The sequence below is a fragment of the Flavobacterium longum genome (genome assembly GCF_965137575.1).
GTDB lineage: Bacteria > Bacteroidota > Bacteroidia > Flavobacteriales > Flavobacteriaceae > Flavobacterium > Flavobacterium longum.
The window spans coordinates 344,517-402,187 of record NZ_CBCRZJ010000003.1 but is presented as its reverse complement, the minus strand read 5'-3'; the positions used below and the strand labels follow the sequence as shown (position 1 = coordinate 402,187).

General features: G+C 49.7%; 53 protein-coding genes and 1 pseudogene (2 of these 54 cut by a window edge). 52 read left to right on the top strand and 2 right to left on the bottom strand.

The annotated features are described in order from the left end of the window. From ACM9J1_RS07460 to ctlX, 8 genes are all read left to right on the top strand, one after another. Nucleotides 1–11: the 3' portion of a tetratricopeptide repeat-containing sensor histidine kinase gene (locus ACM9J1_RS07460; protein WP_415581407.1), read on the top strand. It extends 1,942 nt beyond the left edge of the window; the window shows 11 of its 1,953 coding nt (coding positions 1,943–1,953); the start codon falls outside the window, past its left edge; its stop codon occupies nt 9–11. 125 nt (nt 12–136) lie between these two features. Then, complete coding sequence (locus ACM9J1_RS07455) at nt 137–898, top strand: LytR/AlgR family response regulator transcription factor (protein ID WP_415581406.1); 762 nt, start codon at nt 137–139, stop codon at nt 896–898. Between the two features lie 109 nt (nt 899–1,007). Then, nucleotides 1,008–3,872 carry a DUF7619 domain-containing protein gene (locus ACM9J1_RS07450; RefSeq protein ID WP_415581405.1) on the top strand — a complete coding sequence of 955 codons (2,865 nt, stop codon included), beginning with the start codon at nt 1,008–1,010 and terminating at the stop codon, nt 3,870–3,872. 195 nt (nt 3,873–4,067) lie between these two features. Next, on the top strand, nt 4,068–5,351 hold the full coding sequence (locus ACM9J1_RS07445; protein ID WP_415581404.1) for a citrate synthase: 1,284 nt from the start codon (nt 4,068–4,070) through the stop codon (nt 5,349–5,351). A gap of 73 nt (nt 5,352–5,424) precedes the next feature. Beyond that, nucleotides 5,425–6,225 (top strand): FkbM family methyltransferase, encoded by an 801-nt coding sequence (locus tag ACM9J1_RS07440; protein WP_415581403.1) that lies wholly within the window; start codon nt 5,425–5,427, stop codon nt 6,223–6,225. Between the two features lie 17 nt (nt 6,226–6,242). Further along, entirely contained in the window at nt 6,243–7,043 is an 801-nt protein-coding gene (locus tag ACM9J1_RS07435) for an FkbM family methyltransferase (RefSeq protein WP_415581402.1), read from the top strand. Between the two features lie 101 nt (nt 7,044–7,144). After that, nucleotides 7,145–8,095, top strand: a complete 951-nt coding sequence (locus ACM9J1_RS07430; protein ID WP_415581401.1) for an arginase — start codon at nt 7,145–7,147, stop codon at nt 8,093–8,095. Between the two features lie 69 nt (nt 8,096–8,164). Then, nucleotides 8,165–9,100 carry a citrulline utilization hydrolase CtlX gene (gene ctlX, locus ACM9J1_RS07425; protein WP_415581400.1) on the top strand — a complete coding sequence of 312 codons (936 nt, stop codon included), beginning with the start codon at nt 8,165–8,167 and terminating at the stop codon, nt 9,098–9,100. Between the two features lie 6 nt (nt 9,101–9,106). Here ctlX and ACM9J1_RS07420 read toward each other — a convergent pair whose 3' ends face one another. Beyond that, on the bottom strand, nt 9,107–9,739 hold the full coding sequence (locus ACM9J1_RS07420; protein ID WP_415581399.1) for a MarC family NAAT transporter: 633 nt from the start codon (nt 9,737–9,739) through the stop codon (nt 9,107–9,109). A 166-nt stretch (nt 9,740–9,905) separates the two neighbouring features. Between ACM9J1_RS07420 and ACM9J1_RS07415 the strand changes: the two genes are divergently transcribed. The 3 genes from ACM9J1_RS07415 to ACM9J1_RS07405 are packed head-to-tail and all read left to right on the top strand — an operon-like array spanning nt 9,906 to nt 12,313. Continuing rightward, on the top strand, nt 9,906–10,271 hold the full coding sequence (locus ACM9J1_RS07415; protein WP_415581398.1) for a CoA-binding protein: 366 nt from the start codon (nt 9,906–9,908) through the stop codon (nt 10,269–10,271). A gap of 60 nt (nt 10,272–10,331) precedes the next feature. Further along, nucleotides 10,332–11,810, top strand: a complete 1,479-nt coding sequence (locus ACM9J1_RS07410; protein WP_415581397.1) for a glycoside hydrolase family 32 protein — start codon at nt 10,332–10,334, stop codon at nt 11,808–11,810. A gap of 11 nt (nt 11,811–11,821) precedes the next feature. Continuing rightward, nucleotides 11,822–12,313: a hypothetical protein gene (locus tag ACM9J1_RS07405; protein WP_415581396.1), complete on the top strand. Its 492-nt coding sequence runs from the start codon at nt 11,822–11,824 to the stop codon at nt 12,311–12,313. A 13-nt stretch (nt 12,314–12,326) separates the two neighbouring features. On the opposite strand, the gene ACM9J1_RS07400 is transcribed toward ACM9J1_RS07405, so the two are convergent. After that, complete coding sequence (locus tag ACM9J1_RS07400) at nt 12,327–13,817, bottom strand: sodium:solute symporter (protein WP_415581569.1); 1,491 nt, start codon at nt 13,815–13,817, stop codon at nt 12,327–12,329. Nucleotides 13,818–14,731: 914 nt separating this feature from the next. Between ACM9J1_RS07400 and recR the strand changes: the two genes are divergently transcribed. From recR to ACM9J1_RS07195, 41 genes and pseudogenes are all read left to right on the top strand, one after another. Beyond that, a complete protein-coding gene (gene recR, locus ACM9J1_RS07395; protein ID WP_415581395.1) occupies nt 14,732–15,352 on the top strand; it encodes a recombination mediator RecR in 621 nt (206 codons plus the stop codon). A 65-nt stretch (nt 15,353–15,417) separates the two neighbouring features. Beyond that, on the top strand, nt 15,418–16,206 hold the full coding sequence (locus ACM9J1_RS07390; protein ID WP_415581394.1) for a polysaccharide biosynthesis/export family protein: 789 nt from the start codon (nt 15,418–15,420) through the stop codon (nt 16,204–16,206). A 10-nt stretch (nt 16,207–16,216) separates the two neighbouring features. Beyond that, nucleotides 16,217–18,685: an exopolysaccharide transport family protein gene (locus ACM9J1_RS07385; RefSeq protein ID WP_415581393.1), complete on the top strand. Its 2,469-nt coding sequence runs from the start codon at nt 16,217–16,219 to the stop codon at nt 18,683–18,685. Continuing rightward, nucleotides 18,686–19,663 carry an SDR family oxidoreductase gene (locus tag ACM9J1_RS07380; protein ID WP_415581392.1) on the top strand — a complete coding sequence of 326 codons (978 nt, stop codon included), beginning with the start codon at nt 18,686–18,688 and terminating at the stop codon, nt 19,661–19,663. Between the two features lie 44 nt (nt 19,664–19,707). Then, nucleotides 19,708–21,111 carry a UDP-glucose 6-dehydrogenase gene (locus ACM9J1_RS07375; protein WP_415581391.1) on the top strand — a complete coding sequence of 468 codons (1,404 nt, stop codon included), beginning with the start codon at nt 19,708–19,710 and terminating at the stop codon, nt 21,109–21,111. 86 nt (nt 21,112–21,197) lie between these two features. Continuing rightward, entirely contained in the window at nt 21,198–22,475 is a 1,278-nt protein-coding gene (locus tag ACM9J1_RS07370) for a nucleotide sugar dehydrogenase (RefSeq protein WP_415581390.1), read from the top strand. Beyond that, nucleotides 22,475–23,521, top strand: a complete 1,047-nt coding sequence (gene rfbB, locus ACM9J1_RS07365; protein WP_415581389.1) for a dTDP-glucose 4,6-dehydratase — start codon at nt 22,475–22,477, stop codon at nt 23,519–23,521. The genes ACM9J1_RS07370 and rfbB overlap by 1 nt, the downstream gene beginning before the upstream one ends. Next, entirely contained in the window at nt 23,521–24,369 is an 849-nt protein-coding gene (locus ACM9J1_RS07360; RefSeq protein WP_415581388.1) for an ABC transporter permease, read from the top strand. The genes rfbB and ACM9J1_RS07360 overlap by 1 nt, the downstream gene beginning before the upstream one ends. 1 nt (nt 24,370) lies before the next feature. Then, nucleotides 24,371–25,651 carry an ABC transporter ATP-binding protein gene (locus tag ACM9J1_RS07355; protein ID WP_415581387.1) on the top strand — a complete coding sequence of 427 codons (1,281 nt, stop codon included), beginning with the start codon at nt 24,371–24,373 and terminating at the stop codon, nt 25,649–25,651. Then, nucleotides 25,652–27,556 (top strand): DCC1-like thiol-disulfide oxidoreductase family protein, encoded by a 1,905-nt coding sequence (locus tag ACM9J1_RS07350; protein ID WP_415581386.1) that lies wholly within the window; start codon nt 25,652–25,654, stop codon nt 27,554–27,556. After that, entirely contained in the window at nt 27,553–28,392 is an 840-nt protein-coding gene (locus tag ACM9J1_RS07345) for an NAD-dependent epimerase/dehydratase family protein (protein ID WP_415581385.1), read from the top strand. Before ACM9J1_RS07350 ends, ACM9J1_RS07345 begins: the two co-directional genes overlap by 4 nt. After that, nucleotides 28,371–29,348 (top strand): ATP-grasp domain-containing protein, encoded by a 978-nt coding sequence (locus ACM9J1_RS07340; RefSeq protein ID WP_415581384.1) that lies wholly within the window; start codon nt 28,371–28,373, stop codon nt 29,346–29,348. Before ACM9J1_RS07345 ends, ACM9J1_RS07340 begins: the two co-directional genes overlap by 22 nt. Next, nucleotides 29,348–29,980 (top strand): HAD family hydrolase, encoded by a 633-nt coding sequence (locus ACM9J1_RS07335; protein ID WP_415581383.1) that lies wholly within the window; start codon nt 29,348–29,350, stop codon nt 29,978–29,980. Before ACM9J1_RS07340 ends, ACM9J1_RS07335 begins: the two co-directional genes overlap by 1 nt. Continuing rightward, nucleotides 29,977–30,609: an acetyltransferase gene (locus ACM9J1_RS07330; protein WP_415581382.1), complete on the top strand. Its 633-nt coding sequence runs from the start codon at nt 29,977–29,979 to the stop codon at nt 30,607–30,609. Before ACM9J1_RS07335 ends, ACM9J1_RS07330 begins: the two co-directional genes overlap by 4 nt. Continuing rightward, complete coding sequence (gene rffA, locus ACM9J1_RS07325) at nt 30,606–31,736, top strand: dTDP-4-amino-4,6-dideoxygalactose transaminase (RefSeq protein WP_415581381.1); 1,131 nt, start codon at nt 30,606–30,608, stop codon at nt 31,734–31,736. Before ACM9J1_RS07330 ends, rffA begins: the two co-directional genes overlap by 4 nt. Next, entirely contained in the window at nt 31,729–32,877 is a 1,149-nt protein-coding gene (locus ACM9J1_RS07320) for a TDP-N-acetylfucosamine:lipid II N-acetylfucosaminyltransferase family protein (RefSeq protein ID WP_415581380.1), read from the top strand. Before rffA ends, ACM9J1_RS07320 begins: the two co-directional genes overlap by 8 nt. Then, the gene (locus ACM9J1_RS07315; RefSeq protein WP_415581379.1) at nt 32,874–33,848 is read left to right on the top strand and encodes a glycosyltransferase; all 975 of its coding nucleotides are present in this window, start codon (nt 32,874–32,876) and stop codon (nt 33,846–33,848) included. The genes ACM9J1_RS07320 and ACM9J1_RS07315 overlap by 4 nt, the downstream gene beginning before the upstream one ends. Nucleotides 33,849–33,852: 4 nt before the next feature. Continuing rightward, nucleotides 33,853–34,923, top strand: coding sequence for a DegT/DnrJ/EryC1/StrS family aminotransferase (locus tag ACM9J1_RS07310; RefSeq protein WP_415581378.1), 1,071 nt, complete (start codon nt 33,853–33,855; stop codon nt 34,921–34,923). After that, entirely contained in the window at nt 34,924–35,952 is a 1,029-nt protein-coding gene (locus ACM9J1_RS07305; protein WP_415581377.1) for a glycosyltransferase, read from the top strand. 1 nt (nt 35,953) lies between these two features. Beyond that, nucleotides 35,954–37,114 (top strand): polysaccharide pyruvyl transferase family protein, encoded by a 1,161-nt coding sequence (locus ACM9J1_RS07300; protein ID WP_415581376.1) that lies wholly within the window; start codon nt 35,954–35,956, stop codon nt 37,112–37,114. Continuing rightward, nucleotides 37,111–38,295, top strand: coding sequence for a glycosyltransferase (locus ACM9J1_RS07295; RefSeq protein WP_415581375.1), 1,185 nt, complete (start codon nt 37,111–37,113; stop codon nt 38,293–38,295). The genes ACM9J1_RS07300 and ACM9J1_RS07295 overlap by 4 nt, the downstream gene beginning before the upstream one ends. Before the next feature lie 20 nt (nt 38,296–38,315). Continuing rightward, nucleotides 38,316–39,473, top strand: a complete 1,158-nt coding sequence (locus ACM9J1_RS07290; RefSeq protein ID WP_415581374.1) for a glycosyltransferase — start codon at nt 38,316–38,318, stop codon at nt 39,471–39,473. Between the two features lie 90 nt (nt 39,474–39,563). Continuing rightward, nucleotides 39,564–40,997 (top strand): MBOAT family O-acyltransferase, encoded by a 1,434-nt coding sequence (locus ACM9J1_RS07285; RefSeq protein WP_415581373.1) that lies wholly within the window; start codon nt 39,564–39,566, stop codon nt 40,995–40,997. 27 nt (nt 40,998–41,024) lie between these two features. Continuing rightward, nucleotides 41,025–41,960 carry a hypothetical protein gene (locus tag ACM9J1_RS07280; RefSeq protein WP_415581372.1) on the top strand — a complete coding sequence of 312 codons (936 nt, stop codon included), beginning with the start codon at nt 41,025–41,027 and terminating at the stop codon, nt 41,958–41,960. Between the two features lie 2 nt (nt 41,961–41,962). After that, nucleotides 41,963–43,120 (top strand): glycoside hydrolase family 88 protein, encoded by a 1,158-nt coding sequence (locus ACM9J1_RS07275; RefSeq protein WP_415581371.1) that lies wholly within the window; start codon nt 41,963–41,965, stop codon nt 43,118–43,120. Beyond that, nucleotides 43,117–44,214: a glycosyltransferase family 4 protein gene (locus ACM9J1_RS07270; RefSeq protein WP_415581370.1), complete on the top strand. Its 1,098-nt coding sequence runs from the start codon at nt 43,117–43,119 to the stop codon at nt 44,212–44,214. Before ACM9J1_RS07275 ends, ACM9J1_RS07270 begins: the two co-directional genes overlap by 4 nt. Then, the gene (locus tag ACM9J1_RS07265; protein WP_415581369.1) at nt 44,211–45,419 is read left to right on the top strand and encodes a glycosyltransferase; all 1,209 of its coding nucleotides are present in this window, start codon (nt 44,211–44,213) and stop codon (nt 45,417–45,419) included. The genes ACM9J1_RS07270 and ACM9J1_RS07265 overlap by 4 nt, the downstream gene beginning before the upstream one ends. After that, nucleotides 45,416–46,846: an MBOAT family O-acyltransferase gene (locus ACM9J1_RS07260; protein WP_415581368.1), complete on the top strand. Its 1,431-nt coding sequence runs from the start codon at nt 45,416–45,418 to the stop codon at nt 46,844–46,846. Before ACM9J1_RS07265 ends, ACM9J1_RS07260 begins: the two co-directional genes overlap by 4 nt. Next, on the top strand, nt 46,847–47,764 hold the full coding sequence (locus ACM9J1_RS07255) for a hypothetical protein (protein WP_415581367.1): 918 nt from the start codon (nt 46,847–46,849) through the stop codon (nt 47,762–47,764). It abuts the gene before it with no gap. Then, nucleotides 47,761–48,861 (top strand): EpsG family protein, encoded by a 1,101-nt coding sequence (locus tag ACM9J1_RS07250; RefSeq protein WP_415581366.1) that lies wholly within the window; start codon nt 47,761–47,763, stop codon nt 48,859–48,861. Before ACM9J1_RS07255 ends, ACM9J1_RS07250 begins: the two co-directional genes overlap by 4 nt. Next, complete coding sequence (locus ACM9J1_RS07245; protein ID WP_415581365.1) at nt 48,858–49,769, top strand: glycosyltransferase family 2 protein; 912 nt, start codon at nt 48,858–48,860, stop codon at nt 49,767–49,769. The genes ACM9J1_RS07250 and ACM9J1_RS07245 overlap by 4 nt, the downstream gene beginning before the upstream one ends. Then, on the top strand, nt 49,766–50,722 hold the full coding sequence (locus ACM9J1_RS07240) for a DUF6625 family protein (protein WP_415581364.1): 957 nt from the start codon (nt 49,766–49,768) through the stop codon (nt 50,720–50,722). Before ACM9J1_RS07245 ends, ACM9J1_RS07240 begins: the two co-directional genes overlap by 4 nt. Next, nucleotides 50,715–51,707, top strand: a complete 993-nt coding sequence (locus ACM9J1_RS07235; protein WP_415581363.1) for a glycosyltransferase family 2 protein — start codon at nt 50,715–50,717, stop codon at nt 51,705–51,707. Before ACM9J1_RS07240 ends, ACM9J1_RS07235 begins: the two co-directional genes overlap by 8 nt. Beyond that, on the top strand, nt 51,707–52,852 hold the full coding sequence (locus ACM9J1_RS07230) for a glycosyltransferase family 4 protein (RefSeq protein WP_415581362.1): 1,146 nt from the start codon (nt 51,707–51,709) through the stop codon (nt 52,850–52,852). Before ACM9J1_RS07235 ends, ACM9J1_RS07230 begins: the two co-directional genes overlap by 1 nt. A 25-nt stretch (nt 52,853–52,877) precedes the next feature. Further along, nucleotides 52,878–53,474 (top strand): sugar transferase, encoded by a 597-nt coding sequence (locus ACM9J1_RS07225; RefSeq protein ID WP_415581361.1) that lies wholly within the window; start codon nt 52,878–52,880, stop codon nt 53,472–53,474. Further along, nucleotides 53,474–54,634 (top strand): pyridoxal phosphate-dependent aminotransferase, encoded by a 1,161-nt coding sequence (locus ACM9J1_RS07220; protein WP_415581360.1) that lies wholly within the window; start codon nt 53,474–53,476, stop codon nt 54,632–54,634. Before ACM9J1_RS07225 ends, ACM9J1_RS07220 begins: the two co-directional genes overlap by 1 nt. Before the next feature lie 192 nt (nt 54,635–54,826). Continuing rightward, nucleotides 54,827–55,822 carry a 2-hydroxyacid dehydrogenase gene (locus ACM9J1_RS07215; protein WP_415581359.1) on the top strand — a complete coding sequence of 332 codons (996 nt, stop codon included), beginning with the start codon at nt 54,827–54,829 and terminating at the stop codon, nt 55,820–55,822. Continuing rightward, nucleotides 55,822–56,838: an ATP-grasp domain-containing protein gene (locus ACM9J1_RS07210; protein WP_415581358.1), complete on the top strand. Its 1,017-nt coding sequence runs from the start codon at nt 55,822–55,824 to the stop codon at nt 56,836–56,838. Before ACM9J1_RS07215 ends, ACM9J1_RS07210 begins: the two co-directional genes overlap by 1 nt. A 3-nt stretch (nt 56,839–56,841) precedes the next feature. Next, a pseudogene (locus tag ACM9J1_RS07205) lies at nt 56,842–57,125 on the top strand (sugar transferase); the annotation flags it as partial. Between the two features lies 1 nt (nt 57,126). Then, the coding region (locus tag ACM9J1_RS07200; protein ID WP_415581357.1) for a sugar transferase at nt 57,127–57,393 on the top strand (267 nt) is incomplete at its 5' end. 65 nt (nt 57,394–57,458) lie between these two features. Next, nucleotides 57,459–57,671, top strand: the start of a protein-coding gene (locus tag ACM9J1_RS07195) for a DegT/DnrJ/EryC1/StrS family aminotransferase (protein WP_415581356.1). It continues 921 nt past the right edge of the window; 213 of the gene's 1,134 nt are visible here — the first part of the coding sequence; the start codon lies at nt 57,459–57,461; its stop codon lies beyond the right edge, outside the window.

Genomic DNA, 57,671 nt, shown 5'->3' with positions numbered 1-57,671 from the left:
TGGACAATTAATAATTGATAATGGGAACAGTTTGTCGCTAGCAACCAACCACCAGCCACTAACAACTAACAACTAGCAACTAACAACTAACAACTAACAACTAGCAACTAACAACTAACAACTCACCACCAACCACATGATCACAGCACTACTCATCGACGACGATGCCAACCTTCGCAACGGGCTCAAGGCCATGCTGGCGCGCTATGCACCGGATATCTTAATTTTGGGCGAGGCCGAGAGCGTGGAATCGGGCATTAAGGCAATGGACTTGCACCGGCCGCAAGTGGTGTTTCTCGACATCCAAATGGCCGACGGTACGGGTTTCGACATGCTGGAAAACCTGGCGGCGCGCTACGGCAAGACCTTGTCGCACATCGTGTTCATTACCGCGCACGAACAGTATGCAATCAAGGCGTTTCGTTTCAGTGCGCTTGATTTTTTGCTGAAACCCGTCGATCCGGAAGAGTTGCAGAAAGTCATCGGGAAAATACACACGGCCGTGAATACGAACCGTGATTATGCGCATATCGATTTGTTGCTCGAGAACATCCGCAAAAAGGTCGATCACTTCAAGAGGATCGCACTTTCTACGTCGGACGGCATCCATCTTTTCGACATCGCCGACATCATCCGGTGCGAAAGCGAAGACAATTACACGAAGTTCTACATCAAGGGCAGCAAGCCGCTTCTGATTTCAAAAACACTAAAAGAGTATGAAGAGTTGCTGGCGGAACACGGCTTTGAACGCATCCACCAATCGCACCTCATCAACTTGGCGTATCTCAAATCCTACATCAAAAAAGACGGCGGTTACGTGGTGATGTCTGACCACAGCAACCTCCCGATTTCGCAACGGAAGAAAGACCGTTTGCAGGAATTGCTGAAGACGATGTAGCAAATTCTAAATCAAAATACCCGAATGCTCAATTGCCCGGTCAAACGAAAAAACTGCTTGTACATTTACGATGAAAAAGAAACCAAACAAGATAAAAAAACAAGAAATCATGAGACATATTTACACCGCCGTACTGTTACTTTTCACCATGATTGCCGGGGCGCAAATCGTGAATATTCCGGATGCCATTCTCAAGGCGCGACTCATTTCCAACGGGTATGATACGAACAACGATGGTGAAATCCAGGTTTCTGAAGCGGTAGCGGTCACCGGCACGGTCGATATCAGTCAGGCGTTCTTTAGCGACCTCACTGGCATCGAAGCCTTCACCAACATGCAAACCCTTCATTGCAGTGAGAATGGCAACCTTTCGTCGGTCTCGTTGTCCAACCTGCCCAACCTGAAGAGCCTGCATTTGAATTACAACAACAGCTTGGCGTCGCTCAACCTGACCAATCTGACGGGTTTAGACAGTTTGTCTGTAGACAGTGGTAATCTGACCTCTTTTGATGGCGGTACTTTGCCCGCCCTGAAATACTTTAACGGAAGCAACAATCATCTGAATGCGTTAAACCTGTCCAACAGCCCGCAGTTGAAAACCCTTTCCTATGGGAATAATTCACTGACACTGGGCAATATTCAATTGCCTGCCGATAACATCATTGAAGAAGTAAACTGCAGCGGAAACGCACTTTCGTCATTCGACCCGTCTGTTTTTCCGATGTTGAAGAAACTCAATTGCGGCAACAATGCGCTCAACGTTTTCTCTGTTCCCGCTTTGCCATTCCTGGAAGAACTGTATTGCGGCAACAACCAGATGACTTCGCTAAGCCTTAACCCGGCGTTGCCTTCGTTGAAAATATTGGGTTGCGGCGGTGGTTTCATTTCGACACTGGATTTGTCGCCATTCCCGACGCTGGAAACCGTCGATGTGGGAGGCAACCACTTGACATCGCTCAACCTAACGGGTTTGGTGAACCTGAAATACCTCGCCGCTGCGCTAAACGATGTGCCGGCGTTCAATTTGACGCCGTTGACGAACTTGGAATATGTCAGTATCCACGGGAATTTGCATACCACGCTTGACGTTTCGAACCTGGTTCACCTCGATAAATTGTACTGTGGCGGTGCGCCGATGACCTCGCTCAACCTTTCAAACACGCCGGCGCTGACGATTCTTGACTGTCAAGATGCACAACTCACTACGCTTAATTTGGCAGGTCATCCGGCATTGACGCAGGTGAACTGCGGCATTAATCCATTGGGTACGCTGGATTTGTCTGGAGCACCGAACTTGTACGCACTGAACTGCTGGCAAAACCAATTGACCGCACTAGATGTGTCGATGCTTCCCGCGTTGGCCGTGTTGAGCTGCCACGACAACCTGCTCACGACGCTCGATTGTAATAACAACCATAATCTGGCCAGCCTGGAGATCTATGCAAACCCGCTTGAGACGTTGTTTATTAAGAATGGCAGCCAGCAATTTTTCAACGATATTGGGAATTTCGTTGAAAATCCAGAGTTGACGTATATCTGCGCAGACGAAGAAGAAATCGCGTACCTGCTGGCCAAGCCGGGAATGACGGCATCGGTAAATACATATTGTTCGTTGCCGCCTGGTGGTGATTACAACACGATTACCGGCCACGTTACGTTCGATACCAACAACAACGGCTGTGATGATTTCGATGTGCCTGGTTCGTTCATTAAAATCGGGATTAATGATGGTTCGGCCACGTCTTACGGTTTTGCGAACGGTAATGGCAACTACCAATTCTTCACAGGATCCGGCAGTTTTATCTTGACACCGGACGCTGAAAACCCGTCCTACTTCAACATATCGCCTGCGAGCGCGGTCGTCAACTTTCCGTTGGTGGACAACAGTTTCCAAGACCAGCCATTCTGTGTGTCGGCCAATGGTGTGCACCAAGACTTGGAGATCGTGATTGCCCCGATAGTGCCAGCGCGCCCTGGCTTTGAGGCCGTCTATAAAATTGTCATCAGGAACAAGGGCAACCAGGTCATGAGCATGCCGTCCGGTTTTTCGTTTCAATATAATGCCGATTTGATGACTTTCGTCGGGGCCACAACAACACCAGCCTCTTCCGGGCCAGGCCTGATCATATGGGATTATGCCAACCTGAATCCGTTCGAGTCGCGCAGTGTGGAAGTTGTGATGCAGATTAATGCGCCCACGCATCCAACGAATCCCGTAAATGTAAACGACCAATTGTCGTTCACCGCGGTGATTGAAGCCATAGGCGGCGATGAACTGCCGGGCGACAATGCCTTCCAGTTCAACCAAATCGTCATCGGGTCATACGATCCGAACAACATGATTTGCATTGAAGGCGATATTGAACCCGTGGAGAACATTGGCGGCTATTTGCACTACATCGCGAATTTCGAGAACACCGGAACCGATTTCGCCCAGAACATCGTGGTGAAAACCGTTTTCGATCCAAGCCAATTCGATGTGAACTCATTGCGTGTGCTGGAAGGTTCAGATCCTGTGATGGTTCGCGTCGATGGCAATGTGGCCGAATACATCTTCAACGGCATCAACCTGGAAATTGGCGGCCACGGCAACATCCTGCTGAAAATCAAGACGCGAGACAATTTAACCAACGGCGACATGGTGGCCAATCGTGCCGATATTTATTTCGATTACAATTTGCCGATTACGACCAATGATGCCGAAACGACGTTCCAGTTACTCTCGGCCGGGCATCCGGATACTGATGCGTCGATTGCGGTTTATCCGAACCCAACAAACGGCGTCCTCAACATTACTGCTGCGACCAACATCCAAACCGTGCAGTTGTTTGACGTGCAAGGGCGATTGTTGCAGACCGCTGTGCGCGACGAGCCGTCGGTTACCATGGACATATCAGGAAAACAATCCGGGATTTACTTTGTGAAAGTCACGTCCGTCAACGGCATCGCCATCCAAAAAATCGTCAAGAGATAAGTTGATTTGTAAAGTTAGTTTTTCGAAAATCCCCGCAAGTTTTGTGGGGATTTCTTTTTTGAAAAATGTGCAAAAGAATTGCGATAAGAAAGAACAATTAACGGATTGCAATTCCTGATTTCAATATTTTTTAATTCATCCTAAATTATTTAGCTTTGTTGGATTAAATATTCATTTTCAATTTCCAACCATATTATGTCAAAAACAGCCATATTAGAACTCGACGGCCAACGTTATGAGTTCCCAGTCATTGTGGGCAGCGAGAAAGAAGTTGCCATAGACATCAACAAATTGCGTGACTTGACCGGCGCCATCACGATGGATCCGGGTTACAAGAATTCGGGTTCGTGCATCAGCGACATCACCTTCCTCGACGGGGAAGAAGGCATCCTGCGTTACCGCGGTTACGCCATTGAAGATCTCGCGGCCAAAGCTGATTTCCTCGAAGTGTCTTACCTGTTGATTTTTGGCGAATTGCCAACCAAGAAACAATTGGAGACTTTTGAGACCGACATCCGCAAATACACGTTGGTGAATGAGGAAATGAAAAACATCATCGACGGTTTCCCGAAAACGGCGCACCCAATGGGCGTTTTGTCGGCCTTGACGAGCGCACTTACGGCGTTCAACCCGAAATCGGTGAATCCGGAAAATGAAAAAGAAATGTACGAGGCGGTTTGTAAAACTATGGGCAAATTCCTGGTAATCGCAACTTGGACGTACCGAAAGGCGATGGGTTATCCGCTCAACTATTACGACAATACCAAAGGTTACGTCGAGAACTTCATGCGTTTGATGTTCGAGTTGCCGACCGGGCCATACAGCGCCAACCCAGCCGTGATTGATGCGCTTGATAAACTCTTCATCCTGCACGCAGACCATGAACAAAACTGTTCGACCTCTACCGTGCGTATGGTAGGTTCATCGCATGCTGGTTTATTCGCCTCGATCTCTGCAGGTGTTTCGGCACTTTGGGGTCCGTTGCATGGCGGCGCCAACCAGGCCGTTTTGGAAATGCTCGAGGAAATCCAGAAAAACGGCGGCGATGCTGATAAATACATGGCCAAGGCAAAAGACAAGAACGATCCGTTCCGTTTGATGGGCTTCGGTCACCGCGTGTACAAAAACTTCGACCCACGCGCGAAAATCATCAAGAAAGCAGCAGATGAAGTGCTGTCAACCCTTGGTGTTGATGACCCAATCCTGCAAATTGCAAAGAAATTAGAAGAAGCCGCGCTCGTGGATGACTATTTCGTATCCCGCAAACTCTACCCGAACGTAGACTTTTACTCGGGTATCATTTACCGCGCGCTCGGCATCCCAACCGATATGTTTACCGTATTGTTCGCCATTGGCCGCCTTCCGGGCTGGATCGCCCAATGGAAAGAAATGCGCGTGAACAAGGAACCGATCGGGCGTCCGCGCCAGGTGTATAATGGCTATCCGCTGCGTCCGTTCGTGGAAATGGACAAGCGATAAACCATACTTTTTATTGCAGAAAGCTCCCGAGAAAACGGGAGCTTTTTTTATATTGCGGTTCAATTCGGCCACCGTGAAAAAACAACTCAAAAAGTTCCTCAGTAAACTCATGCCCAAAGGAGCGTTCAAAGAAAAAGTCAAGCTCTTTTTCTACAACCTTACAGCAAAAAAAGGAACACGTTTTTCATTGGCCGGAGAAGACAAAATCCAGTACAAAACCCACTACAAAGGCTTGGATTTTACGACAATCGATGCGTTGTACAACATCGCGCCTGATTTTGATTTTTACACCCATTTCCATCAAATCAAACCTGGCGATGTCATCATGGACGCTGGTGCCAACAACGGTTATATTACGCTTTACTTTTCAAAATTGACCGGACCCGTGGGGAAAGTGTATGCGTTTGAACCCGATGCCATCAACATCAAGCATATTAAAGAAAACATTGCCCTCGATAGAACACTACACAACAATATCGTCATTCAGGACTTGCTGCTTTGGAACGAAAACACGATGGTCGATTTCTATGAGGCGGGCACGGTGGGTTCATCGGCGGTATGGAAGCCAGAAGGCGAAAAGTTGGTGAAAAAGGAAGCGGTTACCATCGACGATTGGGTGAAGCGGAATAACATCACACGGCTAGACTTCATCAAGATGGATATCGAAGGCGCCGAAATCGAGGCCATGGACGGCTGTGTGGAAACCATGAAAAGTCTCAAGCCCAATTTCGCCATCGCTTCTTACCACATCGTCAATGGCCAACCCACGTATATTAAGATCGAGGAATTTTTTAAGAAACACGATTATCCCTACAAGACCGTAACTTTTAAAAGGAACGAAATCATCACTTTTGCCGGCAGCGCCATAAAATAACCGCGACACCACTTGTCATGAGGAAAAAGAAAATCAAAAAAGCGATCAGCCGGCTGATGCCGAAAGGCATTTTTAAGGAGAAAGTTAAAAGTTTCTATTATAATCTGTTCGATCCTGGTTATATTTCGTATGCTGTAATCCCTGGAAATCCTGTTATTTACGAATGCAAATGTAAAGGCGTTAGGCTCGCTGCAAGGCAGCCCTTGTATGGCTATTGGCGCGAATATGAGATTTACGAGAAATTTTATACCGTAAAGCCTGGCGATGTCATCCTCGACGCTGGTGCGCATACGGGTAGCGTCAGTCTGTTCTATGCAGGCCGTGCAGGTAGTTCCGGAAAAGTCTATGCGTTCGAGCCCGACACTGCCAATATCGCCTTCATCAAGGAAAATTTAGCGCTGAATAAGGATTTCAACAACATCGTAATCGAAGACCTGTTGCTTTGGAATGAAAACGGCTTTACCGATTTTTATGAATCGGGAACTATCGGTTCCTCTGCGTTGTGGATTCCAGGAAACGAACAGGCGGTCAAAAAACAGACAATTACCATTGATTCATGGGTAAAGCATAATGGCATTCAAAAACTTGATTTTGTCAAGATGAATATCGAAGGTGCCGAGATTGAAGCGCTCGAAGGTTGTCAGGACACCATCAAAAATCTCAAGCCCGAATTCGCCATTTATTCTAACCATAAGGTGAACGGCGAATTTACGTACATTAAGTTGGAGGCGTTCTTCGAGAAAATCGGTTATCCGTATAAGACCGTTAATTTTAAGCGGACAAAATTTGTTACGTATGCCGGTGCCAGCGTACGCTGAACCTACATTTTCGGCAACTTATCCACAATCGCTTTTCCAATCGGGAAGCTTTTTTATCTTTGCTCTGAACCGAAACCTTCACTGGTTCCAACAGACTTTTTATGTCGAAAAACATTACTTTCTTAGTCAACAAATCTGAAATCACAGCCGGTACACGCGGCGCATCACTCGGGCCGGAAGCCGTCATGACAGCGGCGCGGAAATCGGGCAGTATGCTTTTCAATGGCCGCGAGCCGGAGTATTTGCCGTGCGTGAACCGTTACCTTGACGCCGATACTACTTTCAAATATGCCAAGCGGATTGACGGCGTACTCGAGATTTACAACGCACTCAACAATGCCGTTTCTCAAAAATTGCGGGCGCATCAATTTCCCGTCATCCTGGCCGGCGACCACGGTTCGGCAGGCGGTACGATGGCAGGCATCAAGTCGGCCTTCCCGGATAAACGTCTCGGTGTGGTCTGGATCGATGCCCATGCAGACATCCACACGCCGTATACCACGCCATCGGGCAACATCCACGGCATGCCGCTGGCTACCGCGCTCGCCCTGGACAACGTTGACTGCAAGCAAAATGAGCTGGATGGCGAAACGCTTTCCTTGTGGCACGCACTCCAAAATGTGGGTGGCATCAGCCCGAAAATCAAGCCTGAAGATATTATCTACGTTGGTGTTCGCTCTACAGAGCCACAGGAAGACGCCTGCATCGCGCAACTCGGCATCCGGAAGATTTCGGTGGCCGACGTCCGGCAAAATGGCGCCCAAGCTACGGTGAAAGACATCACAGATTACCTGTCCGCGTGCGATGTCATGTATGTTTCTTTCGATGTGGATTCCATGGATCCAGACCTGACCTCGCGCGGCACGGGAACGCCGGTTGAAAATGGCTTGATGCCATCCGAGGCGCAAACACTACTCGAAATGCTCGTGAAAGATCCAAAAACCGTTTGTTTGGAAGTAGTGGAAGTGAATCCCTGCCTGGACGACAAAGTCAATACCATGGCCGAAGTCACCCTAAACTTGCTGGAAGCCGTGGATAATGCGGTAAAATAATAGCCCGTTTAAAACAAGATGTAATCCCGAAGAAGTTCGCGACCAGCAACTAATCACCAGCTACCAACCATGCACCAAACCACCAACACCATACTGATGATTCGCCCGGTTGCCTTCAGGATGAACGAGCAAACGGCCATGAATAACCATTACCAGAAAGTCCTTTCTGACCTGTTGCCCGCTGCGGTCAATGCGCGTGCCCAGCAGGAGTTTGATATTTTAGCTGGCAAATTGCGCGACGTGGGCGTTTCGGTAATCGTATTTGACGACATCGCGAAACATAATACGCCCGACAGCATTTTCCCGAACAACTGGGTTTCCTTTCACGAAAATGGAGATGTGGCGCTGTACCCGATGTTCGCCGAAAACCGTCGCCCGGAACGACGCGAAGATATTCTCGATCTGCTCGAAGAACAAGGGTTTGCCCTCAATGACATCGTCGATTATACCTCGGCCGAAGACGAAGGCTATTTCTTGGAAGGCACCGGAAGCTTGGTTTTAGATCGTGTACACGGCAAAGCCTACGCCTGCTTGTCGACACGCACCGAAGAAGAATTGGTCATAGAATTCTGCGAAGATTTCGAAATGACGCCTGTGATTTTCGAAGCGTTCCACACGGTAAACGGCAGGCGGGAACCCATTTACCACACCAACGTCATGATGAGCATCGGCAGTACATTTGCGGTGGTTTGTGCCGACAGCATCGACGACAAACAGGAACGCAAAAATGTCTTGAACAACCTCAAGGAAGACAAAAAGGAAATCATCTACATCACCGAGGCGCAGGCCGCCCATTTCGCCGGAAACATTCTCGAAGTACGCGGTGCGCACAACAAGAACTATATCGTGATGAGCGATGCCGCGCGAAATTCCTTTACAGAAGAGCAAATCAAGAAACTGGAAAAACACGGCGAGATCTTATCGTCAAACCTCGATACGATAGAAGCCTGCGGCGGCGGCAGTGCGCGTTGCATGATGGCGGAAGTGTTTTTGCCGAAAGGGTAACGCGCGTTACTTCATCAAATACGTCTTGATGATATTGATTACCGCACTCACGATGTATTGGATGCCTATGGCGATAACGATGAAACCCACAATCCTTGAAATGGCCACAATACCCGCCGCGCCGAGGATTTTCGCCAGGTAATGTGCCGAACGTAAAATCAGGAAAATGGCGAGCGCCACGGCAAGTATGGCCGAAACGGCGATGGTGATTTCGTCGTATCTGTTGTGTTCCTGATAGAACGCAATCAGTAGCGAAATCGAGCCTGGGCCGGCGAGCATCGGCATGGCCAATGGCGTAAGCGCAATGTCATTCCGGTTGCTGAGGTCACTTTCAACGGTTTTGTCGATGCCGCGCTGCTTCTTGAATTTGCCGGTCAGTAAAGAAAAACCCGAACCCACGATGATCATGCCGCCGGCAATCCGCAGTGCATCGATGCTGATCCCGAAAAATGTCAGCACGTATTGCCCAACGAAATAGGAAATGAGCAGGATGATGCACACGTTGATGGCCGTCCAGAGCGAAATCCGCGAGCGTTCTTTTTTGGGGTCATCTTGCGTAAGCCCAACAAAAATAGGCACCGTACCAATCGGGTTCAAGACCGAAAAAAGTGCTGCGAACAAGTAGATGAAAAGTTCCATGTTTTTGCTGTAAAATTACGCCGTCCATGTGTTCGTACGGTTGAACAAACCGTAAAACTGCCGTCAAGTTTTATCGGTAATTTACCACGAATTTGTGACCGATTCTTACCTAAAGATAGTATTTTTATGACATCCGAGTAACATTCACGTCACCAAAGGCTATCATATGAAACAGAAGAAAACGCTCGTCATGGGCGCATCCGGAAATCCGACCCGCTATTCGTATCTGGCGCTCAACAGGTTGATCGGCGCGGGCCATCCGGTAGAAGCCATCGGCCTGAAGGAAGAAACCGTTTCGGGCGTTAAAATCCACCGCACGCCGCAGCCTTTCACGGGCATCGATACCGTAACGCTGTATCTCAATCCGGTGCGGCAAGAGGAATATTACGATTATATCATTGGGTTGCGACCCAAGCGCGTCGTCTTCAATCCGGGCACCGAAAACCCAGAATTCTATGCGATGTTGCGCGCCAAAGGCATCGAAGTAGAAGTAGCCTGTACGTTGGTGCTGTTGTCTGTCGGGCAATATTGACGTTTCGTGTTGGTGCATTTCTACGCAAAACGGTTATATTTGAAAGGTAATCTTCTGCGTATGAAATCCCTAATTTTTGTTGCGTTGCTGCTTGCGATGACCGTTTCGGCCCAAAAGCCCTACACGGGAAACTACGATGAGCCTTATCGCCCGGCCTTTCACTTCACGCCGCCATCGCAGTGGATGAACGACCCGAACGGATTGGTGTACCACAACGGCAAATACCACTTGTTTTACCAATACCATCCGCACAGCAATGTTTGGGGTCCGATGCATTGGGGACACGCCGAAAGTAAAGACTTGGTACATTGGACGCATTTGCCCATCGCGTTGTATCCGGACGAAAAAGGGCACATTTTTTCTGGCAGCGCCGTCATCGACAAAAACAACACGGCCGGTTTCGGAAAAGACGCTATGGTCGCCATTTACACCTACCACAGCGACGAACTTTGGAAACAAGGCCACAAAAACACCGAAAGCCAGGCCATTGCGTACAGCCTCGACGAAGGCAAAACCTGGACGAAATACAAGAACAATCCGGTGCTCAACAATACCGGTGAGCAGGACTTCAGAGACCCGAAAGTGTTCTGGAACGACGCCACCAACAAATGGATCATGGTGTTGGCCGTGCATGACATGATCCGGATTTTTTCCTCGCCCAACCTCAAGGATTGGACGTTTGAAAGCAATTTCCAGCCGCGGGAAGACCTCGTTCTTGGCGTTTGGGAATGCCCTGATTTGTTTCCGATGGATTACCAAGGCCAGCAAAAATGGGTCATGATTGTCAATCACGGCGACAAGGCCGTCAATGGCGGCTCGGGCACGCGCTATTTCGTGGGCGATTTTGACGGCAAAAAATTCACGCCCGAAGCGCCCGGAAAATGGCTCGACTTCGGGACCGACTATTATGCTGCCGTGACGTTCGGCAACGCGCCCGACGGTAAAAAAATGATACAAGGCTGGATGAGCAACTGGCAATACGCCACCAAAGTACCTACCGAAGTCTGGCGCAGTGCCATGGCCTTGCCGCGTGAACTTTCGCTTTCCAAGGATGCAAATGGTTGGTTCTTACGACAGGAAACGTTGTCTGCAATGGCTTCGATCAAAGACAGCGTGTACAGTTCAGAATGGACTGCATTGCCATTTAAGGAAACCCTGCCAACAGAAAGCGAAGTCGCTTTTGTCATCGATGGCGGAACAGACAACCTGTTGGTCGAAATCGGAAATGTGGACGGTGAAAAAATCGTGCTGCAACTTAAAGACGGTCAATTTTCGATAGACCGTACCAAGTCTGGGAAACTTGATTTCAGCGACAAATTCGCGAGCGTGCAAACCATGCCGGTGCCCGAGAAAATCGTGTCGGTACAGTTGTTTCTGGACAATTCCTCGGTAGAGGTGTTTCTCAACGAAGGCAAATACGTCATGACCAACCTGTTTTTCCCAACCGAGCCGTACAACATCATTTCCGTTGCCGGTTCGTCCAAGGAAATCAAGCACGTTGACATCAACAAATTGAACAACATCTGGCGGAAAGAATAGCCGGCACTACTATGAGTATATTTTTACCCTTCGAAAAACTGACCTACAGCACCAAACTTTCCAGAGAAGAAGCGCTGGCCAAACTCGCCGAGAACATCGCGCCTGAAAAACCGTTCGGGTTTGGGACGCCAAAAACGGCCTACGACAAACCTTATGTCGGGCAATGTAACGGAAATGCCTTCAACGTGAAACGCGCCATCGGTTATAGGAATTCGTTCTTGCCGATGATCAAGGGCGAGGTCGTCTCAGATATTAGTGGCACGAAAGTACAGGTAACGATGCGGCCAAATGTGTTGGTGTTGGTCTTCATGGCATTTTGGATGACCGGTGTCGGCGCGGCCTGTGTATTCACTGTGTTTTCTGCCAACAAACAAGACCTGTCGGTGTTCAGTTTTATCCCGTTTGTGATGCTGTTTTTTGGTATCGGGATGTTGTACGGCGGATTCAAGATCGAAGCCAACATCGCCAAGAAAGACCTCGCGCGCATCCTCGAAGCCAGATGATTGCCGCAAGGTTTTAAAACCGCGTCTGGGTAGTAGAGGGTTTAGAAATCAGCAGCAAGCCCAAGAAAGTCAGCCCGGCGTTTACCAAGATTAACTCCTCGGCAAACTCGTAATTCCCGAAAATCTCTTTGGTATACAAACTAAGGATGAACGTTAACGTAGGCGCGAGTATGCAAACCATCGGTACGAGCTTATCGATGACGGTTTTGGTCTTCATGAACAATCCAAAAGCGTACAACCCGAGTAACGGCCCATACGTAAAGGCCGCAATCTTAAAGATCAGGCTCACGACCGAGTCGCTGTTGAGCCAGTAAATCAAGAGAATTACCACAAACATCAGCAGCGAGAAACCTACATGCACTTTGTGGCGTGTTTTTACCATGGCCGGTGAATGTTCTTTTTTGTCCATGCCCAAAAAGTCAACGCAAAATGAAGTCGTCAAAGCGGTAAGGGCCGAATCGGTTGTGGCAAATGTAGCGGCCGTAAGCCCGAGCAGGAACACGACAGCCGGCACGAGCGCCAAATGGTGGAACGCAATTTCAGGGAACAGCAAATCGGTACGGGTTTTTCCGGCAAGCTCAGGAACGGCGATACCATTCTTTTCCGCATACAGATACAGCAACGCGCCCACGCTCAAAAAGAACAGGTTGATCACGACAAAAATCCCCGTAAACGTAAACATGTTTTTCTGGGCTTCGCCGATGTTCTTGCAGCTGAGGTTTTTCTGCATCAAGTCCTGGTCAAGCCCAACCATGGCAATGGTCACTAAAATCCCGCCGATGATTTGTTTGGCCACGAAATTCCCCTTGAGCCAATCTTCCCAAAAGAAAATCTTTGAATAGTTGCTGTTCTTCACGGCTTCAAACGCCTGCGGAATGCTGTAATCCAGGCTGTCGCAAATAAAGAAAATCGTAAAAATCACAGACGACACCAAGAACACCGTCTGCAGCGTGTCGGTAATGATGATGGTTTTCAATCCGCCGCGATACGTGTAGGCGAAAATCAATCCCAGCGACATCAAGACCGTAAACCAGAAAGGCACGCCGAACGCGTCAAATACATATCGCTGCAGCACAATCACGACCAGATACAGCCGCGCCGCCGAACCAATCGTACGGCTGATCAAGAAAATAGATGCCGCCGTTTTATAGGAAACCACGCCCAGCCGCTGCTCGATGTAACTGTAAATCGAGGTCAGGTTCATGCGGTAATACAACGGCAAAAGCACGGTGGCAATGATTAAAAAACCAATCGCGTTGCCCAGCACGAATTGGAAATACTTGAACTGGATGTCGGGCGAACCTACTTGGCCTGGCACCGAAATAAACGTCACGCCCGAAAGCGCCGTACCAATCATCCCAAACGCCACCAAATACCATCTGGAGTTCTTGTTGGCCTTAAAAAATGCGTCGTTGCTGGAATCTTTTTTACTTACTGCGTTGGAGATAAAAATCAGCAACCCGAAGTAAACAACAATAATCAGGAGGATTGTGGTAGGAGTCATGTTACAAAAGAAATAAAACTTTGTCATCAGGCAAAGTTTATTTTTTTTGGCGTTGCTCAAGCGCCGGGCTGTCCGCTGTATCTTTTACTTCGCTACGCTGCGTAAAAGGATGCCGCTGCCATCCCTAACGCAGCGGCGGCGTTGCCGTAGGCTTTGTTGTTGGTTTGGACGTTGTCCAAACCTTTTGCTTTTCTCTCTTTGTGCCGCTGCCGCTGGGCCTTCTTTTGTCTGGCAACAAAAGAAGCAAAAATGCCGGGGCGGCCATGAAGTTTGCTAAAAATCCTCACCGCAAGCTAAACTGCGGAGAACTCGCTATCGCTCAAACAGCCCGCAGTTCTTAACGCTTGCGGCTCCGATTTTCTTAACGCAATCCTTCATGCAAGCCGCGACTAAGTGGAACATTTAATTATTTCGGCTCGCTGACGCAGCGCCCGAAATCAAGGCGTTTCCAAAATTGGCTTCGGTTAGAGAAATTACCATCGTTTCCACAATAGTTCCGGTTTGGTTCTTCGGCCTATTTTAATTTGCGTAGATTTTCCGGTTGAAGTTGCGCCGGAAGGAAAATGTTTAACGTTACATCCAAACAGCCAGGTGCAGGAGTCAAGGAGTGCGCGACGAGCGGCTCAGCTGGCGTGACGCGCAACGAAACCGTGGAAATCAAGCGAATTAAAATCAGCCGAAACCTTTTGTTACTTTTGGGTACAAAAGTAAATCCCGCTGATAAGCGATTTTTTGTTTCTTTTTCTAAAAGAAAAAAGTCTCGGTTTGGACAACGTCCAGGAAAAAAGCCGGATGTCGCGGCCACGACAAAACCCCTAGCCCGGATGGAAGCGGCATCCTTTTGCGTAGCGCAGCGGAGCAAAAGATATAGCGGACAGCCGGAAACAGCTCCTAAAAAACCTTACTTTTGCGCTATGGAATTCTCCTCAAAACTCCTCGAACGCGCGGTAAATGAAATGTCCCGCTTGCCTGGAATCGGGAAGCGCACGGCGTTGCGGCTGGTGCTGCACTTGCTCAAACAGCCCAAAGACCAGACGTTGTTTTTGTCTGAAGCGCTTACGGCGATGCGCGAAGACATCAGGTTTTGCGAGAGCTGCCACAATATTTCTGATGTTGAGGTCTGCGAAATCTGTAGCAATGCGGCGCGCAATCATGCCGTGGTGTGCGTCGTGGAAGATGTACGCGATGTGATGGCCATTGAGAATACGGGCCAGTTCCGCGGTATTTATCATGTATTGTCTGGAAAAATATCGCCTATAGATGGCGTAGGGCCGGGGCAATTGAACATTGCATCGCTGGTGGCCAAAGTGCAGGCCGGAACCGTACAGGAAGTTATTTTTGCGTTAAGCCCAACCATGGAAGGCGACACGACCAACTTCTACATTTATCGGCAAATCAAAGATTATGGCGTGACCACATCGGCCATTGCACGCGGTATTGCCGTGGGCGACGAATTGGAGTATGCCGATGAGGTGACATTAGGGCGCAGCATATTGCAACGTGTGCCGTTTGAAAATTCGTTGAAAGGGCAATAGTTAAAAGCGCTTTCAGTTTTGTTTTTATAAATGAAAAACTATCTTTGTTTGCTAATTTTTTACAGATGAACCACATCACCCGATATATCCTTTTTCTATCTGCCGTTCTGTTTGTTTCTTGTGTCCCGACCAAAAACTTGACGTATCTCCAAAAGAAAGACAGCGATGCGTTGGCGCCTGCCATGAACCCGGTACTGGCCAAGCCTTACCGTTTACAGGCTAATGACATTATCCATATCAGCATCAAGGCGCTCGACCAGAAATTGGTGGACATGTTCTCCATCAGTAATCAGCAGAATGCATCGCCAAGTGGTGAAAGTCTGTATTTTAGTGGCTATACCGTTGATGATCATGGCAATATCCGCATTCCGGTGTTGGGGTCGTTGAATGTTTTGGGTTACACGTTGGAAGAAGTAAGGGTGATGATTGAAAGCAAACTCCTCGATGAATATTTCACTAAGGAAGCAACGATTTATGTATCGGTGAAGTTGGCCGGATTTCATTATACCATTAACGGAGAAGTGACCAGTCCGGGGTCTAAAATACTCTTGCAAGACAAGGTCAATATCATGGAAGCTATTGCCAATGCCGGCGACATTACCCAAACAGGCGATCGCAAAAGCGTTGCGGTGATCAGGCAATTGCCACAGGGCTCCGAAATCCATACGATAGACCTCACTGATATCAGTGCCATGCAATCGCCGTACTATTACCTTCAGCCCAACGATTATGTTTACGTTAAACCCTTGCCTCAAAAATCATGGGGTACGGGCACAACCGGCTTGCAATCTGTAACAACCGTTATATCGATCGTATCGCTACTCACGACCATCACCCTACTCTTAACAAGATAATTGCCGCAACATGCTGGATCCAAAAGACTTTTCTTTTTTTGAAAACACCAATACGAGTTTCGATTTTAAGGGATTCCTGATTAAAATCACCAGTTATTGGAAATGGTTTGTGGCGAGTTTGATTGTGGCTTTTACCATCGCGCACCAAGTGAATGTACGCAAGGAAAAAATCTACACGATGGATACAACCATTGCCATCAAAGAAGAAAGTAATCCGTTTTTTACCTCGAATACAAGTCTAGTTTTTAACTGGGGCGGCACCTCAGACGAGGTTCAGGGTATTTCGTCAACCATCAAGTCCAGATCACACAACGAATTGGTCGTAGATAAACTGGATTTTTTCATTGAATATTTAAAAAAAGGCAAATACTACATGCAAGATGTATATGGCAACACGCCATTTGATGTAGTAATCGACAAAAGGTATGGGCAATTGCGGGAGCGGCTTATTTCCATAAAGTTCATCACGGCCACCGAGTATGAAATGCGCATCCCGTTTGAAGCCAATCAGGCGCAGGTGGCGTTCTACAACGGCAAAGAAGGCGATGCCGTAAATGTACAGCCTGGCGAATTTGTGAAGCGTTATAAAATAGGCCAGCAGGTGGCGTTGCCGTTTCTGAATTTGCGGCTTGAACTCCGGCCTGATGTTTCGGATTACGTTGGCGAAGAATATTTCATTCGATTTGAGAATTTTGACGAAGTCGTTAAGCGTTACCAAGGCATTAAGGCAGAAATTGATGAACGGGCAGGTTCCATCATCAAACTCTCGTTGCAAGGCACCAATAAAGCCCGGATGGTTGACTATTTGAACGCGACGGTCAATACGCTCATCAAGTCTCAACTGGATCGTAAGAACCAATTTGCCACGAACACCATTAATTTTATCGACAGCACACTTACGGCCATTGGTGGAAATCTTAAAGACTCTGAAAAGGAATTGCAGAGTTTTTCGGTGGGCAAGAACATGAGCGATCTGGAAGGCCAAAGTGATGTTTACACTGTTCAATTGAAGGAATTCGATGTCGAACAAGACCGAATTCTTCGCAAAATTGCGTACCTCAATAAGCTCAAAAGTTATTTGCGGAGCAACACAGACTTCTCAAAACTTCCCGCGCCGACCGCTGCCGGTATAGACGACGCGAATATCAACACCAATGTGTCAAAAATTGTTGATTTGTCGGCTAGGCGGTCAGAACTGGCATACTCTGTAAAGAGTGAGAAGTTGTTTCAGGATTTCGACGTGAAAATTGAGGCCGTTAGGAAAGTCTTGCTGGAAAACATCGAATCTGTACGCAACATTGTCAATTATGACTTGAACATGATCAATGCCCGCATTGGCGAAGTCGAGGGCAATATCAGCCGCTTGCCCCGGGAAAAGCAGGAGTTGTCTAAGATCATGCGCAAGTACAACCTCAATGAGTCTTTGATTACCTCATTCCTCTCCAAAAAGCACGAGGCGCAAATCGTCAAGGCATCAAACTTGTCCGATATCCATTTCATAGATACGGCGAAAGACACTGGCGGCGGGCTTATTGGCCCCAACACCAACGTGAACTATATCATGGCGTTCTTTATGGGATTGCTCATTCCGTTGTTGCTGGTGTTTGCGTTGTTCTTCATCGAGAATGCCGTTTTGAACATAGATGACATTATGAAGATGACCAAAATTCCAATCATTGGCGTCATTGGTTTAAAGCATAACTCGTCAAATCTATCTGTTTTCGAACGTCCGAAGTCTGCCTTGGCCGAATCGTTCCGAGCCATCCGCTCGTCGCTCCAATTCCTATATAAAAAACAAGAATCACCAGGGGCGAAAACCTTAATGTTGACGTCTTCCATCAGCGGCGAAGGCAAAACATTCTGTTCCATCAACATCGCTACGGTATTTGCCTTGAGTGAAAAGAAAAGTGTCATCGTAGGTCTTGACCTTCGTAAACCGAAGATTTTTGACGATTTCAACATTCGTAATGACATCGGTGTGGTAAATTATCTCATCGGCCAGAAGACACTTGAGGAAGTGGTTCAAAAAACCCACATTCCGCATCTGGACGTCATCACCTCCGGCCCGATTCCGCCAAACCCTTCCGAATTGATCATCAGCGAGGCGATGCATGAGTTTATGCAAAAACTCAAACAGGAATATGATTACATCATTTTAGATACGCCGCCCATAGGGTTGGTGTCCGATGCCATCGAGTTGTCTCAATACACTGACGTGACACTTTACATCATGCGCCAGAATTACACTAAAAAAGACATGATTACGTTGCTCAACAACCGTCAGAAACGCGGTGAAATCAATAACGTAAGCATCGTGTTCAACGGCTATGAGAACAAAGCCAAATACGGTGCGGGCTATGGCTACGGCTATGGCTACGGTTACGGTTACGGCTACGGCACTTATGGGCAAGGCTATCACGAGGAAGAACCGCCGCGCAACTTGTTTGAAAAATGGGCACGGAAATTCAGGAGGAAATAAATGTCTGGTAAGAAAAACATACTCATCACCGGAGGTGCCGGTTTCATTGGGTCTAACCTTTGTGAACATTTCTTATCGGAAGGCCAGCGCGTGGTGTGCCTTGACAATTTTTCGACCGGGCATCGCCACAACCTAACGGCATTTGCCGACAATCCGGATTTTACTTTAATCGAAGGCGATATTCGCAACCTTGACGATTGTCGCAAATCCGTTTTGGGGATGGATTTCGTCTTGCATCAGGCCGCGCTGGGTTCGGTACCACGGTCCATCAATGACCCAATTACCAGTAATGATGTTAATGTTTCCGGATTTTTGAACCTGCTCGTGGCCGCGCGCGATGCCGGGGTAAAACGGTTCATCTATGCGGCCAGTTCATCTACATACGGTGATTCTGAGTCCTTGCCGAAGGTCGAAGAAGTCATTGGAAAGCCACTTTCACCTTACGCCATCACGAAGTATGTCAATGAATTGTATGCCGATGTATTTGGCCGTACCTACGGCATGGAGACCATTGGCCTGCGGTATTTTAACGTCTTCGGCAGGAAGCAAGACCCGAATGGCGCCTATGCGGCGGTCATCCCGAAGTTCGTCATGCAATTGATGCGGCACGAAAGCCCGGTCATCAACGGCGACGGGAATTTTTCGCGGGATTTCACTTACATCGACAACGTCATCCAGATGAACCAGCTCGCGATTGAAACCGACAATGCCGAAGCGGTCAATACGGTGTACAACACAGCCGTGGGAGAACGAAATACCTTGAATGACTTAGTAAAATACCTCAAAGTGTTCTTGTCTGAATACGATGCGAAGGTCGCGGCGATTCCCGTCATTCACGGGCCTAACCGCACCGGAGATATTCCACATTCACTCGCGAGCGTTGACAAAGCCAAGAGGCTACTGGGATATGCGCCAACGCACTCGTTTCGGGACGGACTCAAAGAAGCGGTCAAGTGGTATTGTGAGCACCTAAAATAGTGTTAAAAGAGTATATTTGCAAACGGATTAATAGTTAACCATACATGAAGATTACGAAGATTTGCTGCATCGGTGCCGGTTATGTCGGCGGGCCAACTATGGCTGTGATTGCGCAAAAATGCCCCGACATCAAAGTTACCGTTGTCGATTTAAACGAAAAAAGGATTGCTGCTTGGAATGATGCCAACGTGGAAAACATTCCAGTATATGAACCGGGTCTTGCTGACGTTGTTGCCTCAGCGCGCGGCCGAAATTTGTTTTTTTCGACTGAAGTGGACAAAGCCATAGACGAAGCACAATTGATCTTCATTTCCGTGAACACGCCAACCAAAACGTATGGTTCTGGCAAGGGCATGGCCGCAGATCTCAAGTACATAGAGCTCTGTGCCCGCCAGATTGCGCGCGTCTCCAAAGACGACAAAATAGTAGTTGAGAAATCGACACTGCCCGTACGTACGGCCGAAGCGGTCAAAAGTATCTTGGACAACACCGGTAACGGCGTGCAGTTTCAGATTTTGTCGAATCCTGAGTTTCTTGCCGAGGGCACGGCAGTGCAGGATTTGCTTGCGCCAGACCGCGTCCTGATTGGTGGCGACAATACGCCCGAAGGACAAAAGGCCATTCAGGCTTTGGCCGATGTATATGGCCAATGGGTGCCGAAAGAACGCATTTTGACCACCAATGTGTGGTCGTCCGAATTGTCGAAATTGACCGCCAATGCATTTCTGGCGCAACGCGTTTCTTCAATTAACGCATTGTCTGAATTGTGTGAAAAAACCGGTGCCGACGTGAATGAAGTTGCCAAGGCCATTGGTATGGACAGCCGTATCGGGCCAAAATTCCTTAAGGCTTCGGTAGGTTTCGGCGGTTCGTGTTTCCAGAAGGACATACTTAATATGGTGTACATCGCGAAGTCTTTCGGGTTGAACGAAGTGGCAGATTATTGGGAGCAAGTCATCATCATGAATGACCACCAGAAACGTCGTTTTGCAAGAAACATCGTCCAGACGCTTTACAATACGGTGGCCGACAAAAAGATTGCGTTCCTCGGCTGGGCATTTAAGAAAGACACTAACGATACCCGTGAATCTGCCGCTATTTACGTGGCCGACGACCTGATCAACGAACAAGCGAATATCGCGATTTACGACCCGAAAGTGTCCAGCCAGCAAGTATTATCCGATCTGGATTATCTTGATTCGCGGACGCACGAAGCCAATGAAAAAAGAGCGGTTTCCTACGATGATCCTTACAAAGCCTGCCACAATGCACATGCGGTGGCCATCCTCACCGAATGGGACGAATTTACCCAACTGGACTGGCAACGCATTTACGATAACATGCAAAAGCCGGCATTTGTTTTCGACGGGCGAAACCTGCTTGACGGCAAGCGCATGGCAGAAATAGGATTTAAGTATCAGTCTATCGGGTCAGGGCCGAGGTGTTGAGAAGTCGAAAGTCAAAAGTCGAAAGTCAAAAGTCGAAAGTCTGAAGTCGGAAATGTAGGGCAAGGGCAAAGACAAAAAATAACATTATGAGGATTAAAATTGCCGTCATCGGTTTGGGTTACGTGGGATTGCCGCTGGCAAGATTGTTCGCGACGAAGTATCCCGTCGTTGGTTTTGACATCAACCGCGCGCGCATCGACGAGCTCAACGGCGGGACAGATTCGACACTCGAAGTGGCCGACGACGTATTGCAGTCTGTTTTGGTGAAAAACCCATCGGACGCGATTGGGCTGTATTGCAGCGCGAACCTCGACGACATCAAAGACTGCAACTACTACATCGTCACGGTGCCGACACCGGTCGATAAGAACAACCGTCCAGACCTGACGCCGTTGTACAAATCCAGCGAAACCGTTGGAAAAGTGCTCGGAAAAGGCGACATCGTCATCTACGAATCAACCGTATATCCGGGCGTCACCGAGGAAGAATGCATTCCAGTGTTGGAACGTGTTTCAGGGTTGAAGTTCAACGAAGATTTCTTCGCAGGTTATTCGCCGGAACGCATCAATCCCGGAGACAAAGAACACACGGTCGAGAAAATCCTGAAAGTTACTGCGGGTTCAACGCCTGAAATCGGGAAAAAGGTTGATGACTTATACAAATCGGTCATCATCGCCGGCACGCATCTCGCGCCAACCATCAAAGTGGCCGAAGCCGCCAAAGTCATCGAGAATTCACAGCGCGACATCAACATCGCCTTCGTGAACGAACTCGCCAAGATTTTCAATTTACTCGACATCGATACCCACGCCGTGTTGGAAGCCGCCGGCACCAAATGGAACTTTTTGCCGTTCCGTCCGGGCTTGGTTGGCGGGCATTGCATCGGCGTAGATCCGTATTATCTGGCACAGAAAGCCCAGGAAACGGGTTACCATCCGGAGATTATACTGGCCGGACGCAGGCTCAACGACTCGATGGGCGAATACGTGGCTTCGCAGGTCGTGAAGCTCATGATTAAGAGAGGCATCGCCATCAACGGCGCATCCGTACTGATGTTGGGCATCACATTCAAGGAAAATTGTCCGGACGTGCGCAACACCAAAATTGTGGATGTCGTGAAAGCGTTGGCCGACTATGGCATCAAGGTCACGATTTACGATCCGTGGGCCAACCCGGCGGAAGTCATGCATGAATACAAACTGGACACGACCGACAAAATGCCCGAGACGACATTCGATGCGATCGTGCTCGGCGTCGCACACAAACAGTTCCAGACCATGGCACTCGACAACCTGAAAAAGCAAGCCTGCGTCGTGTATGATGTAAAAGGCGTATTAAAAGAAAAAGCAGACGGAAAATTATAATGAAGAAGATTTTGATCACCGGAGGCGCTGGTTTCATTGGCTCACACGTCGTCAGGCGTTTTGTGCAAAACTATCCCGATTACCATATTTTTAACCTCGATGCGCTTACGTATGCGGGCAATCTTGAGAACATCGCCGACATCGAAAACGCGCCGAATTACACCTTTGTGAAAGGCGATATCGTCGATGCAGATTTCATCAACCAATTGTTCAACGAACACCGTTTTGACGGCGTGGTGCATTTGGCTGCCGAATCGCACGTAGACCGTTCCATCACCGATCCGCTGGCTTTCGTCAAGACCAATGTCATCGGAACAATGAACCTGCTCAATGCGGCCAAAACGATCTGGAAGGACAATTTTGACGGCAAGCGTTTCTACCATATTTCAACCGATGAGGTGTACGGAACATTGGGCGAAACGGGCTTGTTCACCGAAACCACGGCCTACGATCCTAACTCACCGTATTCCGCATCCAAAGCCAGTTCGGACCATTTCGTCCGGGCGTATGGCGAAACCTATGGGTTGCCGTATGTCATTTCGAATTGTTCGAATAATTACGGCCCGAACCATTTCCCAGAAAAACTGATTCCGCTGTTCATCAACAACATCATCAACCACAAACCGCTGCCGGTATATGGCGACGGAAAATACACCCGAGACTGGCTGTTCGTCGAAGACCATGCGCGCGCCATCGATTTGGTGTTCCACCAAGGCGGCAACCACGAAACCTACAACATCGGCGGTTTCAATGAGTGGCAGAACATCGATCTGGTGAAACTGCTCTGCGACATCATGGACCGGAAACTCGGTCGTGACACAGGCAGCTCACGCGAATTGATTACCTATGTGAAAGACCGTCCGGGCCACGATTTGCGCTATGCCATCGATGCGACGAAAATCAACCGGGAATTGGGCTGGAAACCATCGGTGACTTTTGAGGAAGGTTTGGAGAAAACCATCGATTGGTATCTGTCCAACGGCGATTGGTTGGCCAACGTCACTTCCGGCGAATACGCGAATTACTATAAAAAACAATACAGTTAATGGAGCAAAAGCAACATTGGACGGAAGAAATCAAATCCCGCGACGGCCTGATGTCGGTCAACCTGCGAGAGGTTTGGCATTACCGTGATTTGCTTTTGATGCTGCTCAAGCGAGACTTCATTACCTTTTACAAGCAAACCATTCTCGGCCCGATCTGGTTTTTCCTACAACCTTTGATGACCACGGCCATGTATGTGATCATCTTCGGGCGCGTGGCGAAAATCTCCACCGACGGCGCGCCGCAAATCGTGTTTTATCTGGCCGGAGTAACCGTCTGGAATTATTTTTCGGATTCGCTTACCAAAACCTCTACGGTGTTTAAGGACAACGCGTCGGTATTCGGGAAAGTGTATTTCCCGCGGTTGATCATGCCGCTTTCGATTGTCTTTTCGGCGCTGTTGAAATTTGCGATCCAATTCCTGCTGTTCGTGGCATTCGTCCTGTATTATACGTATGTTGAGCAACGCATCCAACCAAACGCCTGGGTGCTGATGACGCCGGTCTTGATCCTGATGATGGCTGCATTTGCGTTAGGCTTGGGGATGATTTTCTCCTCGATGACCACCAAATACAAAGACTTGACATTTTTGCTCACTTTCGGCATCCAGCTGTTCATGTTCGCCACGCCGGTGATTTATCCGGTTTCCACGATCAGCCCGGAATACCGCGATATTCTGGCGCTCAACCCGCTTACGAGTATTTTCGAATGTTTCCGGTACGCGTATCTGGGCGTCGGGGAGTTCGATCCGATCTCGCTGCTGCCGAGTGTGGCCGTGATTGTGGTGTTGCTCGTTACGGGTGTAGTCATTTTCAACAAGGTCGAAAAAAGTTTCATGGATACCGTCTGATATGCGAGAACTAGCCATCAAAGCAGAAAATATTTCCAAGCAATACCGCTTGGGCGAAGTCGGGACCGGAACGCTGAGCCACGACTTGAACCGCTTCTGGTATAAAATCCGCGGCAAGGAAGATCCGTATTTAAAGATAGGCGAAGCCAATGACCGCTCGGCCAAAGGAGACAGCGAGTACGTGTGGTCTTTGCGCGACATCAATTTCGAAATCACCCAAGGCGACGCGGTGGGCATCATCGGGCGCAACGGCGCGGGCAAAAGTACGCTGCTGAAACTCCTGAGCAAAGTCACCAAACCCACTACCGGAAGCTTTAAGGTCAACGGGCGCATCGCGTCATTGCTCGAAGTCGGCACGGGTTTCAACCCAGAGATGACCGGTCGCGAAAATATCTTCTTGAACGGCGCCATCTTGGGCATGCGTCGCGAGGAAATCCGCCGAAAATTTGACGAAATCGTCGCGTTTTCGGGTGTGGAAAGATACATCGATACGCCTGTAAAAAGATACTCATCCGGTATGTACGTGCGGTTGGCCTTTGCCGTGGCCGCGCACTTGGAAAGCGAAATCCTCATCGTCGATGAAGTATTGGCCGTGGGCGATGCCGAATTCCAGAAAAAATGTCTGGGCAAAATGGGCGAGGTGTCCAAAGGCGAAGGCCGTACGGTTTTGTTCGTATCGCACAACATGGCTGCCGTCAAATCGTTGTGCAACCAGGGCATCGTGCTCGACAAAGGCGGTGTCATCTTCACCGGCGAGAGCAGCCCGGCCATCGATTATTACCTGGCCAACAACATGAAGTTGTTTGACCATTCTTTAGAGCACCGCACAGACCGATTGGGCAGCGGCAAACTTAAAGTCGTCGGCATCGATTTTATCAACGAAAAAGGCGATGTCATCAACGAAATCATTTCGGGCGGCTACCTTAAAATCAGGTTAAACCTCGAGAACAATGGCTTCACGAATTTCGAGAAATTGTTTGTAGGAATTGCCCTGGACGACAACTACGAAAACCGCGTGGTGTCTTTCCTTTCCGACGAAATGGGCACCGATTTCAGCAGAACCAAAGATGCAATAGAACTCGTCATCCCGAACCTGAACCTCCGGTCTGCGATGTACAACCTCACCATCCAGCTCAGCAATGACTCGACCAAGAAAGAAGACTTCCTGGACGTGATAGAGAAAGCGGCAGAATTGTCTGTGCTTCCGGCTGATTTTTGGAATTCCGGCAAAACCAACCGCGGCGGCAGCTTCGCCTTGCTTCCGGCGCATTACAACGTATAAATGAAAAGCATCAGGGCATTTTTCTCGGGCATTTTCAACAGGAAGGTGGACGCCATCGGCCTGTCGGTGTTCCGGATGTTTTACAGCCTGGTGTTACTTTGCGAAATCAGCCAACTGTATGTGTTTAGGCATATCATTTACGACAAGGAACCATTTTCATATATTGGCGAAATCGACGTGAAATTCCTCTTCGGATTCTGGTTCATCGCCGTGATTTGCTTGATTTTGGGCTTGTTTACGCGATGGGCGGCCATCATCAATTACTTGTTTTCAGTCATCATTTTTTCTTCGGCGGCCAAATTCGAGTACCATATTTTTTACGCCTACGTCGGGATGAACCTTTTGATGGTTTTCATGCCGATATCGCGCGTGTTGTCGCTCGACAGCCTGATCCGGAAAATTCGCTACACCAGCATTGGACGGCCGTTCAGGGTTGACCGCACGATTTTGGAAATCAATTACCTGATGCCGGTGTTCATCTGCATCGGACTGGTGTATTTCGATTCCATTTTCCTGAAATTCGACAACAAGCTTTGGACCTCCGGGCTCGGTGTTTGGCTGCCAACGAGCATACCGATGATTGCATGGAACGATCTTTCTGCCGTGTTGGATTATGGGAAGACCATGATTTTTCTAGGTTATTTCGTGCTGGTTTTCGAGACCGTTTTCGTGTTCCTGTTTTGGTTCAAGAAATGGCGTATCCCGTTGATGGTTGTCGGTATGGGATTGCACCTCGGCATTTTGATTTCTTACCCGATCCCTTGGTTTGCGCTCGCATTTTGTTGTTTTTACCTGCTGCTGATTCCACCTGGTTTCTGGCGGTGGGTCGCCGATAGACTGCAGTCCCGAAAACCGTCGTATTATTTTTATTACGATGCCGAATGCCCATTGTGCAACAAAGTAATTGTAGCCATCAGGCATGTCGATATATTCAAGAAAGTAAGTTGCGTCACCGTCCAGGCGCACGCGCAACAGGAATCGGCGTTGCAGGGTTATGACGAAGAAACACTATTGGTCAACATCCACGGGGTTACCGCCACCGGTAAAGTCTGCGTAGGATTTTGGGCGTATGTACAGCTCTTCAAATCGATGGTTTACACTTGGCCTGTTGGCTTTCTGTTGTCTGTTCCCGGCATTTCCCATTTGGGCAAACGAATTTATAATTACATTGCCGGCGACCGCCTGACCGTCCGCTGTACCGAAGAAAACTGCACGCTTCCCGTAGTGAACCAGCCGCTGGACGAAACCCAGGACATCATGATTAAAGGCTGGAGTAAATTGAACATCACCAAGGCATTCTGGAAGTTTGTTTTGGTGTTTTTCATCGTTGCCCAAGGCTTGTTCATTTTTTTCAAACCATTGGTCCAAAGCACGCTCAATCCGCCGGGTTTCGTGAACAGAATATTGGCGCTTCCGTACGATGCCAGCCGTGATTTTCTCGTGGATTATCTGGGCATCACACACCATTCAGTATTTCTGGACGCGCATTTCGCAGGTTATGACCACAGCATTCGCATCACATATGTGCGCGACGGCAAAGAATACGAGTTGCCGCTGTACGATAAGCTTGGGAAACCTTACGGATACAACACCGGCGTGATCTGGCGAAATATGTCCTTTAATGTGGTTTCGGCCAGGATCTCTGCCGCCAAACTGGAGAAAGGCATTGTTCCCTATCTGACATTTTACCTTGGGGACAAAGGCTGGATCGGGTCGGTGCATACGTTCAGGTTTTACGTGCGCCAAGTGAATGCGCCGAAGGGCTGGGAGCAAGGTTTCTTTACAAAGGAAGCCGAAAAGCCTTGGGATTATGGCGGAAGTTGTGTGCTGGAAGAAAATAGCGTCCGTTTTGACTGGTCCGAAAAAATGCAAGCCATCATGAGGGCCGACAGCCTCGGAAAATGAAAATCTTAATCACAGGAATATACGGTTTTTTGGGTTCGCACCTAGCCGAAAGGTTGGCGTCGGTGCACGACATTTCAGGACTATACAACACCGGGAAACGCGAACTGTCGGTCGGGATTCCTGCGTTCCATTCGCTTGAAGATATGACCGATGTGCCAGAGGCCATCATCATGTGCCACGCAGCGGTCGCGTCCGGGACAACACAGCTTCCGAAAACGCAGTTGCAGGAAGTCAACGTTGATTTGACCGCGCGCATCGTCCGTAAATTTCCTGAAGCCAAGGTTATTTATATATCGTCGGCCTCCGTTTATGGTTTTCCCGACGAAGTTATAGTCGAACAATCCGCTGTGCATCCGCCGAACGACTATGCCGCGTCCAAGCTGGATGGCGAGTTGGTTGTCCGGCAAAATCCGAATCATGTTGTTGTAAGATTGTCTTCGCTGTATGGTGAAGGCATGAAAGAAAATACGCTCATCCCGAATTACGTAAACCAAGCCTTGGCACATAGGCAAATCGAAGTTTGGGGCACGGGCAATCGGTCGCAGAATTACATTCACGTGTCCGACGCCGTGTCGCTCATTGAGTCTGTATTGGATACAAAAGCCGTGATAGAATTCCCGTTGCTCGGAGTTTCGGAACAAGAATATACCAATCTTGACGTGGCCAACATCATCGCCCGTCACATCAGTGCTGGGATTGCGCATGTTAATCAAGATCATTCGCCATCTGTCAGGTATGACAATAGGTTAACGCAAAAAGTGTTAAATTGGAAGCCTGAAACGGCGCTGGAAAAAGGCGTCGCCGATTACATCAAATGGAAACAAAAACAGTTATAGTTACCGGTACCGGAGGCAACGTGGGCCAAGGCATTTTGCGCAACATCCGCGCGGCATATCCCGATGTCAGGATTGTTGGGACGGACATCGCCGCGTTCACGGCCGGAAATCACCTGTGCGACGCGACTTACCAAGTGCCCTATGCCTTCGCCGACAACTACATCCAGACGGTAAAGGCCATCGTCGAAAAAGAAAGGGCTAATCTGGTCATCCCCAGTACCGATTATGAAATCTATTATTTGTCTCTGCACGAACCGGAATTGGGTTGTGTCGTAGCCGCCAGCGAAGCCAGCCTGGCCAAGAAGTATCTCGACAAATACCTGACGTTTTTGTACCACGCCGAAATTGGCGTGCCGTTCGCGAAATCATGGTTGCCGTCTGAATTCAACGGCGAGACCGACCAAATCATCGTAAAACCACGCGAAGGTCGTGGATCGCGCGGGATCCATATCAACCCTGAAAACCCAAAGGCATTCGGGGACGACTACATGGTGCAGCAACTCCACACAGGCAAGGAAATCACTACGGCATTTTATGTCCGGAAAGACGGTTCGTTGCACGGGCTGCTCACCATGGAACGCGAACTGGCCAACGGAGCCACTTCAAAATCAAAAACCGTCCGTGATTACGACGACCGGTTGCGCGGCATGATCGAGAACATGACTGCCCATAAAGGCTTGGCCGGAAGCATCAACCTGCAATCCATTGTGGACGATGCGGGCAACATCATTCCCTTTGAAGTGAACTGCCGTATTTCCGGAACCAATTCCATCCGCCACAACCTCGGGTTTCAGGACGTAAAATATACGTTGCAGGAATACCTGTTCCACGAATCTCCAGACCCGGTGCAAACCATTGACGGCATTGCCATAAGGTTGTTGTACGATGTGGTTTACCCGAATGCGACCAATGAAAATGACTTGACCAACAACCAATCGCCACATATCGTTTACTGATGAAATACTTGCTGCTTGACGTTGCCGGAACCTTATTGCACAAGCCAACCGTGTATGGCAAAATGCTGGGCGTGCTCGAAAATCACGGGCACACGGTTGCCCTGCAGCATCTGAAATACAATCACAAAATGCTCTCGGAAGCCATTCGCTTTCCGGATCGGACCGACGCCGAATTCTATAAAATGTTCAACGGAGAACTGTTGTATTCGCTGGGCATTGTTCCGACCCATGCGCTCATCGACGATATTTTTTCGGCTTGTACCTACTTGCCGTGGGAAAAGTTCGACGATACTTCGGCGTTGCATGACGTACGAATTCCCATTGGCATCTTGTCGAATTTCAACAGTACGCTCAAGGAAAAGCTCAAGGGTTATTTCGGGGATATCTTCTCGGATGTCTTTGTGTCGGAAGAACTGGGCGTAGCCAAACCAAACATTGCGTTTTACCAGCGTGCGCTCGAGAAAATCGGCATCGCACCACAAGATATTTTATACGTCGGCGATTCGTTCAAGCTCGACCTGGAACCGGCCACAAAAGTCGGGATGAAAGCCTTTGTCGTTGACCGCGACGGCTATTTCCCGAACAACCCGAATGTCATTGCATCGCTTACCCAAATCAAGGATTTGTTATGAAAACACTGGCCATCATCGGTTCCGGCGATTTAGGCCAGCAGTTCGCGCACTATGCGCTATCTGACGGCCATTACGGCAGCGTGGTGTTCTTTGACGATTTTACGACCGTCGAAACCGTAAATGGCTGCTGGGTCGTTGGCAAGACGGACGATGTCGAGCAAGCGTTCAACGACAAGAAATTCGACGAGTTGCTGATTGGCATCGGCTACAAACATTTAAAGGTCAAGGCCGAACTGTTTGATCGATTTTCGGGAAAAATCCCGTTCGGCAAAATCGTGCATTCCAGCAGCTGGCTAGATCCGACGGCTGTTGTGGAACCCGGTGCCGTGATTTATCCGCGTTGCGATATTGACGCGAAAGTAACCATTGGCGCCAATGCCATGCTCAACATCGGCTGTACGATTGCACACGATTCCGTGGTCCGGAAACACAGCTTTCTCTCACCTCGTGTGGCCGTGGCAGGTTTTACGACCATCGGTGAACAATGCATCGTCGGCATCAATGCCACCATCATCGACAACCTCCAGATTGCGGCACAAACGCAGATTGGCGGCGGTGCGATCGTCATCAAAAACATTACAGAAAAAGGATTGTATGTAGGCAATCCGGCAAAATTTATCCGCTCATGATTCCATTCAACAAACCGTTTTTAACCGGAAGCGAAACCAAGTACATCGAAGAGGCCGTGCAATCGGGCAAACTCTCGGGCAATGGCGTGTTTACACAGAAATGCCAGAAGTTTTTCGAGGAAAAATACGGCATGAAGAAATGCCTGCTGACCACATCATGTACCGATGCGCTGGAAATGTGTGCCATGCTCATCGACGCCGGTCCGGGCGATGAAATCATCATTCCGTCCTATACGTTCGTGTCTACGGCGTTGGCGTTTGTGCGTCAAGGCGCGAAAATCATTTTTGCCGACTCTGAATCCGGGAACCCGAATCTAGACGCCTCAAAATTGGAAGCGTTGATTACGCCAAAGACAAAAGCCATCGTCGTGGTGCATTACGCCGGAATCGCTTGTGACATGGATGCCGTGATGGCGCTGGCCAAAGAGCACAATCTGGTCGTGATTGAAGACGCGGCGCAGGCCATCGATTCTTTCCACAACGGAAAAGCGCTCGGCAGCATCGGGCATCTGGCGGCCTTTTCGTTCCATGAAACCAAGAACATCATCGCCGGCGAGGGCGGCCTGTTGGCCATCAACGACGAGAAATACATAGACCGCTCGGAAGTCATCTGGGAAAAAGGCACCAACCGCGCGTCGTTTTTCAGGGGGGAAGTCAACAAATACGGTTGGGTCGATACCGGTTCGTCATTCTTACCGAGTGAAGTCATTGCGGCCTTTTTGTACGCACAACTCGAAAACCTCGATGCCATCCAGGCCAAGCGCAAAAGCATATGGAACCGATACCGCGAAGGCTTGAATATGCTGGAAGCACAAGGAAAAATCAAGTTGCCGGTTGTCCCGGAATTTGCCACCAACAACGCACACATGTTCTTTATCGTATGCGGTTCGCTCGAGGAACGTTCCGGTTTGATTAAGTATTTGAAAGAACGCGACTTGCACGCCGTATTCCATTACATCAGCCTGCACAAAAGCGAGTTTTACGCAAAAGGCAACGCCGTGCCCGAGCTCCCGAACTCCGATTTCTTTACCGACCATTTGTTGCGATTGCCGTTCTATTACGAGTTGGCCGAAGCCGACCAAGACCGCATCATTACTGCTATTAACGAGTTCTATGCGAATGCCTGAAAGGATCATCCATTTTGCCCAGGACGAAAAGTTCATCAATTCGGCGCACCGGCAATTCGAGGCGGTTTGCCCTGGGAAGAATGAATTCCTGATCGTATCCCATGCACATGATTTCAAATACGTTGTGCCCCAACCGGGCATGGTGAAAGTCTCGGCCGAAGAAGCCGTGGCACGCGCCAAAACCATCGGCAAGAACGATTTGGTGGTGTTTCACAGTTTGGCCGAAGTGTTTTTCCCGATGGTGCTCGCGGTCAAGAAAAAAGTCCCGAAAGTCTGGTTTTGCTTCGGGTACGAGATTTATAACGACCGCCATTTTTACTCCGAAAACACTTCATTTGACCGCCTGACACGCGCACGTTTTGGCGTGCCCGATTTGCCCCTGTCGGTCAAGATCAAGGAATTCGTACATCGCATCCTGCGGAAACTCAATCCGGGAACGCCGTTGTCTGTCATCGAAACCAAACGCAAAGCCATTTCCCGGATGGATTACTTGTGCAGTTCGTTCGCGGAAGAACAAGCCGCCATCCAAAAACTCATCAAGCAAACCAAGAAGCCGTTTTCGTTCTGGTATTACCCGATTGAAAACATGGTCGACGTCAACCGCGGGCCGGCCATCGAAAAACCGGACATTCTCGTCGGGAATTCCGGCCACGCCACCGGAAACCACTTGGACGTCTTCGAAAAAATAAAACCGTATGATTTCACCGGGCGAAAAGTCGTTGTGCCGCTCAGCTACGGCAACCGCAGTTACATCGATGCGATTTTGCCCGACGGAAAAGCCATGCTCGGTAGCCATTTCCATCCGCTTACCGAATTTTATGCACTTGAAGATTACAACAAGATCCTTGATCGCTGCGGCGTCGCAATCCTGAATTGCAGGCGGCAACAGGCGCTGGGCAACACCATTGCGCTCATTTGGTTGGGCAGCAAAGTATTCCTAAGCGAGAAAAACCCGTTTTTTCACTACCTTCGGCGCATCGGCGTGACAGTGTTTTCGTACGAGTCAGACCTTAACGAAGCCAATTGCCAAGTGTTGCTGACCGCAGACGAAATCCAGCAGAACCGGAAAGCGTTGCAAGAACATCTCAACGCAGCACTGTTGCATGCCGAATTAAAGGCCGATATCCAATCCATTCCATGAAAGTAAGTGTTGTCATTCCGGTTTTTAAGGTCGAAGCGTATTTGGCGGCGTGCCTTGACAGCATTTTGGATCAAGGATTTGCGACAGACGAATTCGAAGTCATAATCGTCAACGACGGTTCGCCTGACAACAGCAAAGCCATTGCCTTGGATTATACCAGCAGGCACCAGAATTTCATTTTCGTCGATCAGGAAAACCAAGGCGTTTCGGTGGCCAGAAGTGCCGGACTTGACAAGGCTTCCGGCGACTACATAGCATTTATCGACCCCGACGATACCATTTACCCGAATTCACTCAAACCCATCGTGGAACGCGCCATGCGTGATGATCTGGATGTGCTGTATCTGGAACTCGACGTGTTCGACGAAGAAGGTAACTTCCTGCACGCCGTCGAAAAATGCGGGCAGGACGATGTCATCCTCGACGGGTTTGCCCATCCGCGCCGGACATACCTTTCCACATTGTACAAGCGGGCGGCCATTGGCGATACGCGTTTCAAGACCGGCATCATCCGTGGCCAGGACACCGTGTTCAACATCATGGTACAGGCCATGGCCAAACGTTGTAGCTATTGTTCAATTCCATATTATAAGTATTTGCAGCGCGGCAGTTCGTCGCGGCAATTCGTGGGCACCGAGCGCAATTTCGTGAGTTCGCTGCTGGCCATTGAGACCATCAATGATTTCCGCAAAACGCATTTCCCGAACCAGACGCCGCAACAAAAAGAGTATTTTGACCAGTCCATCCTGATTTTTATCCAGCGCACTTTGGAATGGAACATCTTTCCGCACAAAAGCAAGAAGAATTTCGACGCGCTGAAGGAAAAACTACGCGCTTTGGGCATAGGCGATTTGATCCCGATGACCGCGCGCCGGTTCAAGATGTTCGACCGATCTTTCGGCGTTTTTATGGCGTACCGGAAATTAAGCGGTTTTTACCACGGCTTATTGTATAAATTTGCCAAAAAATAACCCTATGATCAACGTGACCAGAACTTTTTTGCCGCCCATCGACGCTTACCAGCAGTTCGTGCAACGCGCCTGGGACAAGCAATGGCTCACCAACCGCGGCGAATTGGTGCTGGAACTGGAAGAAAAGTTAAAAGGTTACCTGTCGGTCAACAACATCATTATCACCAACAACGGTACGGTGCCGCTCCAGATTGCGCTCAAGCTGCTGGGCAACGGCGGTGAAATCATCACCACGCCCTTCAGTTACGTGGCCACGACGGCAGCCATCGTCTGGGAAAATTGCACACCGGTTTTCGTGGACATCGATCCGGTGCATTTCACCATCGACGAAACCAAGATCGAAGCGGCCATCACGCCAAGAACGACAGCAATTCTGGCCACACACGTGTTCGGGAATCCGTGCCATCTGGAAGCCATTGAGGCCATCGCGAAAAAGCACCATTTGAAAGTGATTTACGACGCGGCGCATGCGTTTGGCGTGACCTATAAAGGGAAATCGGTGTTTGACTTCGGCGATGTAAGCACGTGTAGTTTCCACGCCACCAAGTTGTTCCATACGGGCGAAGGCGGCGCGATGTTCTGCACGGATGCGGCCTTGTTCCACAAACTGTTTTACAGCCACAATTTCGGGCACAACGGGCCGCTGGCATTCCACGGCTTGGGTGTCAATGGCAAGATTTCAGAGCTACAGGCTGCCATGGGTTTGGCGGTATTTCCGCATTTGGCCGAGATTATCGCGACGAGAAAGTTCGCCGTCGATTTTTACGACAACCACCTGAACAGCCAATTGCAGCGGATGAAAATCCGCGAGGGTGTCCATTGGAATTACAGCTACTATCCTGTGATTTTCGAGCACGAAACCACGTTACTCGCGGTCATGGAAGCCTTGAACAAAGAATCCATTTTCCCACGGCGGTATTTTTATCCGTCACTCAACACCATTGACTATACCGCCGGGCAGTCCATGCCGGTTTCCGAAAGCATTGCTGCCCGCATCCTGTGTTTGCCGCTGTACGCCAACATGGATGCCGCCGATCTGCAACGCATCGTTTCCACCATCAACGAAAACCTGTAAATGCGGATTTCCGTCGTCATACCGGTGTACAATTCGGGTGCATTCCTGCGCGAATGCATCGATGCGCTGTTGGCCCAAACCGAGACCGATTGCGAATTTATTTTCGTGAATGACGGCTCTACCGACAACAGCCGCGAAATCATCGTTTCCTATCAGGAAAATGACGGCAGGATTCACATCGTCAATCAGGAAAACCATGGTGTTTCCGTGGCGCGCAACAACGGCATCGCCGCGGCCAAAGGGGAATTTCTGGCGTTTGTGGATGCCGACGATACGATTGATCCAGGCATGCTGGAAACTTTGTACAAAGCCGGCAGCGCATCGGGCGCCGATATTATCGTCTCGAATTTCATCACCGAACAGGACGGCCACCACATCGTCTCGAAATCGCCGTTCGAAACCGGAAAGTTGTTTGCGAAGGATGACATTCAAAACCGCATATTCCCGTTCATGCTGCAGTTTGATGCGCTCAATTCGGCGGCCAATAAAATGTACCGCCGTGATTTGGTCGTAAACCATAAAGTTCAATTTCCGCAGGGCCAAAAACTGGGGGAAGATGCCATTTTCAACTTGCGTGCGATGGCTCAGGCTTCGGGCGTGATTTTCACCGATTACGCCGGTTACCGTTACCGCGAAGTCGCCGGAAGTGCCACGCGTAACATCATCGAGAAAGATTATTTCAAGACTGCGCTCGAGGTGTATCACTACGACCATCAAGCCATCATCGGTTCGGCCATAAGCGCCGAAAAAATGAAAGAACTTAAAGGATTGCGCTTGCTTGATCAAGTGGTTTCCTACGGCGCGATTTACCAAAAACCGCATCCCGGATTGCCGGCCCGTGCACGTTACAGCTATATTTCGCGGATGATTGCGCATCCAGTCGTACGGGAATTGGTGCATTCCCTATGGCCAAAGCGCATCGCGGGCCAACCGCTTTTCGCGAAATTAATCTTATATTGCATCCGCTACCGGCTCACGCCATTGGTGTGGCTGGCCTATGCATACAGTTACCATCGAAACAAGAAATAACGTGAAGATTTTAATGTTTTTCCACGGCGGAAGCCTCAACCGCGGCTGCGAAGCCATTGTGCGCTCGGGTGTTGCGCTGCTCAAATCGCGTTTCCCTGACGCAACGATCCATTTGGCCTCGGGCAACCCAGAAAGCGACAAAGTGATTCCGCTGCTCGACAAAGTCCTGCTGGACAAACCGGCGAAGATCAAGAAGTTTTCGCCCGAGTGGTTTACCAATGTCGTCAAGATCAAACTCTTCGGCGACCAGACCTACGCACACCGCGTGGTCAACCAATCTATCATCAAGCTGATTCCGGACTACGATGTATTCCTGTCTATCGGCGGCGACAATTACTGCTATGGCGAACAGCCGGGCATTTACGAGATTGACCGTTGCATCAAGAAAGCCGGTAAGAAACTCATCCTTTGGGGCGCATCTATCGGCCAGGAAGATTTGTCGCCGGACAAGATCAAGGATTTGGCGTCGTTCGACGTCATCTTGGTGCGCGAAACCATCACCCGCGACATCCTCGAAAAGGCCGGATTGAAGAACGTCAAGCTTGTGGCCGACGGCGCATTTTTGATGGACAAGGAAGAATTGTCGTTCCCGGAAGGCTGGCAAGACGGCAATACGATCGGGCTTAATTTCAGCCCATTGGTGGCCAAAAAGAACCCGCAGGCCAAACAGGCGTTCGCGGATTTGATTGACCATATTTTGGCCACGACCAGCATGACCATCGCGCTCACGCCACACGTCATCGAACCGGGCAACGACGACTATGACATCCTCAATGAATTTTATCAAAAACACAAAGCCACGGGGCGCGTCATCCTGCTGCCTGACAACCTGAACGCCACGCAATACAAAGGCTACATTGCCCGCATGCGGTTCTTTGTGGGCGCGCGTACCCATGCCACGATTGCGGCGTATTCCAATGCTGTTCCTACGATGGTTTTGGGTTACAGTGTTAAATCCAAAGGCATCGCGAAGGATTTGTTCGGCGAAGAAAAACTCGTGCTGAGCCTGGCCGAAATTTCCGACAGTGGAAAGCTGAAAGCCAAGTTCGACGAAATGGTGGCCGAAGAAAACAGTGTCCGTGACCGGCTGAACCAAGCCTTGCCGCACATCAAATCCATGAGCGCGAAAGCCGCAGACTATTTGCTCGAAGCCGCGCGATGAAAAAGAAGTTGGCGTTCGTAATCCCTTCGCTCGATGCGGGCGGCGGCGAGAAAGCACTCGTCAGCTTGCTCGGTGTGATGGATTTCCAGCGCTACGACGTTGACCTGATTTTATTTAGAAACCGAGGACTTTTCCTGAAAATGCTTCCGGCGCAAGTTCGCGTCCTCACACCCGGCGGCGATTATGCCACGTTTGGCCTCGGGCTCGGAAAGTCGCTCCTGCGATTCTTACTCCAGTTTAAGCTGTCACTTTTCTGGCATCGGCTCCAATTCGCGCTGACCAGCAAAACCAACAAGCACGTGGCGCGCGCCGAGCAGCACAATTGGAAACACCTGTCTGCATCCATGGCAACGATTCCCGGCGATTACGATGCCGCCATCGGTTTTTTGGAGAAGTCGTCGGTGTATTTTGCCGTCGATAAAATCAACGCCAAAAAGAAATTGGGTTTTATCCATACGAACTATACCGACATGGGCATGGATGCGGCTTTTGACCGGCCGTATTTTCAGAAACTGGATGCCATTGTTACGGTGTCGGACGAATGTGAAAACGTACTGAAAAACGTATTTCCTGAATTTGATCATAAGATTTCGGTGCTGCAAAATGTCGTGTCGCCCACGATGATCCGGCAATTGGCCGAAAACGGAAGCGCGCCGGAAATCGTGAAACGCCCGGCCATCGTGTCAGTCGGTCGGTTGCATCCGCTGAAAGGTTTTGACTTGGCAGTCGAAGCTTGCGCGATGCTCATCTCGAAAGGCATTGACCTGCAATGGATTGTCATCGGCGACGGCGGCGAACGTCCTGCATTGGAGAAAATGATTGCCGACCGGAAACTGGAAAACCATTTTTTCCTGATCGGGTTGCGCGAGAATCCGTACGCTTATGTAAGTAAATCAGATATTTATGCACAGCCGTCGCGTGTGGAAGGAAAATCCATCGCCATCGACGAAGCCAAGATTCTGGCCAAGCCGATGGTCGTGACCAATTACGCTACCGTGGCCGACCAGATCCAACACGGCGTCAACGGCCTGGTGTGCGACATCGGTCCTGAAGGTATTGCCGATGGCATCCAGACCTTGCTGAACGACACGGCGATGCAACGGCGCTTCACCGAAAATTTAGCCAAGGAATCGCTCGGAACCCAGGCGGAAGTCGAAAAATTCTACGCCTTGATCGGATGAAAAAACCACTGCTTTTCGCAATGAACAACCTCAAGGTTGGCGGCGCCGAAAAGGCGTTGGTGTCGCTATTGCAAACCATTGACTACGATAGGTTTGACGTTGATTTATTCTTGTTCGAGCACGACGGCATGTTCCTGAAAAGCGTGCCGCGGCAAGTCAGTATTTTGCCTGCTCCTGAAAATTATCGCTATTTCGAAATGCCGCTCGGTGTGTCGATCAAGGCGTTTTTGAAGCGTGGCCAAATTGGGTTGGCGTTATCCCGTATGCTTTTCGGATATGTGTATCGCACCCGAAAAATCGGGACGCAACAGGAGCAATTTTCTTGGAAATACTTACGCACGGCCATGCCCAAGTTGCCTAAAAAGTATGATGCGGCCATTGGTTATCTGGAAAAGCGCCCGAATTATTTCTGCATCGACAACGTGGATGCAAAGGTCAAAATCGGGTTCATCCATAACGACTATAACAAGTTGCAGATGGATGCCGGTTTCGATTTGCCGTACTTCCGGAAATTCGACCACATCTTTACGATTTCCCAGCAATGCGAAACCATCCTGAAAGAGAATTTCCCGGCGATTGCCCACAAGTTTTCCATCATGTACAACATCGTGTCGCCGGCGGCTTTACAAGCGTTGGCCGAAACGCCGATTGATTTCCCGAAGCGCGGCGTTACGCTGGTTACCGTGGGCAGGTTGCAGCCGCAGAAAGGTTTCGATATGGCGGTCGATGCATTGAAAATATTGGTGGACAAAGGCCACGATGTGTATTGGTACATTTTGGGCGAAGGCGAGCAGCGAAGCATGCTTACTGAAAAAACGACTGAATTGGGACTACAAGATCGGTTTGTATTGTTGGGAATCCGCGAGAATCCGTATCCGTATGTGAAAGCCGCCGATATTTATGTGCAACCGTCGCGGTTTGAAGGCAAATCCATCGCGATAGACGAAGCGAAAATCTTGGCCAAACCCATTGTCGTAACGAATTTTCCATCGGTCATTGACCAGATCGAAGACCGACGGAACGGACTGATTGTGGACATGTCGCCCGAAGCCATCGCATCAGGCATCGAAGCCTTGATTGAAAACCCGTCGCTGTCCCAGACGCTGCAAGACAACCTGTCTCGGGAAAAACTGGGTACCGAAGCCGAAATCGAGAAACTTTACCACGCCATCGGGTAAGTTGTTTTTTAGCTTTTTCTTCACATTTCCTTTTCCTTTCGGCGCAATTCCTTATTTTTATCGGCGTCAATAACACCAAACTCATCGGGCGTGCTTTTTAACTCTATCCACTTTGCGTTTTTCCTCCCGGTCGTATTTTTCCTCTATTGGTTTGTGTTCAAAAAGTTGACCTACCAGAACATTTTGCTTTTGGTGGCGAGCTACTTTTTCTATGCGTGCTGGGACGTTCGTTTCCTATTCCTGTTGATGTTCTCCACGTTTCTGGACTATTACACCGGTCTCAAAATGCAGGATGCGAAAGACCGGAAAGGGAAGAAGTTTTGGTTCTGGCTGAGCATTGGCGTCAACCTCGGATTCCTGGGTTTTTTCAAATACTACAATTTCTTTGTGCAGTCTTTTGCCGATGCATTGTCGGCAGGCGGCATCCACATCGACGTTTGGACGCTGAACGTCATTTTGCCGGTGGGCATTTCGTTTTACACCTTCCACGGGCTGTCTTACGTCATCGACATCTATTACGACCGCATCAAGGCCGAGCGCAATTTCGTGGATTACTCGGTATTCGTGAGTTTCTTCCCGCTTTTGGTGGCAGGGCCGATTGAGCGCGCCACACATTTATTGCCGCAGATCCAGCGCGAACGCAAGTTCAATTACAACCAAATGGTGGACGGCCTGCGCCAGATGCTTTGGGGTTTGTTCAAGAAAATTGTCATCGCGGACAATTGTGCCGAGTATGCCAATATTATTTTCAACGATTCGGCGCATCAGTCGGGCAGTACGCTCGCACTCGGCGCGTTGTTCTTTACGTTTCAGATTTATTGTGATTTCTCCGGATATTCAGACATTGCCCTGGGCGTGGCGCGCATGTTGGGCATTGATTTGCTCCGGAATTTCGCCTTCCCGTATTTCTCGCGCGACATTGCCGAATTCTGGCGGCGCTGGCACATTTCGCTTTCCACCTGGTTCCGCGATTACCTGTACATTCCGCTCGGCGGCAGCAAAGGCGGTACGTGGATGAAGGTGCGCAACACATTTATTATTTTTCTGGTCAGTGGTTTCTGGCACGGCGCGAATTGGACATTCATCGTTTGGGGTTTGCTCAACGCTTTGTATTTCATGCCTTTGCTCTTGCTCAACCTGAACCGCAACAACATCGGAACGGTGGCCGAAGGGAAACTGTTTCCAACCGTGCGTGAGTTCTTATCAATGGTCATCACGTTCGCCCTTACGGTTTTCGCTTGGATTTTCTTCCGCGCCGAAGACTTGACGCACGCATTTTCGTACATCGGGTCGATGTTCCATCAAAATTTATGGTCTGTTCCCGATATTCTTCCCAAGCCGCTGCTGGTATTGATTCCTGCATTTTTGCTGGTGGAATGGTTGGGCCGAGAGCAACGTTATGCGTTGGAGAATTTCGGTTTGCGATGGCCGCGCCCGGTGCGTTGGTCGTTCTACTATGTGCTCATTTTCTGCATTTTGATGTTCATGGGCAAGGAACAGGAATTCATTTATTTCCAATTCTAGATGAAGGCCGCGCTTCAAAAATTAGCCTTGTTTTCCGTCATTTTGCTGGCGATGTTGCTGCTGGCCGCTTGGGCTGCGCGGCGGGTTTCCGGCCGTGAATCGCGGTATCATTTCAAGGCTTCCGCAGACAAGATGATCATCGGGCATTCCTACACCGAATGTGGGCTCAACGACAGCCTCATTGCCCGTACCATTAATTTGAGCCAGGGCGGTGAATCGTATTTTTATGCCTATCTGAAACTGAAGAAATTGTTGCCGGCCAATCCGCAAATCAAGACGGTATTGGTGTCATACGCCAACAATCAAATCCAGGAGCGGATGGACAAATGGGTGTGGGACGACAAATACCTTGACAACAACCTGCCGAAATACATCTATGCCATGGACGTGTCAGACTACGTATTCCTGCTGCGGAAAAATCCGGTGGGCGTGTTTCGGGCCGAACTCACGCTCATCAAAAATGCCGCTAGTACTGCCGTTAGGCCACGGGATTTGTTCGCAGACCGCACCGTTGGCGGCTATTTGTATCTCAAACGCAACAAGGTCGACTCCTTGCTCAAAACTGATTTTCTTGAAAAGGAGCAGAAATCCATCCGGATGAAAGTCTCGAAGGCCAATGTAGATTATCTTAAGAAAATCGTCGAATTGTGTAGAAAACATCACGTTGACGTGGTTTTCCTGCGGATGCCGATGCGTCCTGATTCGCCGTTTGCGAAGAACGAATCACAATTCGATTCCATCAGAAAAGCGGACTTTGCTGACGTTGCGTTCCTGGATTTCAAGCATTATCCTACACCGGCCGTTGAATGTGGCGACTTCGAACATTTTAACCACATTGGCGCACGGAAATTCTCGCTCTTCTTCAACGATTTGCTTTCTGATGGGTTGCTTCAATCGGGCAACAAACAAGAACGGATTGACCAAGCCATTACGGCCTTAACTTCAAAAAAAACCGCAGAATGACAATGGCTTTTATCATATTATTCGCGTTGGTGTTTGTGGTGTTGGCCATCGACTGGTGGCCGCAATTTTACATCTGGCAAAGCCGCATCAAGATTGGACGTTGGACAGACCGGAATGCGTGGCGAGAGGCTGTTGCCACAAAGTCGCTCCAATGGCTCAAAAAAACACCTACCATTCCGCTCACCGACAACAAAAGGCTTATCGTCATTGACATGCTCAAGGGCAATTACAAGCGCAACGCCATCCAACATTGGCAGCACGCCGCGTTGCTACTCGGGCTGATTAAACAATACGAATCTACCGGCGATGACAAGATCCGCCAAAAGATTGACGGTTTCATCGATTCGAAAATCAGTCAAAGCGGGCAGTGGAAGCAGACACCAAAGGAAATTGACGGCGTCATTCTGGCTTATGCGTTCACCCAAGCCACGTGGCGCAACCCACAGCAAATGAAGCCGGCTTACGATGCGATGTGGCAACTCATCCAAGATTTGACAGGCGTCGACGGCACGGTGCAATACCGAAAACACATGAAAGCCTACCGCTACGTAGACACCATCGGGTTTATTTGCCCGTTCCTGATGAACTACGGCATGGCGTTCGGGAATGCTAATGCCATTGATTTGGCCTGCCGCCAGATTGCCGCTTACAACGAACACGGCATGTATCCTGGCAAGTTCATTCCGTGCCATACCTACAACGTGGAGAACGGCATGACCGCCGGATTGTATGGCTGGGGCAGGGGTTTGGGCTGGTACGCGATTGGCCTGATGGATTCCTGGACCGCGCTGCCCGAATCACATCCGCAAAGAAGAATGCTCACCGAAAGTGTGGTAAAATTCGCCCGCGCCGCCATGGATTTTCAACAGGACTATGGTGCGTGGAACTGGCTTATCACCAACAACAATACAACACCCGACTCATCGGCAACGGCTACGCTGGCTTGGTTTCTTGCCAATGCGTCGGCCATTCCCACCTTGAAACCGGATTGCGATATTGCCGTCGGGAAAGCCCTGAAACACCTGATGTCGGTGACCAAACGCGACGGCGCCATTGATCTTGCGCAAGGCGACACCAAAGGCATCGGGATGTATTCGCACGCATTCGGGATTTTACCTTTTGCGCAAGGATTCGCATTACGCACCGCTTTTTATCCATGAAAAGAATATTGTACATCACCAATGGCGTCAAAGGCGCGGCTGGGCTGGAGCGTGTGCTTTCGGTCAAGGTCAGTTATTTGGCCGACCAGCTCGGCTATGATGTACACATCCTGACGCTCAACAACCGCGGGGCAAAACCGTTTTACGATTTCAGCCCAAAAATCATCATGCACGACATTGCGGTGGGCGGCAACCCAATCCAGTATTTTAAAAGTTACCATCAAGGAATAAAATCAGTCGTTGCGGCGGTAAAGCCAGATGTGATTTCGGTGTGCGACGACGGCCTGAAAGGATTTTTCCTGCCGATTTTATTGCGGAAGCCGTGTGCAATGGTGTACGAACGGCACGTTTCCAAAGTGATTGCGCTCGGTGAAAACCCTTCGGCGATGCGGATGCTGTTGATGGCGGCGCAATTCAAGCTGATGAATTTCCTCGGGAAGCGGTTCGACAAGTTCGTGGTGCTCACCCACGAAAATACCAAGGAATGGCAACTCAACAACATGGCGGTCATCGCCAACCCGCTGTCTTTTTACCCTGTCGAGTCATCGTCGCTCACCGAAAAGAAAGTCATTGCGGTGGGCAAACAAGGTTTCCAAAAAGGGTTTGACCGCTTGTTGCAAAGCTGGAACATCGTCCATGAAAAACATCCGGATTGGAAGCTGGAGATTTACGGCACCATCGATCCGGCGCAAAAACTTGACATGATGGCCGATGCGCTGGGCATTTCAGGTGTTGTATCGTTTTTCAATCCCGTGAAGGACATCGACCAAAAATATTTGTCGTCATCGGTTTTTGCCTTTTCGAGCCGTTTCGAAGGTTTCGGAATGGTCTTGATTGAAGCGATGGCGTGCGGCGTGCCATGTGTGTCGTTTGATTGCCCGTGCGGCCCGTCGGACATTATCAAAGAAGGCGAAGACGGATTTTTAGTGGAAAACGGCAACGTCAAACTTTTCGCGGAAAGGCTTTTGTCGGTGATCGAAGACGACAACCGCCGCCGTAAAATGGGCGCAGCCGCCAAGCAAAATGTCAAACGGTATTTGCCCGAAATCATCGTCCCGCAATGGGATGCACTCTTTAAATCGCTGACCGCATGAAGAAAATACTACTCATCATGCCCTACGGAAGTGTCGGCGGGATGGAACGCCTTGCCCTTACTTTCTACAACCATTACCGCAGTCTGGGCTACGAGGTGAAAGCCTTGAAAATCATCAAGCTCGATTCGGACATCATCCATTTCGGGGACGACGAATTGTTCCTTTCCGGGGTCGATTTCTCCGGTATGACCATGCAACGCAGGATGAGGTTTTACTTTTCGGTGCCGTTATACATCCGGCGCATCATCAAAAAATACAGCATTACCCATTCCATCGCGTTTGGCGACATGGCCAACGTGTTCAGTTCCTGGACGCGCACCAAGGAGTTCAAGGTGGCGAGCATGCATGCCGTGAAAAGCATCGAGTTCGAGAACAAGAATTTCCTCAACAAGGTTTTCAAGCGCGCCTTCCGGAAGTCGTACCGGAATTTCGATAAAGTCGTGTGCATCAGCAACGCCATCCGCAAAGACTTGTTGGCCAACTGCGGCTATGCGTTTGACAACCTGGAAGTAATTTACAACCCGCACGATGTCGCGGAAATCCGTCGGAAATCAGCGGAGGATTTGCCCGCTGCAGATGTGGCGTTGTTCGAAAAAGAAGTGGTTTTGTTTCTCGGACGAATGTCTGTCCAGAAAGCGCCGTGGCATTTGGTCAACGCTTTTGGGCTGTTGCAGAAGCGTCGTCCTGACGCGCAACTGGTGCTCATCGGCGATGGCAGCCCTGAAGTAACGCGGCATTTGGAGCGTCAAATCGCGCAACACCAGATTTCGAATATCCATTTTCTGGGCCGGCGGAGCAATCCGTACCAGTACATGGCTCGGGCAAAAGTCGTAGCTTTGTCGTCGTATTACGAAGGCACGCCGAACGTGGTCGTGGAAGCGATGGCGCTCGGCATTCCGGTGGTTTCGGCCTTTACGCCGGGCATTACGGAATTGATGCGCGTGGTCGATGTGGAAGAAACAAAAGCCTTGACACGCACCGAAGCCGGAATCGTCACGCCGCCATTTTTCAAGGGCAGGCTGAACATTCCGGATACCAGTGTGGTTACGGAAGAAGAAAAAATATACGCCGATGCATTGCAGGAAACACTCGGCACCGATGCATACACCAAAACACTAGCGGAACACCAGGCCGCCTTGCTCGCCAAATTTGATTTACGACAGGTGGCGGCGGCGTATCTGGAACCCATAACCCGGAACAAATGATTTTTAACTCGTTCGAATTTTTACTGTTTTTGCCGTTGGTCTTCGCGCTGTATTGGTTCGCGGCCAAAGGCAATGCGCGCTGGCAGAACATCATCCTTTGGGTATCGAGCTACTACTTTTACGCCTGTTGGGATTGGCGCTTTTTATTCCTACTGATTTTCTCGACGATTCTCGATTATTACACCGGGATCAAAATGGCCGAAGCGCCGAGCCAAAAAATGAAGCGCTTCTGGTTCTGGCTGAGCGTGACGGTCAATCTCGGATTTTTGGGCGTATTCAAGTACTACAATTTCTTCGCGGAGTCGTTCGCCGATCTGCTTTCGGGCTTCGGGATGCATGCCGATTTTGCGACGCTCAACGTGATTTTGCCTGTCGGGATTTCATTCTACACCTTCCACGGTTTGTCCTATGTCATCGATATCTACAACGACAAGATCAAACCTGAAAAAGACTTTGTGGATTATTCGGTATTTGTCTGTTTCTTCCCGCTTCTGGTGGCCGGCCCGATTGAAAGGGCGACGCACTTGTTACCACAAATCCAGCGGCAGCGCGTGTTTGATTACGCCAAGGCCGCAGACGGTTGCCGCCAAATCCTTTGGGGCATGTTCATGAAAGTGGTCGTGGCCGACAATTGCGCCGTAGTGGTGAATGAAGTCTTCGGGAATCCGGACAAATACAACGGCGGTTCGCTGGCCGTGGGCGCGGTGTTTTTCGCCTTCCAGATTTACGGCGACTTTTCGGGTTACAGCAACATTGCGCTGGGCACGGCGCGGCTTTTCGGGGTCGAACTGCTGCGGAATTTTGCCTTCCCGTATTTCTCGCGCGATATCGCCGAATTCTGGCGACGCTGGCACATTTCGCTTTCCACTTGGTTCCGCGATTACCTGTATATTCCGCTGGGCGGCAGCAAAGGCGGCATGAAGATGCAGATCCGCAATACGCTCATTATTTTCTTGGTGAGCGGTTTCTGGCATGGCGCGAATTGGACGTTCATTATCTGGGGTTTGCTCAACGCGATTTACATTATGCCGCTGGTGATTTTCAAGATGAACCGCAACAATACCGACACCGTGGCGCAGGATTCATTCCTGCCGTCGGTCAAGGAAATCATGCAGATCGCCATCACGTTTGCCGCCACGACGCTGGCCTGGATTTTCTTCCGCGCGGCATCGGTTACCGAAGCGTTGCATTACATCAAGCGGATGTTTACGCCTTCGTTGGCTGGCAAACCCGAAATTGATTTGAAGCCCTTTATCTTTATCCTGATCCTGCTGGCCGTGGAATGGTTGCAACGCCGCAAGAAGCACGGCTTGGAACTGGGCAATGTATCATCGACGCCGTTGCGTTGGGCGGCTTATGTCTGTATCTTTGTCATCATTTTGCTCTTCGGGGCAAGTTCGGACTCATTCATTTATTTCCAGTTCTAGATGAGGAAATTCCTGTGGAAATCGGCCCTGTTTTTCGGCATCGTACTGGCGATTGTCTCGTTCGTGCTCTTGCGCTACGGCGGCTACATCGACTATTTCTACGAGAAGTTCACCGTGGGCAAGCAATCGTCATTCATCATCGGCGATTCGCGGGCGCACCAAGGCATTCAACCGCGCGTCATCGATTCGTATTTCCGTAAAAATGAATTCGATGGCCCGATGTTCAACTACAGTTTCACGATTTCGCAGGCCGCATACGGAAAACCTTATACCGAAAGCATCCTTAAGAAATTAAAACCCGATACCAAAAACGGATTGTTCATCCTGACGGTTGATCCGTGGTTGTTGGCCCAGCGCGAGAAAGACAATGTGGCCAATGGATTTTTTGAGGAACAAACCTCGCCGCCGCACAACATGTGGTTTGATTCCATGAACCCGAACTTTGAATATTTCATCCGGAATTTCCGGTTTCTGCACTTGAAATCCATTATCCGGAAAAGTTCGATGCTGCACAAAGACGGCTGGCTCGAAGAAAGCAACTTGCCCACCGACAGCCTGATGTTGGCCGATTGGAAAAAGAACCAACTTCGGATTTACCGCGACTTCGCGAAGCATTGGAAGCGGTGTGATTACCGGAAGACAGACCTGCAAATCCTCATCGAAAAACTCAAACCGCACGGGAAAATATTTTTGGTGCGCACGCCCATCGATGCGAAATTGCTGGCCATCGAAGACCAGTTCTGGCTGGGGTTCGATCAGGATATTGAAACCATCGCCCACAAAACCGGCGTGCCGTACCTGAATTTTGTACGTGAAGACGTGTATCGTACCTACGATGGCAACCATTTGGACAAGTTCGGCGGAAAAGTGTTCACCGCGCATCTGTGCGATTCCATCAATAAATACCGCAAGCCGTGAATACGCTGATTCCCATAGAGTTGTATCCGTTGATTTACTATCACGTGCTGATGGCTTTCGTGCTGATGGTGTTTGTCCAGGCCGGGCGTTTGGCCCTTGATGCCAACGGAAATCTGCAGGCGAAGAATACAACCGGCTACGTGCTCTTGGTATTTTTGCTGCTCTACATCGGGTTGCGGCCCGTGAACGCCAAGTTCGGTGACATGTTGCTGTATGCGCTGGATTTCAACAACTTCCGCCGCGGTATTTTCACCAGCAAGGATTTGCTGTTCGACCTCTTTACATTGTTCAGCGCCAAGTTCATGACCATTACGATGTACTTTTTCGCCTGTACGGTATTATATATTTTGCCGCTGTATCTGTTCGCGAAAAAGGTCTTTAAGGAATATTGGTTCTACGCTTTTTTCATGCTCGTGATTTCGTTTTCGTTTCTGACGTACGGCGTAAACGGCATCCGCAACGGCATTGCGACTTCCGTTTTCCTTTATGCCATCGCTTTCGACAAGAAAATCGTCGTTGCCGGGCTGATGGTCGTGGCCATTTTGTTTCACAAGTCGTTGCTCTTGCCGGCGGTCGCTTTTTTTGGCGCGACCATGTACCGCAATACCAAGGCTTATCTGCTGTTTTGGCTGTTCTGCATCCCGTTTTCATTGTTGCTGGGCTCGGCGCTCGAACAGTTCTTTTTGACCAGCGGCATTGTGGAAGAAGACCGATTGGCGGGCTATCTCGGCACCGATACGTCCATGCTCGACGACGCGTCCATCGTGAAAACGGGCTTCCGTTGGGATTTCATCATGTATAGTATGACAGGCGTTTTTGCCGGTTGGTATTACGTCATCAAGAAAGGCTTCAACGACCCGTTGTACGTGAAGATTTTCAATACCTACTTGATGGCCAACGGCGTCTGGATCTTGATTATCCGGGCGAATTTCTCGAATCGCTTTGCGTACCTTTCGTGGTTCATGCTCGGTGTCGTGCTGATTTACCCGATGCTCAAGAACGTCATCGTACCCCGGCAGCACCGTGTGGTCGGCACGATCGTATTGCTGTATTTCGCCTTTACCTATCTGTTGAACGTCATTTTGTCCGGCTCATGAAAACACTCACCGTTTATACCCCGACGTTTAACCGCGCGTACTGTCTCGGACAGTTGTACGACAGCTTGGTTGCACAGCGCAACAACGATTTCAAGTGGCTCATCATTGACGACGGCTCGTCGGACAACACCAAAACGCTCGTCGATTCCTGGATCGCCGAAGGGAAAGTCGAAATCGAATATTATTACAAGCCCAACGGCGGCATGCACACGGCGCACAACGCGGCCTATGAGCGACTGAACACCGAACTCAACATGTGCATCGATTCGGACGATATGGTCTCGGCCGACGCCATAGATAAAATCCTGGACTTCTGGAGTAGCCATCGGGCAGACGGCATAGGCGGCATTTACGCGCTGGACGAAGACAAGCATGGCAAAATCATCGGGCAACCGTTTCCGGACGATTTGAAATCGTTCCAGGGCTGGGGCTGCAAAGTCATCATCGACGACAACGGCAAGGTCATTCCTGTATGCGGCGACAAGAAGTTCATTTCCGTCACGAAAATCCTGAAGAAATATCCGCCCATTCCGGTATTTGAAGGCGAAAAGTATTACTCGCTCTACTACAAGCAACATTTCATCGAGCGCGATTTCCGCATCCTGATCCTGAACGAATCCGTTTGCATCGTAGAATACATGCCCGATGGTTCGAGCGTGCAGATGTACCGCCAATACGTGCGCAACCCGAAAGGATTCAAGCATTTGCGCGAGCTGATGATGGACATGGCACCCGTGTTCAAGATCCGGTTCACGCAAGCCATCCATTACATCAACGCTTGCCTGATTCTGGGCCAGTGGAATTTCTTCAAAGGCCGCAGGAATTGGCTCATGGTGTTGGCGGCCATTCCGTTCGGCATCGCGTTGCACCTGCTGACGATTTATAAAAACCGAAAAATGGTGTCATGAAAACACTGTTGATTTTGCCGTACTTCGGGACGTTGCCCAACTATTTTGACCTGTATCTGCACACGGTCAAGGCGAATCCGTCCATAGACTGGCTGTTGTTCACCGACGATACCACGCCACGCGATTTCCCGCCGAACATGCAAGTCATACACATGAGTTGGGAAGACATGAAAGCCCGGATGCAAACCCGTTTCGACATCAGGCTCAACCTCGAGCGCAAGCACAAACTCTGCGATTTCAAGCCCGCATACGGCTACATTTTCGAAAACCATCTGGACGGCTACGATTTTTGGGGCCATTGCGATCCGGACATCATTTGGGGCAATTTCGACCGCTTCATCGATTACGATAAGTTTGAGGGAATCGACAAAATTTTTATACTTGGGCATTTGACGCTGTTCCGCAACACACCCGAGAACAACCGCCGCTTCATGGAAGAAGTGGACGATCAATTGCGGTACCGCCATGTCTTGACCAATCGTCTTGGTTTTGCGTTCGACGAGAAATTCGACGGCAGCATCAACAACATTTTCATGGAACACGGCTGGCCGATGTTTACCGAAAGTTTTGCGGCCGACATCGATCCGTATCATACCAACTTCCGGCTGTCGATCTTGGATTTTGACACACAACGCTACCGGCTCGATGGCGTGAAGCGGCAGATTTTCACCTGGGAAGACGGCCACGTGTATCGCTACTATATCAAACAAAAGCAACTCGTCAAGGAAGAATTCCTGTACGTCCATCTGCAGAAAAGAAAGATGGCGCTCAACCTCACGAAGCCTTTCCCTCAGCGGTTTTTGATCAACCCGAAGTCGTTTGACAGTTTGGATGAACCGATTACCATCGAGAACTTCAACGCGCATTACAGACATTATTGGTTCAACAACCAATTCTTCAAAGTCAAATACAATAGCCTCAAATTCAGGCTCAAATACAAAGTCTATGGCTAACCCGATGTTCAGCCTTATCGTGCCGGTGTACAATGTTGCGCAGTATTTGCCGCAATGCATTGAATCTGTACTGGCGCAGGATTTTGCCGACTTCGAGCTCATTCTGGTCAACGACGGTTCGCCCGACCATTCACTGGAAATCTGCCAGTCCTACGCGGCCAAGGATTTCCGGATCAAAGTCATCGACAAGCCCAACGGCGGCGCATCGACAGCCCGAAATGAAGGCATCGCCGCCTCAGCCGGAACGTATTTACTTTTCGTGGACAGCGATGATTACATCGAAAGCCCCGATTTGCTGTCTGAAGTGTACAAAACCATTCAGAAAACCGCCACCGATATTGTCTTGTACAACGGCAAGAATTACAACATGCTCAACGGCAAAACCAGCATCCAGCGGGGCAATTATGACTTGGCGCAAATCAACCCTAACGACTATTTGGGTACGGTGAAATACCTGGTCGAAAACGGGCAATTTCCCGGTTCGGCTTGGGTTTTTGCCATCAAGGCTGACGTCGTGAAACAAAACCACTTGGCGTTTCGCACGGGCATCATCGCCGAAGACATTGACTGGTGTGCGAAAGTATTTACCGTCGCCCATTCGATTGACGCCGTGAACGGTGTTTTTTACGCCTACCGCAAGAACCAGTCGGCGTCGGTGAGCAACAATGCTGGGCTTAAAGGCATCAACAGCATCATGTCGATCATTGAAGACTGGCGGCCCAAACTCAATCATAAAGAGGCGCTCGGAAACATGCTGTTGCACAATCTCGGCTACTACTATTTTACGTCGTTCGTGTCTTATTCAAAGCTCGACGAAAGCGCCAAGGAAACCGTTCGCGAACGCATGAAAAAGAACTTTCCGGTCACGAAATACGTCCGCCATACCAAACTAAAGGTGTTGCGTATTTTGTGTCAAATCCTCGGGATTGACGGCGCGGCGCGGCTTTCGGGCGCCATATACAAACGCAAGGAAAAAATGTTCTGATGAAAAAAGTCATCCGCACCTCGACCGTCCCGATTTCGCTCGACAGTTTGTTGCGCGGGCAATTGAAATTCCTCAATCAGTATTATGACGTTGTGGCCGTTTCCGGCGAAGGCGAACGGCTGCGGTCGGTGGAAAGCCGTGAAGGCGTGCGCGTACACCCGATTGAAATGCAGCGGCAAATTGCACCGCTTAAAGACTTGGCGTCGCTCTGGAAATTGTACAGATTTTTCAAAAAGGAAAAACCTGATATCGTCCATTCCATTACACCGAAGGCCGGATTGCTTAGCATGATGGCTGCCAAATTCGCGGGTGTTCCGGTGCGCATCCATATGTTTACCGGGTTAATTTTTCCGACCCAAACCGGCATCAAGCAAAAAATCCTGATTGCCATGGACCGGTTGCTGTGCCGTTTCGCGACGCATATTTTCCCGGAAGGCCAAGGCGTAAGGAACGATTTGATCAAATTCAACATCACGAAAAAGCCTTTGAAAATCATCGCCAACGGCAACGTGAACGGCATCGATACCGCGCATTACGACTCGGAACTTTTTTCGTCGCAACAACGCGATTTACGCCAGGAATGGAAAATCGATCCCGACGATTTCGTGTTTATCTTCGTGGGCAGATTGGTTAAGGACAAAGGCATCCGCGAACTCGTGGACGCATTTTCATCCTTGTTGCAAAGCCATCCGAATGCAAAACTATTGTTGCTCGGCCGGTTTGAATCGCACCTCGACCCAATCGATCCGCTCACGCTGAAAACCATCGAAACCACGCCACAGATTATTACGGCTGGTTACCAAATCGATGTGCGTCCTTTTCTGGCCTTGGCCGATGTATTCGTCCTGCCGAGTTACCGCGAAGGTTTCCCGAACGTGGTCATGCAGGCCGGCGCGATGGACTTGCCAAGTATCGTGACGGACATCAATGGCGCAAATGAAATCATCATTGACGGAGAGAATGGTTTGATCGTGCCGCCTAAAGACGAAGCGAAACTGGTCGCCGCGATGCAAAGATTATTGGAGGACGACGGATTGCGGGAACAAATGGCCGCAAGCGCACGAGGGCTTATCGCGTCGCGTTACGAGCAGCAAACGGTCTGGAACGCCATCTTGGAAGAATACCGGATTGTGGCCGGCGCGTGACAATAATTCGTTATTTTTGTGGCACATGTACCGAAACATCATCAAACCTTTTTTTGACTTCATGGCCGCGCTTGTCGGGCTTATCTTGCTGTCGCCGGTATTTTTGGTGTGCATGATTTTGGTGAAGGTTTCCACGAAAGGCCCGATATTTTTCGTACATCCGCGACCGGGTTACAAAGAAAAAATCATCAACGTCATCAAGTTCTGCACGATGAACAACAACCGTGACGAAAACGGAAACCTGTTGCCCAACATGCAGCGCATCACCAAAACCGGCGCGTTTATGCGCAAGACTTCGCTCGATGAAATTCCGCAGCTCATCAATGTCCTGAAAGGCGACATTTCACTTGTTGGGCCGCGGCCTTTGGAAGTTCGGTATTTACCGCATTACACCGAAGAACAGCGTCAACGCCACCACGTGAAACCCGGCATTACGGGTTATGCGCAGGTCAATGGCCGCAATGCCGTTTCGTGGGAAAAGAAATTCGAGATGGACGTTTGGTACGTGAACCACCAGTCTTTCTGGCTCGATGTCAAGATATTGTTCCAGACCGCGTGGAAAGTCGTCCGCGGAAGCGACGTGAACGCAGACCAAAACAACACCGTAAAACCATTTGCCTAATGTTATTCAGGGAAGAAATAGGAGAGTCGATTACGCTTAAATTCGCCGAAGCCGCCAACGAGCGGCGCAAGAAAGGTTTGCCGATCATCTCATTGGGTCTGGGCGAGCCGGAATTCAGGACGCCGCAGCCCATTATTGACGCGACTGTCGCCGTATTGCAGACAAAGAATTCCAACTATTCCAGCCCGATGGGCGTGCAATCGCTCCGGGAGAAGATTGCGGCCAAGCTGAAAAACGAGAACGGTATCAACGCGACGGCAGACAACATCATTGTCTGCGCCGGCGCCAAGCAAGCCTTTCAGCACATGATGATGGTCATGGTGGAACCAGGCGACGAAATCATCGTGATCAATCCGTCGTTCGTGAGTTTCGTGCCGCAAGTCTATATCGCAGAATACGATTGCAAAGTCGTGACGGTGGATGTGAGCAAAGTGGATTTTTCGCTGCAACTCGATGAAATACGCGCGAAAGTGACGCCAAAAACAAAAGCCATCATTGTCAACAGCCCGAACAATCCTGCGGGTTACATGCTCAGCCAAGAACAATTAACCGAGTTGTTCGCCATGTCCGAGGAACTTGATTTTTACATTGTGTCGGACGAGATTTACGAGAAATTGGTGTTGGACGATAACAAGCATTTCAGCATCGGTTCATTGGAGGAAAAACCCACGCGCGTCATCACAATCAATGGTTTTTCGAAATCGCACGCCATGACCGGATGGCGTTTGGGTTACGCGTGTTTTCCATCGGAATTCAAGCACAACCTGTTGAAATACCAACAACATACCAACACCAATACGTGTACCTTCATTCAGGAAGGTATGGCGAAAGCCTTTGACATTTCGCAGGATTATCTGGTGGACTATAATGGGAAGTTGTCGGCCAGGTTCAAGTTGTACAACGATATGATTGGACGGCTCGACAAGGTTTCGGGCATTGCGCCACAAGGCGGATTTTTTGCGTTCATGAACATTTCAAAACTGGGCATGGATTCCAATACATTTTGCGCTCGGTTGATTGAAGCCACCGGCGTAGCCACGACACCGGGTATTGCATTCGGCGACCATTGGGATGACCATGTCCGGATTTCGCTTGCCACGGATGATAAAATTGTGGAAGAAGGATTGCGCTTGATGGAAGATTTCATCAAAACGTTATAGCCGATTGCGGCAGGGAATATCGTTAGATTTAACAAACGAGGCGGTTTTGCCGCACCAGACAATAAATTCGTATGCCGATCTTACCGTCAGGGAAGGGGCGGTATTATCCCTACAAAAAGTGAAGCGGTCCGCGTTACGGAAAAGCCATAAGAAATCATAAAAATTCAATAGACGATTGATCCAGCCTACACCATGAAAGTCCTACTCACCAAACCTTTTTTCGATACTGATTTGCAATACATCGCCGAGCGGATCGACGCAGGCATCCACATCGTTACACCTTCGGCATTCACGCCCGAAGCCATCGCCGAAGCCGCCGCAGACGCAGACGTGCTTTTCGGTGGCAACCTCGCCGAGCCGATCCTGCAAGCCGCAAAAAACCTCAAATTGGCGCAAATTCCTTGGACAGGCGTAGACAATTTGAACTTCGACCTGCTTCAGAAATACAATGTCACGGTGGCCAATTCGCACTCCAACGCCGTCATTGTGGGCGAGCATGGCGTGGCGATGATGCTCGATGCCGCGAAGAAGATTTCCTACCATGACCGGCAGATGCGCGCCGGCGAATGGAACCGCGTAAAACCTACCGGAAATGCCGTGTCGCCGTTTTCAAAAATGGTCATCGGGTCAACGGTTGGTTTTGTGGGTTTTGGCGCTATTGGGCAGCAACTGCACAAAATGCTCTCTGGGTTTGGCTGTCATTTCAAAGTGTTCAGCCGCAGCGGAACGCCGGTTTCCGGTTACGCCGCCGATTATTTTACGGTCGATAACATCCAAGCCGAATTGGCCGGTATAGACTTTTTATTCCTTGTTTTACCCTTGACGCCCGAAACCCGGAACATCGTGGATGCGGACTTTTTATCGGGCATGAACGAAAAGGCCGTACTCATCAATCTTTCGCGCGGCGAATTGATAGACGAAGAAGCGCTATACAAGGCTTTGCAAGACAAAAGCATCGGTGCCGCGGCGCTCGACGTGTGGTACAATTACCCGAAAGCGGGCGAGGATAAGACCTTTCCGTCGGCGAGAAATAAATTCCACGAACTGGACAACGTCACGATGTCGCCACACCGCGCGGGTTACGCCGACAGCGGTTTCTGGCACCTGGACGACGCGATTGACAACCTCAATAATCTCCATGCGGGCCGTCTGCTCAAAAATGTTGTTTCCCTAAACCACAAATATTGATGAACATTCTCTTTACTTGCGCAGGCCGCCGGCATTATCTGCTGCAATTTTTCAAGGAAGCGCTGGCCGGAAAAGGCAACATCATCGGCGCCGACATGCAACTTTCTGCTCCAGCGCTCGCCATGGCCGATGTCACTTACGCTGTGCCCGCTGTTTATGCCGAAAATTACACCGATGCCATTCTCGACATCTGCAAAAAGGAAAAAGTCAACGCGGTGATTTCGCTCAACGATTTGGAATTGCCTGTCTTGGCGGCCGTCCGCGAGAAATTTGAAGCCATCGGCGTAAAAATTATCGTGTCGCCGGATCGCGTCATCGATATCTGTTTCGACAAATGGAAAACCTTTGAATTCGGGCAGTCCATCGGCATCGCGCAACCCAAAACGTATTTGACCTTGGAAGCGGCGCAGGCCGCGATCGATTCGGGCGAGCTGCAGTTTCCGCTCGTGGTCAAGCCGCGTTGGGGCAGTGCTTCCATCGGAATCGATTTTCCGGAAAACAGGGAAGAACTTGAGTTGTCCTACCGATTGCAAAAGACGCGCGTGATGCGTTCCATTCTGTCAGAAGCCTCAAAAGCCGACGCAGACCGCGCCATTCTCATCCAGGAAAAAATCGGCGGGAAAGAATTTGGGGTGGACATCCTCAACGATTTCAATGGCAACACCAGAGCCGTATATGTCAAGGAAAAGCTGGCGATGCGTGCCGGCGAGACAGACAAAGCCGTGCTGCGCAACATGCCTGAATTGGAAGCCATCGGGCAAAAACTCGGCAACGCGCTGGGCCACATCGGCAATTTGGACTGTGACTTTTTTGTAAAGGACGGAAAATACTATTTGCTTGAGTTGAATCCGAGGTTTGGCGGCGGCTATCCGTTTACGCACATGTCCGGCGGGCATTTTCCCGAAGCCATCCTGGCTTGGCTGGCCGGCGACGATTTCGACTTCTCCCGATTTTCAAGGCAGTATGACCAAGTGTTCGCCAAGTGCGATACGTTGATTTCCGTTAAAGGCGATTGAGCGGTGGCGAAGCGGCTGTTCGATATGGCGTTGTCCTGTTTGCTGCTGCTTTTGCTGGGCTGGTTCCTACTTTTGCTTTGGGTTGTGGCGGCCATCGACACCCAATCGGGCGGGTTGTTCAACCAAATCCGGATTGGCCGATTCGGACAGACTTTCACGATTTTCAAATTTCGGACGATGCATCCTAAAACCGGGCACATTTCGGCCATCGGTCGTTTTCTCCGGCAGTCCAAGTTTGACGAATTGCCGCAACTGGCTAACGTACTGATCGGCGAGATGAGTTTCGTNGGGCCGCGGCCCGACGTGCCCGGTTATTATGACAAGCTCGAAGGCGAGGCGCGTAAAATCCTCGAACTTCGGCCGGGCTTAACCAGCGAAGCGTCGCTCAAGTATTTCAATGAGGAGAAAATTCTGTCATCGGTGCCCCATCCGCTGCAATACAACGATGAGGTGATTTTTCCGGACAAGGTAAAAATGAACCTTGACTACTACAGGCATCGCACTTTCTTCGGCGATATAAAAATCATGTGGCGCACGGCATTCGGCACCAAATAATTTTTAACAATTTCGACTGCGGATTGGCCTGATTCACTTACTTTTGTACCGATTTTCAAAAGCTTATGAGTCAACCCAAAATATGGCTTTCGTCTCCGCACATGGGCGGCGGCGAGCAGAAATTTGTACAGGAAGCGTTCGATACCAACTGGGTAGCGCCGCTCGGCCCCAACGTTACCAGATTTGAAAACGATCTTGCCGGTTTTTTAGGCGATGATTTGCATGTGGCGGCTTTGTCTTCGGGCACGGCCGGCATCCATTTGGGATTGGTCTTGCTG

Excerpts from the sequence above, each read along its gene's own strand:
- ACM9J1_RS07265 (WP_415581369.1), top strand. The coding sequence starts at position 44,211 with ATGAAGAAAATACTACTCATCATGCCCTACGGAAGTGTCGGCGGGATG.
- ACM9J1_RS07350 (WP_415581386.1), top strand. The coding sequence starts at position 25,652 with ATGAAAAGCATCAGGGCATTTTTCTCGGGCATTTTCAACAGGAAGGTG.
- ACM9J1_RS07435 (WP_415581402.1), top strand. The coding sequence starts at position 6,243 with ATGAGGAAAAAGAAAATCAAAAAAGCGATCAGCCGGCTGATGCCGAAA.
- ACM9J1_RS07330 (WP_415581382.1), top strand. The coding sequence starts at position 29,977 with ATGAAAACACTGGCCATCATCGGTTCCGGCGATTTAGGCCAGCAGTTC.
- ACM9J1_RS07245 (WP_415581365.1), top strand. The coding sequence starts at position 48,858 with ATGAAAACACTCACCGTTTATACCCCGACGTTTAACCGCGCGTACTGT.
- ACM9J1_RS07270 (WP_415581370.1), top strand. The coding sequence starts at position 43,117 with ATGAAAAGAATATTGTACATCACCAATGGCGTCAAAGGCGCGGCTGGG.
- ACM9J1_RS07210 (WP_415581358.1), top strand. The coding sequence starts at position 55,822 with ATGAACATTCTCTTTACTTGCGCAGGCCGCCGGCATTATCTGCTGCAA.
- ACM9J1_RS07310 (WP_415581378.1), top strand. The coding sequence starts at position 33,853 with ATGATCAACGTGACCAGAACTTTTTTGCCGCCCATCGACGCTTACCAG.
- ACM9J1_RS07390 (WP_415581394.1), top strand. The coding sequence starts at position 15,418 with ATGAACCACATCACCCGATATATCCTTTTTCTATCTGCCGTTCTGTTT.
- ACM9J1_RS07410 (WP_415581397.1), top strand. The coding sequence starts at position 10,332 with ATGAAATCCCTAATTTTTGTTGCGTTGCTGCTTGCGATGACCGTTTCG.
- ACM9J1_RS07405 (WP_415581396.1), top strand. The coding sequence starts at position 11,822 with ATGAGTATATTTTTACCCTTCGAAAAACTGACCTACAGCACCAAACTT.
- ACM9J1_RS07335 (WP_415581383.1), top strand. The coding sequence starts at position 29,348 with ATGAAATACTTGCTGCTTGACGTTGCCGGAACCTTATTGCACAAGCCA.
- ACM9J1_RS07295 (WP_415581375.1), top strand. The coding sequence starts at position 37,111 with ATGAAAAAGAAGTTGGCGTTCGTAATCCCTTCGCTCGATGCGGGCGGC.
- ACM9J1_RS07220 (WP_415581360.1), top strand. The coding sequence starts at position 53,474 with ATGTTATTCAGGGAAGAAATAGGAGAGTCGATTACGCTTAAATTCGCC.
- ACM9J1_RS07400 (WP_415581569.1), bottom strand. The coding sequence starts at position 13,817 with ATGACTCCTACCACAATCCTCCTGATTATTGTTGTTTACTTCGGGTTG.
- ACM9J1_RS07360 (WP_415581388.1), top strand. The coding sequence starts at position 23,521 with ATGGAGCAAAAGCAACATTGGACGGAAGAAATCAAATCCCGCGACGGC.
- ACM9J1_RS07275 (WP_415581371.1), top strand. The coding sequence starts at position 41,963 with ATGGCTTTTATCATATTATTCGCGTTGGTGTTTGTGGTGTTGGCCATC.
- ACM9J1_RS07420 (WP_415581399.1), bottom strand. The coding sequence starts at position 9,739 with ATGGAACTTTTCATCTACTTGTTCGCAGCACTTTTTTCGGTCTTGAAC.
- ACM9J1_RS07225 (WP_415581361.1), top strand. The coding sequence starts at position 52,878 with ATGTACCGAAACATCATCAAACCTTTTTTTGACTTCATGGCCGCGCTT.
- ACM9J1_RS07215 (WP_415581359.1), top strand. The coding sequence starts at position 54,827 with ATGAAAGTCCTACTCACCAAACCTTTTTTCGATACTGATTTGCAATAC.
- ACM9J1_RS07385 (WP_415581393.1), top strand. The coding sequence starts at position 16,217 with ATGCTGGATCCAAAAGACTTTTCTTTTTTTGAAAACACCAATACGAGT.
- ACM9J1_RS07230 (WP_415581362.1), top strand. The coding sequence starts at position 51,707 with ATGAAAAAAGTCATCCGCACCTCGACCGTCCCGATTTCGCTCGACAGT.
- ACM9J1_RS07455 (WP_415581406.1), top strand. The coding sequence starts at position 137 with ATGATCACAGCACTACTCATCGACGACGATGCCAACCTTCGCAACGGG.
- ACM9J1_RS07415 (WP_415581398.1), top strand. The coding sequence starts at position 9,906 with ATGAAACAGAAGAAAACGCTCGTCATGGGCGCATCCGGAAATCCGACC.
- ACM9J1_RS07255 (WP_415581367.1), top strand. The coding sequence starts at position 46,847 with ATGAGGAAATTCCTGTGGAAATCGGCCCTGTTTTTCGGCATCGTACTG.
- ACM9J1_RS07370 (WP_415581390.1), top strand. The coding sequence starts at position 21,198 with ATGAGGATTAAAATTGCCGTCATCGGTTTGGGTTACGTGGGATTGCCG.
- ACM9J1_RS07355 (WP_415581387.1), top strand. The coding sequence starts at position 24,371 with ATGCGAGAACTAGCCATCAAAGCAGAAAATATTTCCAAGCAATACCGC.
- ACM9J1_RS07375 (WP_415581391.1), top strand. The coding sequence starts at position 19,708 with ATGAAGATTACGAAGATTTGCTGCATCGGTGCCGGTTATGTCGGCGGG.
- rffA (WP_415581381.1), top strand. The coding sequence starts at position 30,606 with ATGATTCCATTCAACAAACCGTTTTTAACCGGAAGCGAAACCAAGTAC.
- ACM9J1_RS07290 (WP_415581374.1), top strand. The coding sequence starts at position 38,316 with ATGAACAACCTCAAGGTTGGCGGCGCCGAAAAGGCGTTGGTGTCGCTA.
- ACM9J1_RS07445 (WP_415581404.1), top strand. The coding sequence starts at position 4,068 with ATGTCAAAAACAGCCATATTAGAACTCGACGGCCAACGTTATGAGTTC.
- ACM9J1_RS07450 (WP_415581405.1), top strand. The coding sequence starts at position 1,008 with ATGAGACATATTTACACCGCCGTACTGTTACTTTTCACCATGATTGCC.
- ACM9J1_RS07240 (WP_415581364.1), top strand. The coding sequence starts at position 49,766 with ATGAAAACACTGTTGATTTTGCCGTACTTCGGGACGTTGCCCAACTAT.
- ACM9J1_RS07430 (WP_415581401.1), top strand. The coding sequence starts at position 7,145 with ATGTCGAAAAACATTACTTTCTTAGTCAACAAATCTGAAATCACAGCC.
- ctlX (WP_415581400.1), top strand. The coding sequence starts at position 8,165 with ATGCACCAAACCACCAACACCATACTGATGATTCGCCCGGTTGCCTTC.
- ACM9J1_RS07260 (WP_415581368.1), top strand. The coding sequence starts at position 45,416 with ATGATTTTTAACTCGTTCGAATTTTTACTGTTTTTGCCGTTGGTCTTC.
- ACM9J1_RS07380 (WP_415581392.1), top strand. The coding sequence starts at position 18,686 with ATGTCTGGTAAGAAAAACATACTCATCACCGGAGGTGCCGGTTTCATT.
- ACM9J1_RS07340 (WP_415581384.1), top strand. The coding sequence starts at position 28,371 with ATGGAAACAAAAACAGTTATAGTTACCGGTACCGGAGGCAACGTGGGC.
- ACM9J1_RS07315 (WP_415581379.1), top strand. The coding sequence starts at position 32,874 with ATGAAAGTAAGTGTTGTCATTCCGGTTTTTAAGGTCGAAGCGTATTTG.
- ACM9J1_RS07320 (WP_415581380.1), top strand. The coding sequence starts at position 31,729 with ATGCCTGAAAGGATCATCCATTTTGCCCAGGACGAAAAGTTCATCAAT.
- rfbB (WP_415581389.1), top strand. The coding sequence starts at position 22,475 with ATGAAGAAGATTTTGATCACCGGAGGCGCTGGTTTCATTGGCTCACAC.
- ACM9J1_RS07345 (WP_415581385.1), top strand. The coding sequence starts at position 27,553 with ATGAAAATCTTAATCACAGGAATATACGGTTTTTTGGGTTCGCACCTA.
- recR (WP_415581395.1), top strand. The coding sequence starts at position 14,732 with ATGGAATTCTCCTCAAAACTCCTCGAACGCGCGGTAAATGAAATGTCC.
- ACM9J1_RS07305 (WP_415581377.1), top strand. The coding sequence starts at position 34,924 with ATGCGGATTTCCGTCGTCATACCGGTGTACAATTCGGGTGCATTCCTG.
- ACM9J1_RS07235 (WP_415581363.1), top strand. The coding sequence starts at position 50,715 with ATGGCTAACCCGATGTTCAGCCTTATCGTGCCGGTGTACAATGTTGCG.